Raw genomic sequence first — 57,671 nt, forward strand, 5'->3', positions numbered from 1 at the left:
TGGTGCGACCCTGTTCGTCGCCGAAGGCAAAGCCACCCCGGAACTGCAGGCGAGCCTGCTGGTCGACGGCGTGCGCCTGGCGCCGTATGCGCAAGCCGCCGATGCGCTGGCGGCGCTGCCTGCCGCCAGCACTCTGCTGCTCGACCCGCGCCGGATCACGGCCGGCATGCGCGCGGCGGTTCCTGAGGGCGTGCGGATCGTGGAAGCGATCAATCCGACCACTTTCGCCAAGTCGCGCAAGAGCGAGGCCGAAGCGGTGCACGTGCGCGCCACCATGGAGCAGGACGGCGCCGCCCTGTGCGAATTCTTCGCCTGGCTGGAAGCCGAACTGGCCAACCCGCAGCGCGCGCCACTGACGGAACTGACCATCGACGAGCAGATCACGGCCGCGCGTGCGCGCCGTCCGCATTTTGTGAGCCCGAGTTTCAATACCATCGCCGGCTTCAATGCCAACGGCGCCATCATGCACTACCGCGCCTCGCGCGAATCGCATGCGCTGATCGAGGGCGACGGCCTGCTCCTGATCGATTCCGGCGGCCAGTACCTGGGCGGCACCACCGACATCACGCGCGTGGTCCCGGTCGGCCAGATCACGGACGCGCACCGGCGTGATTTTACTTTGGTGCTGAAAGGGATGATGGCGCTGTCGAGCGCCCACTTCCCACGTGGCACCCGCTCGCCGATGCTCGACGCGATCGCGCGCGCGCCGATCTGGGCGGCCGGCGTCGACTATGGCCACGGTACCGGCCACGGCGTCGGTTATTTCATGAACGTGCACGAAGGCCCGCAAGTGATTTCGCCGAGCGCCGCGCCCGATCCGCACACGGCGATGGAGCCGGGCATGATCACCTCGATCGAACCGGGCATCTACAAACCGGGGCGCTGGGGTATTCGCATTGAAAACCTGGTGCTGAACGTAGCAGCAGGGGCGGGCGAATTCGGCGAGTTCCTGCGCTTCGAGACGCTGACCCTGTGCCCGATCGATACGCGCTGCCTCGACCTGGCTCTGCTGCAGCCGCACGAAGTCGAATGGCTCAACGACTACCACGCGCAGGTACGTGAGCGCCTGCTGCCGCATGTGGACGGCAGCGCGCGCGCCTGGCTCGAACTGCGCACGAAAGCGATTTAATGATGGCTTCTTCCCGCTCCACCCGCGCCAGTTCCGCCGTCGAACGCCTGAAACGCCGTACCGGGCAGACCGGTTATTCGATGGCGCGCACCGCCAGCGGCGGCTTTTATCTGTCCGAGATGCCGGGTTCGCCGCCGCTGTGCGAACCGCTCGAACTCGACGAATTCGTCGCCTTCGTCAACGGTCTCGGACCGCAGGAAATCCGCCGGATGACCAAGAACGACATCGCCTTCGAGAAGCAGCTGGTCAAGAAAAAAGCCGAGTAAGAGAAACTTGAAAAAGTAAAAGCCCCGAGGCGGTCCGCAGCTGTCGCAGTCCTATAAAGTCCGCCATGACGAACGTCGATTTTCTGTCTCCCTATTGGTCGCCGACCGAAATCGCGACCAATGCCGTGATCCTGCTGCACCTGGCCGGCTCGCTTTTTCTCGGCCTGCTGGTCGGCTACGAGCGTTCCTATCACGGGCGCGCGGCCGGCATGCGCACCTATGGCCTGGTGTGCATGGCCTCATGCGCGCTGACCATCGTCAGCGGCTATCCGGAGATGTGGTTCGGCGGCCAGGTCGGCGCCATCGGCGTGGTCGATCCGACCCGGGTGATGCAGGGCGTGGTGACCGGCATCGGCTTTCTCGGCGCCGGCGTCATCATGCGCGAGGGTTTCAATATCAGCGGCTTGACCACCGCCGCCTCGATCTGGAGCTCGTCGGTGATCGGCATCCTGGTCGGCGTCGGCTTTTATCTGGCCGCGATGGGCCTCGCCTTCTTTTCGGCCATGATCATGATTTATCTGAACCGCGTCGAGGCCGTGCTGCCCTCGCGCCGCGCGGTGGCCGTCACGCTGCGCTTTCGCGAGGATTACCTGCCGCGCGAAGACGCCTTGCGCGAAGCGGCCCTCGAGCGCGGCTACCAGATTGCCGGCAGCTCGCTGACGGTCTCCAGCAGCAACCGGCGCCAGGAATGGCGTTTCGTCGCCATCGCCCTGTCGCGCCACAACCGCGCCACGCTCACCGAACTGGCGGCCGAACTGGCGGCGTCCGAGGGTGTCGAGGGGTTTCAGCTCTCGCATGCACGTAACTAAAATAATTAAATAACCAACGACTGGGGTAGTACGCATGAAGGCTCAAGATGTTCTCGATTTCTGGTTCCTGCCGCCTGGCGCTCCCGGCTACGGCCAGGCGCGTCCTGAATGGTTTCGCAAGGATGCCGCCTTCGATACGCAGATCCGCGACCGCTTCGGCAGCCTGATCGCGCAGGCGGTCGCCGGCGGCTTGCGCGAATGGGACATGGAAGGGCCGGCCGGCGCGCTGGCGCGCATCCTGGTGCTCGACCAGTTCACCCGCAACGCCCACCGCGACACGCCGGAATCCTTTGCCGGTGACACGCTGGCGCTGCTGGCCGCGCAATCGCTGGTCGACAGCGGCGCCGACCGCCAGCTGGCGCCGTTCCAGCGCGCCTTCGTCTACATGCCTTACGAGCACGCGGAAGACGCGCGCATGCAGCAGTGCGCGGTCGACCTGTTCGCGCGCCTGGCGGCCGAACACGAAGGGTTCGGCGAGATGCTCGACTACGCGCACCGCCACCGCGGCGTGATCGCGCGCTTCGGGCGCTTCCCGCACCGTAATCCCATCCTGGGCCGCGCCTCCACCGCCGACGAACTGCAGTACCTGGGGCAGCCCGGCGCCGGGTTCTGATGGCCGCGACACTCAACGTCGTCGGCGCCGGCCACGTCGGGCGCGTACTGGGCCGCCTGTTCCATACGCACGGCGCATTCACGGTGCAGGACGTGCTGACGCGTTCCCCGGCCAGTGCCGCCGATGCCGCCGCCTTTATCGGCGCCGGGCGCGCACGGGGGCAACTGTCCGAACTGCGCCGCGCCGACGTCTGGATGCTGGCCGTCGGCGACGACCAGATCGCCCACACGTGTGTCGCACTGGCGGCAGCCGGCCTGCTGGGCGGCGCCACCGTGTTTCACTGCAGCGGCGCCAGGACGTCGAGCGAACTGCAGGCGGCGCGCGATGTCGGCGCGCATGTGGCGAGCATCCACCCGGTGCGCAGTTTCGCCGATCCGCACGCCGTCGCCGCCGCTTTCGACGGCACCTGGTGCGGCGTCGAAGGCGATGCGCAAGCGCTGGCGCTGTTGACGCCGGCGTTCGAGGCGATCGGTGCGCGTTTTGTCGCCATCGACGCCGCCGCCAAGACGGTCTACCACGCCGCCTCCGTGTTCGCCTCCAACTACCTGGTGACGGTGCTCGACGCCGCCCTGCGCGCCTATGCCGCGGCCGGCGTGCCGATGGAAGTCGCGCGCGAGCTGGCGCAGCCGCTGGCGGGCGAAACGTTAAATAATGTGTTCCGGCTCGGTACGCCCGCCGCCCTCAGCGGTCCGGTGGCGCGGGGCGACATGGCGACGGTGGCGCGCCAGCAGGCGGCGCTGCAGGGCTGGGATACCCCGACCGCGGAGCTGTACGCGGCCCTGGTCGACGCCACCACCTTGCTGGCCGAACGCAAGCGGCGCGGCGTGCCCTGAAGCGGCCATTTTTCTTACCGAGGAGTACCGATGTTCTTCACCGCCTGGGCCATGCTGGCCGTTCTCGGCGTCTATTTCTGGACCGGCGTCATGGCTGGCTATGCGCGCGTCAAATACAAGGTGCCGGCGCCCTCGATGGAGGGGCCTGTCGCCTTCCAGAGCGCGCAACGGGTGCAAGTCAATACGCTCGAACAGTTGCCGATCGTGATCGTGCCCTTGTGGCTGTGCGCCACTTACCTGGGCGATGTCTGGGCCGCCGCCGGCGGCTTGCTGTGGTGTGGCGCCCGGATTGCGTACGCGCTCGGCTATTACCGCGATCCGGCGCGGCGCGAACTCGGTTTTGTGCTTGGCATGGTGGCAAGTGCGTTGTTGATCGGCGGCACAGTCGTCGGATTACTAATGCACTAAAGCAAATCCTAGGCATTGAGGAATCGACAGAGTTCCTGATAGGCAATAAGATTGGCGGTTGAATCCGTCATGCCGGTGACTGGTGCGCGTCGCGCCCAGCCGGTCCGATGCGCAGGAGGCACCATGCTCTTTCTGAAAAGTACCGCGCTGATGAAAGCGCCGGGCATTTATGAGGTCGACGTTGCTGCCAAGCCACCCGGCAAAACTTTCGGGGTCTACCTGGCCACCGATCCCGACAATCCGCCGCAGGCGCTGCTCGCCGCATTGGCCGAGCTTGGCTTCAAGGGCAGTTACCAGAAAAAGTACACGCACCGCGATGGCGGCCGCGTGCTCGACCTGCATTTCGAAAAAGACGGCACCGACCTGTTCAAAGGCTGGAAGGCCGACGAGTGCAGTGCCAACCTGGCCGCCCTCGACAGGCTATTCGGCAGTCTCGGCATCAGCGTCGCCCGGCGCGTAATGAGCATGGCCGAAGCTTACGCCTGAGATGTCATGCGCCGCGCCCTGCCTGCCGCTATGCCGGCCAGGCGCCGAGGATCTCACGTTTGTTCATGCGACAATGCCCAATCATGGGATCCCCCCATGATCAACGCGCGATTGTCTTATGGATCTGTTCGACACCCCTGGCACTCTCGTGCCGATCCCCATCATCGATGGCGAACTGGCGCTGCTGTCCCAATTGGCGCTGCCGCTGCCGAACGCCGCCATTCTGGCGCGCCTGCTGGCGGAAACGCCGTGGCGCGCGGAAAGCGTGTTCGTCTACGGCAAACGCCACCTGCAGCCGCGCCTGACGGCCTGGTACGGCGACGCCAGCTATACCTATTCGGGCCTGCGCCTGGACCCCTTGCCGTGGACGGCCCTGTTGCTGGAATTGCGCACCGCCGTCGAGGCGGTGTGCGGACATCGGTTCAATAGCGTGCTGCTGAACCGCTACCGCAACGAGCGCGACAGCATGGGCATGCACAGCGACGATGAAGCGGAACTGGGCGACGACCCCGTCATCGCTTCGCTCAGCTACGGCACGGTGCGCACGTTTGTTTTGAGGCATAAAAACAACAAACAGACGGTCCGCTTACCCTTGGAAGATGGCAGTTTGTTATTGATGAGCGGCCAGTTACAAAAACATTGGCTACACGGCATTAACAAGTCGACCCGCTCCCTCGGAGAAAGGGTAAATCTAACCTTTCGGTATATCGTTTAGTTTGACTTTTACGTGCGCCACATTGGTGCGAAAATAACTGAACCATAAGTCAGTTATGTTACATTTGATTACAGTTCTTACCTGATTGGCATGGGTGTGCGCTTTTCATGATGCTATCTTGGACACATCGCGATTCACGATGAATTGCGAGCCAGACTAAAACGTGAAAAGGATTGTCGTATGAAAAAGCTCATCTTTGCACTGATCGCAGGCTCCGCTGTCATGACCGCTGCTCAAGCCCAGACCATTACCGGTCCGTATGTCGGTATCGGTGCATCCGGCGCCGACCGCGAGTACAACGTGCCGGGCGCTACCATGAATAGCAACGGCGGCTACAAGTTCGGCGGCAAGATCTTCGCCGGCGCGCAAGTGCATGAAAACTTCGGCGCCGAAATCGGCTATACCGACTTCCGCAAGGCCGATGGCAACTACACGCTCAACGGCGCCAACGTCAACACCGAAAACGAAGGCTACGGCGCCTACATCGCCGCCAAGGCCAGCAAGAACTTCAACGACAAGGCATCGGTCTACGCCAAGCTGGGTGTTGCGCACACCAGCAACGAGCAGACCTCGGCTACCGCCGGCCTGAACCGTAAGGTCAGCGACAACGCCGGCTACGGTGCCCTCGGCATGCAGTACAAGGTGACCGAGCAAGTCGCACTGCTGGCCGAGTACGAGCGTTACGGCACCAAGAAAGACTTCGGCCCGAAGCCGGACGTCTTCACCATCGGCGCCAAGTACCAGTTTTAATTTGATGCCTCGCTGAGGTAACGACAAAAAGGGCCTGCGGGCCCTTTTTGTATTGGCGGATGCGTGGAGCCGGTTGCGGCCCGGCCGGCCTTATAGCGCCGGCGCGGCGCCTGTGACGCCAGCGCGCCCCATCGCCCAGGGGGGCAACACGGGCGGCGTTTCGACCTGCGGCGCACTGAGGCCTGCGGAAACAAACCGGTGTACCGACGACCACGGCCAGTCGTGCGCGCTCGCGCACAGGCCGTGGCGCACCGGATTGGTGTGCATGTAGTCGATCAGGGAAGCATATTCGGCGTCGTCGGACACGCGGAATTCCTGGTACTGGCGCGCCCAGATCGCGCCGTCGTCGCCCGCCGCACCCAGCGACTTGCGCAAGGCTTTAGAGAAGGCAATCTTGACGGCGCGCCAGCGGCTGGAACAGTCATGGTCGCCCGGCGGCAGCGTCCACATCGCATGGGCGTGGTCGGGCAAGACCACCCAGCCGTCGACATGAAAGGGTTTGCGCACGCGCGCCTGGCGGATCGCGTCGCCGAAGGCGGATATATGGTCCGTCAACAAGGAACTGCCACGGTCCAGCAGGCGAACCGTGAAGAAAAAGGTCCCACCGGGGACCCGGTTATCGCGGTAGTCGGTCATGGGCAAGGTGTGCCGATCGATGGGTGATCGCCATGCGATTGGCGCAAATGGGAGGCGGGAACGGTAAGCCTCATCGGCGCTCGATTCTACACACTGCCGCTCACTGCCGCGTTACGTTTCCGCGCATAAATTTTGAGCAAAAAAAAGCCCGGCAGAGCCAGGCTTTTGTGCTTCAGACGGCGATCAGGCCGTCAGCGGCTTGTAGCGAATCCGCTTCGGCTTGGCGCCTTCTTCGCCCAGGCGCTTCTTCTTGTCCGCTTCGTATTCCTGGTAGTTACCATCGAAGAAGGTGACTTGCGAGTTGCCCTCAAACGCCAGGATGTGGGTGGCGATGCGGTCCAGGAACCAGCGATCGTGCGAGATCACCATCACGCTGCCGGCGAATTCGAGCAGGGCGTCTTCCAGCGCGCGCAGGGTTTCCACGTCGAGGTCGTTCGACGGTTCATCCAGCAGCAGCACGTTGCCGCCTTGCAGCAGGGTTTTTGCCAGGTGCAGACGGCCGCGTTCGCCGCCCGAGAGGTTGCCGACGATTTTCTGCTGGTCCGAGCCTTTAAAGTTAAAACGGCCGAGGTAGGCGCGCGACGGCATTTCGAAGCGGCCGACGCTGAGCATGTCGGCGCCGCCGGTGACGTCTTCGAACACCGACTTGTTGTTCGCCAGTTCGTCGCGGTGCTGGTCGACCAGCGACACTTTCGCGGTCTGGCCGATTACGACTTCGCCGCTGTCCGGTTGCTCTTTACCTGCAATCATCTTGAACAGGGTCGACTTACCGGCGCCGTTCGGGCCAATGATGCCGACGATCGCGCCCGGCGGCACGGTGAACGACAGGTTGTCGATCAGCAGGCGGTCGCCAAACGCTTTCGAGACATTCTTGAATTCGATGACTTCGTTGCCGAGGCGCTCGGCCACGGGAATGAAAATCTCCTGGGTTTCGTTGCGCTTCTGGTATTCGAATTCGCTCAGTTCGTTAAAGCGCGCCAGGCGCGCTTTCGACTTGGCTTGGCGTGCTTTCGGATTCTGGCGCGCCCACTCGAGTTCCTTGGCGAGCGCTTTCTGGCGCGCCGATTCGGTCGCTTCTTCCTGTTTCAGACGCGCCTGTTTCTGGTCCAGCCACGACGAGTAATTGCCCTTCCATGGGATGCCCGAACCGCGGTCCAGTTCCAGGATCCATTCGGCGGCATTGTCGAGGAAGTAGCGGTCGTGGGTGATGCCGACCACGGTGCCGGGGAAGCGCAGCAGGAATTGCTCCAGCCATTCGACCGACTCGGCATCCAGGTGGTTAGTCGGTTCGTCGAGCAGCAGCATGTCCGGCTTGGAGAGCAGCAATTTGCAGAGCGCCACGCGGCGCTTCTCGCCACCGGAGAGGACGGCGATCCTGGCATCCCAGGGCGGCAGGCGCAGCGCATCGGCGGCCATTTCCAGCTGCAGATTCAGGTTGCCGCCGTCGGAGGACGAGATGATGGCTTCCAGGCGTTCCTGCTCTTTTGCCAGCGCATCGAAATCCGCGTCTTCTTCGGCATAGGCCGCGTAAACGGCTTCCAGCTTGGCTTGCGCCTCGAAGGCTTCGCCCAGGCCCGATTCGACTTCCTGGCGCACGGTTTTTTCCGGATCGAGTTGCGGTTCCTGCGGCAGGTAGCCGATGTTCAGGCCCGGCATCGGACGCGCTTCGCCCTGGATGTCGGTATCGATGCCTGCCATGATTTTCAGCAGGGTCGACTTGCCGGAGCCGTTCAGGCCCAGCACGCCGATCTTCGCGCCCGGGAAGAAGGACAGCGAAATATCCTTCAGGATCTGCCGCTTCGGTGGGACGATTTTGCCCACGCGATTCATGGTGTAAACGTAATTAGCCATTATTGTGTCTGTAGAAAATCAAGGTGCAAAGGATACGATAGAAGCGCGCCCGCGGGCACCCCCATCACGAAACTTTCACTGCGGGCTCACTACGGCCGCGCCGAAGCAGTCCTTCACCGGCAAACAGCGCCAGCGCCGTCCAGATCAGGGCGAAGCCGACCAGGCGGTCAGCGGTAAATGCTTCTTTGAACAGCAGCACGCCCAGCAAAAATTGAATCGTCGGCGCCAGGTATTGCAGCAAGCCGAGGATCGAGAGCGGAATCTGGCGCGCGCCGCTGGCAAACAGCAGCAGCGGGATCGCCGTGATCGGACCGGACGCCACCAGCAGCCAGCGCGTGCTGTTCGAGGCGGTGTTGATGAAGGCGTTGTCGCCATGGGAGGTCAGCCAGCCGATATAGGCAGCCGCCAGCGGGAACAGCACCATCGTTTCGAACGACAAACCCTCCAGGGCGCCGAGCGCGGCGGTCTTGCGCAACAGGCCGTAGGCGCCGAAGGTGGCTGCCAGGAACAGGGCGATCCAGGGCACGCTGCCGGCCTGCCAGGTCAGCCAGGCAACGCCGAGGGCGGCCAGGCCGATCACGCCCCACTGGAATGGACGCAGGCGCTCCTTCAGGATGAGAAAGCCGAACATGATGTTGACCAGGGGTGTAATAAAGTAGCCGAGGCTGGCATCGATCACGTGGCCATTGTTGACGGCCCAGATATACAGCAGCCAGTTGGCGGCGAGCAGCACGGCGGACCCGGCAAAACTCCAGAATACGCGCGGCTGGCGCACCTGGCCGAGCCACTGCCATTGGCGCCGCAGCGCCAGCACGATCAACAGGAAGGCGAGCGACCACAGCATGCGGTTGGCCAGGATCTGCAGCGCCGGCACCTCGCCGATCGCGTGGAAATAGAGAGGGAACAAACCCCAGCACAGGAAGGCCAGGGCGGCGGAAACGATGCCGGTACGCATGGGGAAGAAGGATGGAATTGCAGGACTGGCATTATCCCCGATACGGGCTGACCCTGCTGGCGCTGCCCCTTTTTATGGCGGTGTATGATGCCTGACGAAATGTTCTTGCAATTTTCTTGTCGTTATTTTATGGTGCGCCGCACCAAAACAGAAAAATGGTGCAATTTTGACGGCTGAAAACAAGAAGAGCAGCATCGCCGCGCTGACCCTGTCCGCGGTTGGCATCGTCTACGGCGACATCGGTACCAGTCCTTTATATACCCTGCGTGCGATCTTCGACCCCGAGCACGGCTTGCCGCTGACCAGCGGGAATATCCTCGGCATCGTTTCCCTGATTTTCTGGAGCCTGACGATCATCGTCTCGCTGAAATACGTCACCCTGGTGCTGCGTGCCGACAACCGTGGCGAGGGCGGCATCATGGCCTTGATGGCGCTCGCCCTGAATTCCGTCACCCGCCAGTCGAAATGGCATTTTCCGCTGCTCGTGATCGGCGTGCTCGGCGCCACCATGTTTTATGGCGACAGCGTGATCACGCCCGCCATCTCCGTGCTCGGCGCGATCGAGGGCCTGGAAGTGGCGGCGCCCGGCTTGTCGCATTACGTGGTGCCACTGACCATCGTCGTGCTGGTCGCCTTGTACAGTGTGCAGCGCCACGGCACGGCCGGCATCGGCCGCTTCTTCGGGCCGGTGATGCTGGTCTGGTTCATCAGCCTGGCGGCGATGGGGATCGTCAACATCATCGAGACGCCGGCGATCCTGAATGCGTTGAATCCTTGGTACGCGCTGGACTTCATGCTGCACAACGAATTCCTCGCCTTCGTCGCCCTCGGCGCGGTGGTGCTGGCCGTGACCGGCGCCGAAGCTTTATATGCCGACATGGGCCACTTCGGCAAGAAGCCGATCCGCTTCGCCTGGTTCATGATCGCCTTTCCGGCGCTGACCCTGAACTACCTGGGCCAGGGCGGCTTGCTGATCGCCGACCCGACCGCGATCGACAACCCGTTCTTCCACCAGCTCGGCACCTGGAGCGTGATCCCGCTGGTGATCCTGTCCACCATGGCGGCCGTGATCGCCTCGCAGGCGACGATTTCCGGTACCTATTCGATGACCAAGCAGGCCGTCGCGCTGGGCTTGTTGCCGCGCATGCGCATCCTGCACACCTCGGAAAGCGAGATCGGCCAGATTTATATCCCGGCCGTGAACTGGCTGCAATTGGGCGTGGTGCTGATCGCCGTGATCGGCTTCGGTTCCTCCGAAGAGCTGGCCGGCGCCTACGGCATCGCCGTGACCGCCACCATGATGGCGACCACGATCCTGACCTTTTTCGTTACGCGCTACCGCTGGCAGCTGCCGCTGGTGCTGTGCATCGGCGCGACCGGCTTTTTCCTGGTGATCGACATCATGCTGTTCTCGTCGACGACCCTGAAACTGTTCCATGGCGGCTGGTTCCCGTTGCTGCTCGGTTCGGTGCTGTTGACCGGTATGCTGACCTGGAAGCGCGGGCGCGAACTGGTGTTCGAAAACCTGGAGCGGCATGCGATCCCGCTCGACGCCTTCTTGCAGTCGCTGTTCGTGGGGCCGCCGACGCGCGTGCCCGGCACCGCGATTTTCCTGCGCGGAGAAAGCGATGGCGTGCCGCATGCGCTGCTGCACAACCTGCTGCACAACAAGGTGCTGCACGAGCGCGTCGTCTTCCTCACCGTGCGCATCAAGGAAGAACCCTGGGTGGCGCCGGCCGACCAGGTAGAGATGGTCGAACTCGGCCACAACTGCTACCAGTTGAATATCCATTACGGCTTCAAGGACGAACCGGACATCCCGGGCATCATGCGCCAGTGCGCCACCCTGGGGCTGCCGTTCGAGATGATGGAAACCTCGTTCTTCATCGCGCGCCAGACCGTGATTTCGGCGCCGGGCGGCGGCATGATGCCGTGGCGCGAACATCTGTTCGTGGCGATGTCGAGAAATGCGCGCGGCGCGGCCGACTACTACCAGATCCCGCCCAACCGCGTCATCGAACTCGGTACCCAAGTCGAAATCTGATACATATCGCGGACAAAAAGCGGACAGTCTGGTGTGGGGGCTTGCGCTAAGGTACTGTGTTTCCCTTTAAACACATTCTCCGCGAGTTCTCATGCAACAAGCTAAACTTTCCCTGCTGGCAGCCTGCTGCGCCGCCGTCCTCAGCCTGAGCGCTTGCGGCGGTGGCGGCGGCGGCGGCGACAGCAGCGCGCCGGCGATTGCCGTCAGCAATCCGGCCACGCTGGTGGTCACCGACAGCGTCGTCGGCACCGGTGCAACCGCCACCAACGGCAAGCGGATCACCGTCAAGTACACCGGTTGGTACTACAGCGCCAGCACCGCCGACCACAAGGGGCCGCAGTTCGAGAGCAATAGCACCGGCTTCGGCTTTGTGCTCGGCACCGGCGCCGTCATCGCCGGCTGGGACCAGGGCCTGGCCGGCATGAAGGTGGGCGGCAAGCGCACCCTGGCGATTCCATCGAGCCTCGCCTACGGCAGTTCCGGCCGCGGTCCGATCCCGCCGAATGCCGGCTTGCTGTTCGAGGTCGAGCTCACCAAAGTCGAATAGAACACTGTCCTAGGGAACGCCGCCAACTACCCAGAGTGGGTACGATGTGAAACGGGCGACCTCATCGGTCGCCCGTTTGCGTAAACACATCGGAGCAATACAACATGGCGGAACACCTTACTAAAACGGAAATCGAAGAACTGACACCGCGCCAGCGCGTCATGGCCATCGTCGGCGCTTCCTCGGGCAACCTGGTCGAATGGTTCGACTTTTATATTTATTCTTTCTGCGCCCTGTACTTTTCCTCGGCCTTTTTCCCGTCCGGGAATCCAACGACCCAACTGCTGAACACCGCCGGCATCTTCGCCGCCGGTTTCCTGATGCGTCCCATCGGCGGCTGGATGTTCGGCCGCATCGCCGACAAGTACGGCCGCAAGAATTCGATGATGATCTCGGTGCTGATGATGTGCGGCGGCTCGCTGATGATCGCCGTGCTGCCGACCTATGCGCAGATCGGCACGGCGGCGCCGGCGCTGCTGCTGCTGGCGCGCCTGTTCCAGGGGCTGTCGGTCGGCGGCGAGTACGGCACCAGCGCCACCTACATGAGCGAAGTGGCGCTGCCCGGACGGCGCGGCTTCTTCGCCTCGTTCCAGTACGTGACCCTGATCGGCGGCCAGCTGCTGGCGCTGCTGGTGCTGGTGATCCTGCAGCAGCTCCTGACCGAGGCCGAACTGCGCGCCTGGGGCTGGCGCATCCCGTTCGTGTGCGGCGCCGCCGCGGCGATCGTGTCCCTGTACCTGCGCCGTTCGCTGACCGAGACCACCACCGCCTCCGACCGCAGCCGCAAGGAAGCGGGCAGCCTGGCGGGCCTGATGAAGCACAAGCGCGCCTTCATTACGGTGCTGGGCTTTACCGCCGGCGGCTCGCTGATCTTTTATACGTTTACGACCTACATGCAGAAATACCTGGTCAACACGGCCGGCATGAGCACCAAGACCGCCAGCGCGGTGATGACGGGGGCGCTGCTGGTCTACATGGGCATGCAGCCGCTGTTCGGCGCGCTGTCGGACCGCATCGGCCGCCGTACCGCGATGATCTGGTTCGGCGGCCTGGCGACCCTGTGCACGGTGCCGATCATGTCGGCCCTGCACGGCGTCACCGATCCCTGGGTGGCGGGCATCCTGATCATCTGCGCGCTGGCGATCATCAGCCTGTACACCTCGATCAGCGGCTTGATCAAGGCGGAGATGTTCCCGGTCGAAGTACGCGCGATGGGCGTGGGCGTGTCGTATGCGGTGGCGAATGCGCTGTTCGGCGGTTCGGCCGAATACGTGGCGCTGTGGTTCAAGCAGGCCGGCGTGGAGCAGAATTTTTACTGGTACGTCAGCGGCATGTGCGCGCTCGCCTTCATCGTTGCCCTGCGCATGCCCGACCCGAGCAAGTCGGGTCTCTTGAAAGGGTAATTAGCGCAGCATGTCGATGTGCAGGATGCCGTCTTCGTCGTAGGGCGCGGAGACGGTCTCGAACCCGAAACTTTGGTAAAACTTTTCCAGGCGCTGCTGGGCGCCGATGCGGACGCGGTGTCCCGGGTGCAGCCGTTCGGCATACTGAAGGCCGTGCGCGACCAGTTCGCGCCCGGCGCCCGAGCCGCGCACGTCGTTCGTCGTCAGGATGCGCCCCAGCGACATCTCGTCGTATTTCGCGCCCGGCGCCAGGCAGCGCAGGTAGGCAACCAGCACGCGCCGCCCGCCGATGTCGCGCCAGCCGAGCAGGTGGTGCGCATCGAGGTCATAGCCGTCGATGTCCGGGTACAGGCAGGTCTGCTCGAGGATGAATACCTGCTGGCGCTGCGCCAGCACTTCATACAGTTGCGCGCCCGAGAGCTCGGCGAAGCTGCACCATTGCCATTCGATCATTGTGAATCCGTTCGTATTTAAAGATAGGCGGCCGTCTCGAAACCTTCGAGCACGTTGACCGTGTGGATGCCGAGTTCGGCGTGCGCCTGCCCGCCCTCGAACACGAAGGCGGTCGGCAGGCCGAGCCAGGCGATGCGTTCGCCGATGCGCAGGTAGTCGGCACCATTCAGCGTGAATTCCGCCTTGGCGCCTGCATCGGTATCGTCGCCGCGCGCGCCGACGCCGAGCGCCACCACCAGCGCCTCCGGGGCGAACATGCCCAGTTTCAGGCAAGCCGTCTCCAGCGCCGCCAGCCAGTGCGCGGCGCCCGTGCCGCGCGCCAGCGCCAGGTTCATGTTGTAGCCGCTGCCTTCGCCGCTGCCGGTTTCGTCGGCGTGGCCGAGATAATACGGGAAATCCGTGCGCGGGTCGGCGTGCAGCGAGATGGTCAACACGTCGCTGCGGCCATAGAAAATGGTTTGTGTGCCGCTGCCGTGGTGGTAGTCGATGTCGAGGATGGCCACGCGTTGCGAACCATCGTCGAGCAGGTGCTGGGCCGCCAGCGCCGCGTTGTTCAGGAAGCAGCCGCCGCCGAAATAATCGGCGCCCGCGTGGTGGCCGGGCGGGCGGGTCAGCGCGAAACTGCCGCGCTGGCCCAGGCGCAGCGCGTGTGCGGCATTGATGGCGCAGTCGGCGCCGGTGCGGGCGGCATTCCAGGTGCCGGCGGTGAGCGCCGTGGCGTCGGTCGAATACAGGCCGAGACACCCCAGGACGCTTTCCGGCTCGACGTCGCTGCGCAGGCCGCGCACCGGCCAGTTGAACGCCTGCGCATCTTTGTCCGTGTTGGCCGGGTCGAGGGCCAGCCACTCGCTCCAGGCGCTGCGCAAAAAATGCAAATAACGCGGCGTATGGATGCGTTCGAGCGAGACCGGCGGCGCGCGGTGCGGGGTGACGATCTCGCCCAGTCCGCGCCGCTGCAGTTCATTCAATACAAGGGCCACCCGCTCGGGCTTGTCGAACGACGACGATGACTGCGCGCGGTGCTGGCCATGGTGTTCGTTATAAAAGGTGAGCAAGGCATCCCCAGCGGGTCAGAACACCGAAATTACTGGTGGTTGCCGCACAGCGTACTGCTGTTGTACGCCGCCACGAAATCGTCGAAGCTGCCCGTGTCCTGCTGCTCGACGATCACCTGCTCGGCCAGCGAGGCGGCGGCCATTTCGGCGAACACCGCTTCCTCGGCCGGCATCAGCGGGCTGTCGCGGAAGGTGGCCGCATGCAGTTTGCTTTGCTGCAGTCCGAAGGCGGCGGCCGAACCGAGTGCGCGCACCTCTTCCAGCACGCGCGCCGACGGCGTCTTCGACGGATCGGCGATCTTCGCCTTTTGCTGCGCCAGCGAAGCTTCGTGCACGCCGCTCTCGTTGTGCTCGGCGTCGAGCAGGCGCGCCAGCGGGCGGATGCGTTCGATCAGGTCATCGGCCCATGCCGCCAGCGGCACCTCTTCGCCGTTGCGCGTGAGCGTCAGGCCGGGGCGGCGTCCTTCCTTGACCGTGCGCGCAAAATTGCGGGCGTGGACCTGCCCTTCGGCGGCGCTGATCAGCGGGCTCTCGTCGAGCGCGCAGAACAGCAAAAAGGCGTCGAGGAAGCGGCCGGTCTCGATCGAGATCCCGATCGGCTCGAACGGATCGACATCGAGGCAGCGCACTTCGATGTATTGCACGCCGCGGTTGCACAGGGCTTGTACCGGACGCTCGCCGGTACGGATCACGCGCTTCGGGCGGATCGTCGAATAGTATTCGTTCTCGATCTGCAGCACGTTGGTCGACAGCTGGATCCATTCGCCGTCGCGCTTGGTGCCGAGCGCGGCGTACGGCTCGTAAGGGCGGTTCACGGCATCCATCAGGCTCGTGACATAGCTTTCCAGGCTGTTTTCGTGCGGACGCAGGCCGGACTGGGCATCGTTCTGGTAACCCAGGTCGCTCATGCGCAGGCTGGTCGCGTAGGGCAGGTACAAGGTGTCGTCGGACAGCGTTTCCAGCGCGTGTTCGCGCCCGCGCAAAAAACTCGTGGTGAGTGCCGGCGAAGCGCCGAACAGGTACATCAGCAGCCAGCTGTAGCGGCGGAAGTTGCGGATGGTGGCGAAATAGCTTTCGGACTGGAAGTCGCGCAAGGCATGGCGCCGCTCCTCGGGCACGCCTTCGCTGGCGAGGATCAGGCGCCACAACTGCTCCGGCAACGAATAGTTGTAGTGGATGCCGGCGATGCATTGCATGGCCTTGCCATAGCGCAGGGCCAGGCCGCGGCGGTACACGTGTTTCAGCATGCCGATGTTGGCAGTGCCGTACCAGGCGATCTCGATGTCTTCTTCGGCAGGCAGTTCGCCCGGCATCGACGAGCTCCACAGCATCTCGTCGCCCAGTTTCGAATAGGCGAAGCGGTGGGTGGCGTCGAGCCGGTGCAGCGCCAGGCCGATGTCGTGCTCGGCCGGGGTGATAAATTCGAGCAGCGCTTCGGCGTAGTCGGTCGTGATTTGCGGGTGCGTCAGCGCCGCGCCCAGCTGGACCGGATGCGGGGTGCGCGCGAGCTGTCCTTGCGGGTCGATACGCAGGGTTTCGCGCTCGATGCCGCGCAAGCCCTGGCCGAGCAGGCCACGGTGGGCATCGTCGTCGAGCAGGGCCAGGCGGCGGGTCAGTTGGTTCGACACGGGTGTTTCCTTTCTTATACTGCCTTAGTGATTGGTGCAGAGAGTAACCGAAAATCGGACAGCGCGTCGGTGCCGGGCCCGTTTATGGAGGCCGCCAGCGGCGTCAATCGCGCGCCGGCACCAGCGGCGCAGTGGGTGGCGAAGCGGGGGGCCTGGCGGGCACGCTGGCCGGCGGGTCGGCGCGCTCGGCGGCAGGTGGCTTGGCGGGCGGGGCAGGTGGCTTGTCGGCAGGCGTTGCGGCAGGTGTTGTTGGAGTCGGCGCGATGGCGGGCGTGTCTGCCGGAGTGGCCGCCTTGGCGGGCGCTGGCGCCGGCTCTGCGCCATTCACCTCGCCTACTAGCCATTTGTTCATCACGCGCTCGAGCAGCGGCAGCGGCAGCACGCCATTGCCCAGCAGCGCATCGTGAAAGCGGCGTACGTCGAAGCGCGTGCCGAGCGCGGCCTGCGCCTTGTCGCGCAGGGCGGCAATCCGTAATTGCCCCGCCTTGTAGCTGAGCGCTTGCGCCGGCTGGGCGATGTAGCGGTCGACCTCGACTTCGTTGTCGGGCAGCGCGTTGGCCGTGTTCGCGTTCAGGTAGTCGAGCGCCTGCTGGCGTGTCCAGCCAAAGGCATGGATGCCGGTGTCGACCACCAGGCGCGCGGCGCGGAACATGGCGTCGTTCAGGTAGCCGAAGCGCGAGAAGGGATCGCGAAAGAAACCGAGTTCCGGTCCCAGCCCCTCGGCATAGGTGGCCCAGCCTTCGCCAAAGGCGTCGTCCCAGCCGTGGCGGCGAAACGCCGGCAGTTCGCGCAAGGCGCGCGCGCGCGCCACTTGCAGGTGGTGGCCCGGCACCGCTTCGTGCAGCGCCAGCGTCTCGATTTCCCACAGCGGCTGGCCGGCCGGGCGCTCGGTATTCACGACCAGCGCCGCGCTGCGATCGAGCGTGCCGGCTTCGTAATAGGCCGCGACCTGGCTGGCCGCTCCCGCCTGGCCGAGGCGCTTGACGCCGATGTCCTCGCTTGGCAGCGTGCCGAACAGGGCCGGCAGGCGCGTACTGGCGCGTTCGATCACGCGCCGGTAGCGCGCCAGCAGCGTTTCAGGATCGCGCGCGAACAGGCGCCGGTCGCTGCGCGCAAACGCGAGGAACTGGGCGACGTTGCCGCGAAAGCCGGTCTGGCCGATGACTTCCTTGATCGCGGCGCGCAGGCGCGCCACCTCCTTTACACCCAGCGCGTGCAGCTCGGCCGGGGTCAGCTCGCCGCCGGTGGCATTCCTGGCCAGGAAGGCGTAATAGCCGGGGCCGCCCGGCAGGCTGGCGGCGCCGAGCGTATCGCGCGCGGCGGGCAGGTAATCGTTGCGCATGAACGCTTCCAGGCGCAGCAGGGCGGGTGCTGCGCTGTCGTTGAGGGCCTTGGTGCCGGCGGCCAGCAATTCGGCGCGGATGGCCGGGTCGATGGTGGCGGGGATGCGCTGCAAGGGCGCGGCCAGCGGTCCCTCATTGAGGCGTTCGCGCAGCGCGCGCAACTGGTCGGGCACGGCGCGCACGCTCGCTTTCGGGGCGGTCCAGCCGGTACGGACACCTTCGCGCAGCTGCTCGATCAGGCCGTCCACGTGTGCCGGCAGGGCGTTCAGGCGCGCGAGGTAGTTGCGGTAGTCTTCCTCGCTGGCGAAAGGCGTCTGCGCGACCAGGCGCGGCAGGCGCACCTGTATGCCATCCCAGGCCGTCAGCAGTTGCGGGTCGGCCAGGGTAAACGCGAGGGTGGCGAGCTGACGCTCTTTCTCGAACACGAACAGGTCGAGCGAGAGCCGCTCTTGCGCGGACAGGCCGGCGCGCTCGATGGCGCGTGCTTCTTCGAGCATGACGCGCGCATGCTCGCGCCGGGCGCGCGCGGCGCCGAGGGACAGGTCGGACAGCCGGTCGTTATAACGGCGCTCGCCGAGCGCGGTCGCGTATTCGGGAAACTGCTCGAGGCGCCACTGCCAGTCGCGCTCGAACAGCGCCGCCGCGCCGGGCGCGCTGTGCGCGGCGCCGTGGAACAGGGCGGATAGCAGGAACAGGAGGGTAACGAGGCGTCGCATCGGCAAGGGGCGGTGGGGGTAGCCGCATTGTAGCAATGCTGACAAGAAGGCCGCGCACCGTGGGGAGGTCGAGCGGCTGAATCACGATGACCTGCAATGCCGAGGTACCGCAAGGTGGACTCCCGAGTCCACGCGGAAATTAGCCCAGCGTTTTACCACGAGCGGAGCCAGACGAAGCTGCATGCCCGCGCGGTCACCGCTAGCGTGTCGTTAGCGCCTCAGGTGCAACCCTGGTAACACTGTGCGAAGTTCCGCGTGGACTCGGGAGTCCACCCTACAACTACCCGCGCCGGCCGCCGCTGACGCGTTCGATGCCGCTTAAGTCGCGCCAGCTTTGTACGTCGGTGTAGCCGGCCTCCAGCAGCAGTGCGCGTACCGCGTCGGCCTGGTCGTAGCCATGCTCGAGCAGCAGCCAGCCACCTGTCTCCAGGTGCGCGGGTGCGCCATCGATGATCGTGCGCAGGGCCGACAGGCCGTCGGCGAAATCGGTCAGCGCGCCGCTCGGCTCGAAGCGCAGGTCGCCCTGCGCCAGGTGCGTGTCGCCGGCGGCGATGTAGGGCGGGTTCGAGGCAATCAGGTCGAAGGTTTCACTTTCCAGGGCGGCGAACCAGTCGCTGCGCAGGAAGCGGACCCGGGCGCCGTTGCGCTCGGCATTGGCGCGCGCCACGGCGAGCGCCTCGTCGCTGACATCGAGCGCAGTGACGCGGGCGTCCGGTCGCGTGTGCGCCACCGCGACCGCGATCGCGCCGCTGCCGGTGCCCATGTCGAGCAAACGGGCGGCGGGTATCAGGCGTTCCAGCACCAGTTCGACGATCAATTCGGTATCCGGACGTGGAATCAGCACGGCGGGACTCACCTGGAACGGCAAGCCGAAGAATTCGCGCTGCCCGACGATGTACGCGATCGGCTCGCCCCCCAGGCGGCGCGCCACCAGCGCGTCCAGCTGCGCCGCTTCCGCGTCATTCAACGCGCGCTCACTATTCGTGATCAGGCCGACGCGCGTCAAGCCAAGCGCATGGCACAGCAGGATGCGGTTTTCCAGCGGATCGAGCGGCAAGCCGGCCTGCAGCGCCTTGACCGTGGTGCCCACGGCGATCTTCATCGCGTGCGCCGGCTTGCGAACAGGACCCACACCAGGCCCAGGGTCAGCAGCACGAACCAAACCGCCGACCATTGCGGGATCGACAAGCCGAACAGCCTGTCGGTGGCGCTCTCGCACAGGCCTTCGGCCTTGAACAGCCACGGCATCATGGTGGCGGTCGGGATCGTGTTCAGCGTCGTTTCCATCGGATCGATACCGCAGGAAAAGCCGGGATTGGCCAGCACGTACAAATGCTTGCCGACCGTGCCGAGACCGCCGAGCGCCGCCAGCAGGGCCACGCCGGCGCCGGCGCGCACCTTGCCGCTCAGGGCGCCGATCAGGGCGGCGATGCCGATGCCGATGAAGGCATAGCGCTGGATCACGCACAGCGGGCAGGGCAGCATGTCGTGGACGAGCTGCAGATAGACGGCGACGCCGACCAGCGCGAAGCTGACGAGGGAGATGAGCAGTAGAACGGAGCGGGAACGTGGCATCGCGAATGGCTTTCGTGGTCAGAAGGTGGCGATTCTCGCATACGGCGCAACCGCTGCCGTATTTTCACATTGGCAAGACCTTATAGTCTTAATGTCACCTTAATCGCCCAGCGCCGCCAGCAGTTCCGCCTGGTGCTCGGCCGCCAGCGCATTGGTCAGTTCGGTCAGGTCGCCGTCCATAATAAAATCGAGTTTATACAGGGTCAGGTTGATGCGGTGATCGGTCAGCCGTCCCTGCGGGAAGTTATAAGTGCGGATGCGTTCACTGCGGTCGCCTGAGCCGATCAGACTCTTGCGGGTCGCCGCTTCCTTCGACTGCTGCTCGCGCAACTGCACATCTTTTATGCGCGCGGCCAGTACCTTCATTGCCTGCGCCTTGTTTTTATGCTGGCTGCGGTCGTCCTGGCATTCGACCACGATATTCGTCGGCAGGTGGGTGATGCGCACCGCCGAATCCGTTTTATTGATGTGCTGGCCGCCGGCGCCCGAGGCCCGATAAGTGTCGATGCGCAGGTCGGCCGGGTTGATGTAGACATCCTCGACCTCGTCCGCTTCCGGCATCACCGCCACGGTGCAGGCCGAGGTGTGGATGCGGCCTTGCGTTTCGGTGGCGGGTACGCGCTGCACGCGGTGGCCGCCGGATTCGAATTTCAGTTTCGAATACACGCCGTTGCCGATCACGCGCACGATCACTTCGCGGTAGCCGCCCAGGTCCGAACTCGATTCCGACACCATCTCGACCTGCCAGCGGTTGCGTTCGGCGAAGCGGGTGTACATGCGCAGCAGATCGCCGGCGAACAATGCCGATTCGTCGCCGCCGGTGCCGGCGCGGATTTCAAGGAAGATGTTGCGCTCGTCGTTTTCATCCTTCGGCAACAACATTTTCTGCAGGTCGAGGTCGAGGGCGCCCAGGCGCATCTTGGCCGCTTCGATTTCTTCCTGAGCGAATTCCTTCATTTCCGGGTCGGCCAGCATCTCCTGAGCGGCGGCGATGTCGCCGTTGGCGGTCTGGTATTCGCGATACAGGGCGACCAGCGGGCCGATCTCGGCGTGCTCCTTGGTCATCTTCCGATAATTGTCCATGTTGGCGGTGGCGCCTTCGTGGGTCAGCAATTCGTCGAGTTCGACCAGGCGGTTCGCCAGTTGGTCGAGCTTGGCCAGCATCGATGGTTTCATGGTTTTATTGTGTGCAGAAGGGTAACTGGACGGCGCGGGGCGCCGGGACGCGCCCGCGGGCGCAACTGCGGGGGACTAAAAAGCGCTAACGGCGGCCGCGGAACAGTTGCGGCAGCAGGTTCGCCAGACGCGCGCGTTCGTCGCCTTCGGCGCGGTGCAGCGCCTGTTGCGGACCGTGCAGGAATTTCGCGGTCAGGCCCCTGGACAGCGCTTCGAGCACGGCGTCGACATCCTCGCCGCGCGCCAGCAGCTTGCGTGCGCGCTCGAGTTCGGCCAGGCGCAGCGCCTCGCTCGACTCATGCAGTTGCTGGATCACCGGCACCACGGCGCGGTCGCCGATCCAGTGCATGAAGGAGGCGACCCGGGTCTCGATGATGGCTTCGGCCTGGGCCACGGCCGCTTGCCGGCTTTCCATGCCGGTCTGCACCACTTGCGCCAGGTCGTCGACGGTGTACAGGAACACGTCGTCCAATCTCGCCACTTCCGGCTCGATATCGCGCGGTACCGCCAGGTCGGCCATGAACACCGGCCGGTGGCGCCGCGCTTTGATCGCACGCTCGACCAGGCCGAGGCCGAGCAGCGGCAGCGTCGACGCGGTGCAGGAGACGACGATGTCGAACTGGGGCAGGCACTCGGGCAGGTCGGCCAGGCGGATCGCGCGCGCGTTCAGGCGGGTGGCGAGCGATTCGCCGCGTTCCATGGTGCGGTTGGCGATGGTGATCGATTTCGGGTTGTGCGCGGCGAAGTGGGCGGCGCACAGTTCGATCATCTCGCCGGCGCCGATGAACAGCACGTGCTGGTCGGCGATGCTGTCGAAGATGCGCTGCGACAGGCGCACGCAGGCGGCCGCCATCGACACGCTGTGGGCGCCAATTTCCGTGGTGGTGCGGACCTCTTTGGCCACCGCGAAGCTGCGCTGGAACAGCTGGTGCAGGTAGGTGCCCAGGCCGCCGGCCTCTTCGGCGGTACGCACCGCATCCTTCATCTGGCCGAGGATCTGCGGTTCGCCCAGCACCATCGAATCGAGCCCCGAAGCGACACGGAAGGCGTGGCGCACGGCATCGTCCTGCGGCAGCATGTACAGGTGCGGGCGCAGTTCGGCGAAATTCAGGGCATGGTAGTGGGCCAGGAACTGGGCCGAGGCGTCGAGCGGATTGGGCACGCCGCTGGCGGCGTAAAGCTCGGTGCGGTTGCAGGTCGAGAGGATCGCCGCCTCGTCGCCGCCGCTAACGTCAGCACCCTTGAAGCGCGTAAACCATGCGCGCGCCGACTGCACCGCACGTCCCAGCTGCTCGGGTCCGAGCGCCAACTGCTCGCGCAGCGAGACCGGGGCAGTGGTGTGGTTCAGGCCAACGGCGAGCAATTGCATGCTGGGATGAAAAGAGGAAGACGGTGAGACGCATTATAACGCCCATGCGCGCAGGGCGTGGCGTGGGCACCCTGTGTCCATGGGAAGCTTGCGCAATCATTATCAAGCGACGTTCGTGGGCTAGCGGGCGGCCCCGAGGCATCATCAGGCGGCGCCGAGCTTTTCCAGGCGGTAGCCGTAGCTGTACACCGGCACGAGTCTAAAACCGTTTTCGGGGCGCAGGCTGAGCTTGTTGCGCACGCGCGAGACGTGGGTGTCCATGGTGCGCGAGGGCACGGCCGTTTCGCGCACCCAGACGGCTTCGTGGATATAGGCGCGCGACAGCGGGCGCCCGATATTGCGGAAGAACAGCAGAGCCAGATAAAACTCTTTCTGGGTGACGTCGATGACGCTGCCATCCTTGAGCAGGCGTCCCGGACGCGTTTCGAATACGTAGGAGCCGAATTGCAGCTGTTCAGTACCGGTCTGCGAAGGGTAGGCGCGGCGCAGCAGGGCCGAGACGCGCGCTACCAGTTCGCCGCGGCGCAGCGGTTTGACCAGGTAATCGTCGGCGCCGGCGGCCATGCCGGCCACGATATCGTCCTCGGCATTACCGCTGACCAGGAACATGGCCGGCGCCTCGGGCGCCATCTTTTCCTTGGCGCGGCGCAGGATGTCGGCCGCCTCCATGTCGCCGGTGGGCCAGTCCATGATCAGGAGATCGGTGCTGTCCTTGCGCATCTGCGCCAGCATATCCTTGCCGCTGTCGAAGAACTGGCAGCTATGGCCAGCGGCACTGAGCACCTGGCACACCAGGTCTGCCTGACTACGGTCATTATCAAGGACGGCTATTCTCATGGCGGCTCATTATCTGTCAAATTCGTAGGATGAGTCCTACAACGTTAAACCGACTATAGCAGACTTTGACAAAATAATGCTGATTGCAAATTTTGATTTTTTATCGAAAGAAGACAATCGTAGAATGGTCATGCCGTTTTCTCAGCCATTCTCACTCTATGCGCGCTCAATTCCGACAGTTTTGCAGGGGTGTTCCCAGCTTGAACAATTGCCGCATAAAAGCAACATTAATAGACAAAAAACAACAGTGTTGCAGGAGTTTACTAACTTACGGGTACATTTCACAGAATACGTGATGTCGAGCTGGCGTGCTGTCCTACATCTAAGCGAACAGGGTAGGCGATGCTGGGAAGGTCAATAAAAGCACTGCGCAAAATAAAAAGGCGCCCGGATCGGGGCGCCTTGGTGTGGAGCAGGGGCTGGACAGCCTCAGGCGTCGGGCAGCACCACGTTGACGTCGAGCACTTCCAGGTTGCCCTGGCGGTCGAGCGAAATCTTGATGTCGTCGGCGTTGACCTTGGTGTATTTCGAAATTACTTCGATCAGTTCGCGGTGCAGGGCCGGCAGGAAGTCGGGACCGGCGCGGTTGGTGCGCTCGCGGGCGATGATGATCTGCAGCCGTTCCTTGGCCGCGGTCGCGCTCTTCTTCTTTTCGGGGAACAGGAATGAGAGCAAGGCCATGTCATTTTGCCCCAAAGATGCGCTGCAGCAGGCCCGGCTTTTCGTAGTTGGTGAAGCGCAGCGGGCGTTCTTCGCCCAGGAAGCGGGCGACCACGTCCTCATACGCCTCGGCCACGTCGGTGCCCTTGAAATGGATCGCCGGATTGCCCTGGTTCGATGCGTGCAGCACCGATTCCGATTCCGGAATGATGCCGATCAGCGGGATGCGCAGGATTTCCTGCACGTCCTGGTAGGACAGCATCTCGTCGTTTTCGACGCGCTTGGGCGAATAGCGGGTGATCAGCAGATGTTCCTTGACCGGCTCGCCGCCGGTCTGGGCGCGGCGCGACTTGGCCTGGATGATGCCGAGGATGCGGTCCGAATCGCGCACCGACGACACTTCCGGATTGGTCACGATCAGCGCCTCGTCGGCGAAGGTCAGCGCCATCAGCGCGCCGTGCTCGATGCCGGCCGGCGAATCGCAGATGATGAACTCGAAATCCATCTTGACCAGTTCGTTCAACACGCGCTCGACGCCGTCTTCCGACAGCGCATCCTTGTCGCGCGTTTGCGAAGCCGGCAGGATGAACAGGTTGTCGCAGTGCTTGTCCTTGATCAGGGCCTGGTTCAGCGTCGCTTCGCCATTGATCACGTTGACCAGGTCGTACACCACGCGGCGTTCGCAGCCCATGATCAGGTCGAGGTTACGCAGGCCGACGTCGAAGTCCAGCACCGCGGTCTTGTGGCCGCGCAGGGCCAGGCCGGTGGAGAAGCTCGCACTGGAGGTGGTTTTGCCCACGCCGCCCTTGCCGGACGTCACAACAATAATTCTTGCCACAAAAGTGTCCTTTACAGTATCTGGTCAGTAGCGTGCTGATGCGCGCGACGAAGCCGGAGTCAGCGATGCGAAGTCATGGATGATATATCGATCCGGTCGCCGACCAGGCGAATTTGTGCCGGCTGGCGTGCCAGCTCGGCCGGAAAGCCGTCGTCGAAGGTACGGTACACGCCTGCGATCGACACCAGTTCCGGTTGCAGCGCCAAACCGAAGATGCGCGAATCGGCATTGCCCGAAGCGCCCGCCAGCGCGCGCCCGTGCATCGGCGCGTACACGTGGATGCTGCCGTCGGCAATGATCTCGGCGCCGTTGTTCACCACCGCCGTGATGATCAGGTCGCAGCCGCGCGCATACACGCGCTGGCCGGCGCGCACCGGGGTATCGACGAACATCGCCGGCAGGGCGACCGTCTGCGGCGGCTGGGGTGGCGCCGGTGCCGGTGCCGGTGCGGGCTGCGGCGCCGGGGCGGGCACGTTCGCCGCCGCGGTGGCCGCGGCCACGTCCTCGCGCGCACGCTCGGCGCCGGCTTGCCCTTCGTCGAGCGCCAGGCCGCGCGCCTTGATGGCCTCGAACATGGCCGGCGTCGCGCCGCGCACGGCGACCGCGTTCAGGCGGTATTTTTTCAGCAGGTCGACCAGCGCGCGCCAGTCGATATACGGGTTGTCGGCGGCGAGCGCGCCGACGTCGATCACCGCGAATTCATCCTCGAAGAAGTCCGGGACGCCGCCGGTCATCTGCTTGAGGGCCGCATCGATCGCAATCGGATCGACCGAGTGCAGGATCGCCGAGATGGCGACGACCGTGGAAATCTTGATTTCGATGGGCAGGCTGGACGGGCTTTTCGACATAAACGGATCAGGTTGGATTAGCCCGTGCATTCTACTGTGAAATGTGCTGAAAAGGGCAGCATTTCCCTATCATTCCATAGGGCAATGGAGACTGCAGAAGCGTTCAATATTTTGCCGGAAATCACCCTGTGGAAACCCCTTATCAACCCGGCGGCATTACTGGTTGTTTTCCGTGGATAAGCTGATAAGATTGACTTCGCTCAAATGAAAACGCAGGCGTGAAACCTACCATTCGAGGTTTCCGCCAGGCCGAATCGGCAGCCCTGCACTGCATCTGGGTGTACATGCCATCGCTATCGCTGCCCCCTTCAATCCTGGCCAAGCCAGATACCGGAGACAATAATGGAAGACGTCGTCATCGTAGCCGCGGGCCGTACCGCGGTCGGCAAATTCGGCGGCTCGCTCGCCAAGATCCCAGCGGCCGAGCTCGGCGCGCAGGTCATCCGCCAGCTGCTGGCGAAAACCGGCATCGACCCGGCCACCGTCAGCGAAGTCATCATGGGCCAGGTGCTCACTGCCGGCGCCGGCCAGAACCCGGCGCGCCAGGCCGTCATCAAGGCCGGCCTGCCCGACATGGTGCCCGCCTACACCATCAACAAAGTCTGCGGCAGCGGCCTGAAAGCCACCCACCTGGCGACCCAGGCGATCCGCTGCGGCGACGCGAATATCGTCATCGCCGGCGGCCAGGAAAACATGAGCGCCTCGCCGCATGTGCTCAACGGCTCGCGCGACGGTTTCCGCATGGGCGACGCCAAGCTGGTCGACACCATGATCGTCGACGGCCTGTGGGATGTCTACAACCAGTACCACATGGGCGTCACCGCCGAAAACGTCGCCCGCAAGTACGACATCTCGCGCGCCGAGCAGGACGAGTTCGCACTCAATTCGCAACTGAAGGCCGAGGCGGCCCAGGCTGCCGGGAAATTCAAGGACGAGATCATCCCGATCGAGATCCCGTCGAAAAAGGGCAGCGTCGTGTTCGATACCGACGAGTATCCGAAAGCGGGCAGCACCATCGAGGCGCTGGCCAGCCTGCGTCCGGCCTTTAACAAGGAAGGCACTGTCACCGCGGGCAACGCTTCCGGCCTGAACGACGGCGCCGCCGCCGTGATCATGATGAGCGCTTCCAAGGCGCGCGAGCTCGGCCTGACGCCACTGGCGCGCATCAAGGCGTATTCGTCGTCGGGCCTCGATCCGACCATCATGGGCATGGGACCGGTCTCGGCCTCGCGCCTGTGCCTGCAAAAGGCCGGCTGGACCCACGACCAGGTCGACCTGATGGAAATCAACGAAGCCTTCGCCGCGCAAGCCGTGGCGGTCAACAAGGAAATGGGCTGGGATACGTCGAAGATCAACGTCAACGGCGGCGCCATTGCGCTGGGCCACCCGATCGGCGCGTCCGGCGCACGCGTGCTGGTGACCTTGCTGCACGAAATGATCCGGCGCGATGCCAAGCGCGGTCTGGCCAGCCTGTGCATCGGCGGCGGGATGGGCGTGGCGCTGGCGGTCGAGCGCGACTGAAAACAAGCGTAGTTCCCCGGGTTCAGAACGGATAAATAAAACAGGAGAAGACAAATGGCACGAGTAGCATTGGTAACGGGCGGTATGGGCGGCCTCGGCGAGGCCGTGTGCATGAAGCTGGCGGCACTCGGCTATACGGTGGTCACCACCCACTCGCCGGGCAACACCAAGGCCGAGGGCTGGCTGGCCGCGATGCGCGACCAGGGTTTCAATTTCAAGGCGTATCCGTGCGACGTGGCCGACTACGATTCGGCCGCAGCCTGCGTCAAACAGGTCGAGCAGGAAGTCGGCCCGATCGATGTGCTGGTGAATAACGCCGGCATCACACGCGACATGACGTTTAAAAAGATGGACAAGGTGAACTGGGATGCGGTCATCAAGACCAACCTCGATTCCGTGTTCAACATGACCAAGCCGGTCTGCGACGGCATGGTCGAACGCGGCTGGGGCCGGATCATCAACATCTCGTCGGTCAACGGCCAGAAGGGCGCCTTCGGCCAGACCAACTATTCGGCGGCCAAAGCCGGCATGCACGGTTTTACCAAGGCGCTGGCACTGGAAGTGGCACGCAAGGGTGTGACCGTCAACACCATCTCGCCGGGCTATATCGGCACCAAGATGGTGATGGAAATCCCAAGCGAAGTCCTGGAAAGCAAGATCATCCCGCAAATCCCGATGGGCCGCCTGGGTAAACCTGACGAAGTCGCCGGCCTGGTCGCGTACCTGTCGTCGGACGAAGCGGCATTCGTCACCGGCGCGAACATCGCCATCAATGGCGGTCAGCACATGTCGTAAGCGGCTTGCGCACTGAAACAGAAGCACCGTGTCGGCGAACAAGCCGAGCGGTGCTTTTTTTCATATCAAATGAATGGCAGGATCTGCGTTACCTGACCAAAACAGTGCAGTGTTTGACCGGTCATGGAAGCTTCTCGACAGCGCCGATGAGTAGCGCAATTTGCTCGATCAACTCGTCCACAAATCCTGAAGTGACATCAAGATCGCCCTCGTACTCGGCAAGATTGCGTTTTCTGTGGGCCTGGTCGAGCAGGCGCCACTGTTCGGCCGTAAATCCAACCGTATGTTCCAGGCACTGGAAAACGATAAAACGGTTTTCGCTGCGATAACCATGTGCGCGAAGCGCCGCCAATGCGGCTGCATGCGCAGCGTTATAGGCAAGGTCAAAACGACTGACAAGCGAAAGGCTGGGGATACGCGCATCCTGCAAGCGCTCGATTGCAGAACGCAACAGGCCAGCGCGCTCATTAACATCAGGCGCTTCAGGCTTGAGTTGGCCGATCATCGACAAATTTTTCAGTTTGGACGAGGTCATGTTCCGCCCCCTTGATGAACAATTTGGGCTTGGCGAGTACACGCAGTATAAAGGAGCGGCGCTCGCGCACGCGTTGGAAGAATTCCTCCGGCATGTACAGCGTCGGGTTGACACTGCGGCCAAGTTCCACCCGGGCCGGCTCCAACGCACGCAATAGTGCCGCATTCGACAATGCAGGGCTGATCACGAGCAGGTCGACGTCACTGTCAGCATGTTCGGTCCCTTCGGCTACCGAGCCGTACACGAATGCGACGTCGATGTCGTCCCATACGGGAGCGAGGACGGACCGCAGGAGGTCGGCGGCGCCCAGGGTTTTGCGGACAATCGCGCGCAATTCCGCAAAAATCGGACAAAGTGGATTTGCCTGATAGTGCTTTTGGTTACCGATACGTCGCGTGGTAACCAGCCCGGCCGTTTCCATGCGAAGGAGTTCCCGCTGTACCGCTCCGGTACCTACGCCGGCACGGGCAATTAGCTCGTTGGCGTAAAAAGACCGCTCGGTCTGGCCGAAAAGCATTCCCAGCAAGCGCTGTTGTGTAGAGGTAAAGAGAAAGTTGCCAATCATACTCATTTTGGGAATGATAATACCTAAAATGGGGGTGGTCAACGAGGTTTCCCCAAGAGCGCGGCTAGTTTGCGCCGGTTTTTGTATCCTGTGTGCAGAGACCACCTGGATGCATGCCATGACTACCGATTCCCCGCCCGATTCTCAGCTCGACGTACAGGCCGACGTCCTCGCCTTACCGAAAGCCCTGCGCTACGACCATTTTATTCGGCGCGTGGCCGATACCGGCCGGGTCTGGGGCCTGGTCAACGATGGCTGGGCGATCGGCAAGACCGACGATGGCGCGCTCGTGTTTCCACTCTGGCCGACCGATGTGCTGGCCCAGCAGTGCGCCGTGCTCGAATGGACCGGCTACATCCCGCAGGAATTTGGCTTGCAGGAATTGCTGGAAGAATTGCTGCCCCAGCTCGAAGCCGACGGCATCCTGCCCGGCATTACCTATACGCCCGACGAATACGGGCTCACTCCCTCGCACGCCCAGTTGCGCAAGGACCTGGAATTGCGCCTGCGCCAGCGCGCCGGCTTGCCGGGCCATGGCGCCGAATAAAACCATGCACACGCTCCCCTACGATGGCCTGGCGCTGGGCGCCCTCGACGAACAGCTGCTGCAGCCTGGCATGAAAGGCTTGCCGATCACGGAACCGCTGCGCCAGGGCGCGCTCGGCGTGCAGGGCTGGAATGTATTGCACGCCGATACCAGCTTTCCGGTGGCGCTTCTGAAAACGTCCGCGCTGCGCCATAACCTCGACTGGATGCGGCGTTTTTGCGAGCGCTATGGGGTCACGCTGGCGCCGCACGGCAAGACGACGATGAGTCCGCAACTGTTCGGCGCCCAGCTGGCCAACGGCGCCTGGGGCATCACGCTGGCGAACGTCACGCAGCTCCGGGTCGCGCACCGCTTCGGCGTGCGCCGTGTGCTGCTGGCGAACCAGTTAGTGGCGCCGAGCGACATCCGCAGCCTGCTGGCGCTGCTGCGCGGCGACCCGGACTTCGAATGCATCGTGCTGGCCGATTCGCTGGCCGGCGTGGCGCGCCTGGCCGAGGCAGTGGCGTTGCACCCGCTGGCGCGGCCGCTGCCGGTGCTGGTCGAACTGGGTTTAATGGGCAAACGGGCCGGCTGCCGTACGCCGGAAGCGGCACTGACGGTGGCGCGTGCGGTCGCCGGCGCGCCCGGCTTGCAACTGGCCGGCTTCGAGGGCTATGAGGGGCTGTTGGTCAGCGACGACCGCGGCGCCGACCTGGCGCACGTCGATGCCTTTCTCGCGCAACTGGTGGCACTGGTGCGCAGCGCCGACGACGAAGGCTTGTTCGTCGCCACCGAGATCCTGCTGTCGGCCGGCGGCTCGGCATACTTCGACCTGGTAGCGCGTGGTTTCAAGGCCGTGCCTGGCCTGTCGCGGCCCGTGCGTACCGTGCTGCGCAGCGGCTGCTATCTGACCAGCGACCATGGCACCTATGAACGCATGATCGGCGAACTGAACGCGCGTGAATCCGAGCATGACGGCTTGCGGCCGGCCCTGGAAGTATGGTCGATGGTACAGTCGCGCCCGGAACCGACGCTGGCCATCCTCACCATGGGCAAGCGCGACGCCTCCTATGACGCCGACCTGCCGGCGCCGCTGCTGTACCACCGTCCCGGACCGGGCACACCGCACGCGCTACCCGCCGGCTGCCGCATCGACAAACTGAACGACCAGCACGCCTACCTGCGCCTGCCTGACGGCCACCCGCTGTGCACCGAACTGGCCGTGGGCGACCTGGTCGGCTGCGGCATTTCGCACCCGTGCACCACCTTCGACAAGTGGCCGCTGCTGCTAGGCGTCGACGACGATTATCACGTGCGCGGCGCCTACAACACCTTCTTCTAAAGCGGCGGCCGGGTAGGCTACAATCCTTGCCTGAACTTCAAGAAAGATGCCATGCCCGCCACCCCGCCGTCGCTGTTTCCCCCGATCCAACCGACCCGCCACGGCATGCTGGCGGTCGATGCGCTGCACACGATTTATTGGGAAGAGGTCGGCAACCCGAACGGCATCCCGGTGCTGTTCCTGCATGGCGGTCCGGGCGCCGGCCTGTCGCCCCAGCACCGGCGCTTTTTCGATCCGCACGCCTACCGCGTGATTCTGTTCGACCAGCGCGGCGCCGGTAAATCGACGCCGCTGGGCGAATGGAAAAATAACACGACCGATTTGCTGATCGAGGACATCGAACGCTTGCGCGTGATGTTCGGCATCCAGCGCTGGCTGGTGTTCGGCGGCTCCTGGGGCTCGACCCTGGCGCTGGCCTATGGCCAGGCCCATCCCGAACGCTGCCTCGGTTTTATTTTGCGCGGGATTTTCCTCTGCACGAAGGCCGAGGTCGAGTGGTTCCTGCATGGCGTGCAATGGTTTTATCCGGAGCTGTATGCCGAATTCATCGCCCCGATCCCGCCCGAGGAACGGGCCGATCTGCTGGGCGCGTATGCGCGCCGCCTGCTGTGCGACGACCCCCAGCTGTACTGGCCGGCGGCGCGCGCCTGGAGCCGCTTCGAGGGTAGAAGGGTGTTCCTGCTGCCGCAGGAAGAAGAGCAGCCCTCCGACACGCTCGACCTCGGTGTCGGCCGCCTGGAAGCGCACTACATGGCGAACGGCGCTTTCATCGAAGAAGACCAGCTCATCCGCGACATCGGTCGCATCGCCCACCTGCCGGCCGTGATCGTGCAGGGGCGCTACGACGTGATTTGTCCGCCGCTGGCGGCGCACCGCCTGCACGCGGCCTGGCCCGGTGCGGCCATGCGCATGATCCCCGATGCCGGCCACGGCGCGCTCGAGCTCGGCATCGCGCGCGCGCTGGTCGGCGCGACCGAACAGTTCAAGCGCTACGGACGCTTCGATTGAGCCAGGGCGCTTCCGATATGCCGCGACGCGGCTGCTACACTACGCCTGACGGACAGACAACGTCACCGACAACGCCTCAAAAAACGCCAATGCACGTGTTTCCATGAATATCCAGATTAGCGACATCGGCCACATGATCCAGCTGGCGATCGCCCCCGTGTTCCTGCTGACGGGCGTGGCCACCAAGCTGACCGTGCTCACCAACCGGCTGGCGCGCATCATCGACCGCACCCGGGTGCTGGAAGACCGCCTGCAGATCGGCCCGAACGACGACTACACCGAAGAACTCGAGACGCTGTACGTGCGCTCGCACCTGATCAACTACGCGATCACCTCGAGCACCGCCTGCGGCTTCCTGGTCTGCCTGGTGATTGCGATGCTGTTCCTGGGAGATAGCGCCAACATCAAGCTCGACCAGTACATCGCCGCTTCCTTCGTGCTGGCGATGGGTGGCCTGATCTCCAGCTTCGTCTTTTTCCTGCGCGAGATTTTTATCTCCTCGCGCTTCATGCGCATGCGCCACGACGCCCACCTGGTGCCGGGCGCGCGCCGCACTTAATTTACCATTCCACATCGAATCGAGTACCACATGCACGACTACCAGCGCCCACCCACCCTGCACCGCTACGGCATGCGCGACGAGCTCGAACAGGCGCTCAAGGAAGGCCTGTTCCGGCTGCAGCCGGCCGGTGGATTTCTCACCGTGTCGTTCTCCCAGGCCTGGAGTAAACGCCTGTTCGAGGTGCTGGGACCGGCCGACTGCTGCCTCGTCATCCACAACAGCGAGGAATTCGGCGAACGCCTGCACCGCGCGGTCCAGCGCGCGCTGCCGAACTGGGCCGGCATCGACGGCGCCGTCGAATACGGTAGCCGCTCGCCGCTGGGCGCGGCGTTTACCAAGACCGGCGCCGAGGCGCAGGAACGCGAGTGGAAATTTGCCTGGCGTTCGCTGTCGCCGAATGCCAGCCTGAATCCGGTGACCGTCAAGATTGGCAGCATCGAACAGTTCGCCGAGTTGCGCGCGCCGGAGAGCCATCTGGTGTGACCTTGTATGACGGGCGCCAGTACGTTTAGAACCAGCGCTCGACTGATTTCCGGCGTGATTCCATGATAATGCCGGAATGACAAACACCGCCTACCCCCATCTGCTCGCGCCGCTCGACCTCGGCTTCACGACGCTGAAGAACCGCGTGATCATGGGCTCGATGCACACTGGCCTCGAAGACCGGTTTTATAACTACGGCAAGCTGGCTGCCTTTTATCGCGAGCGCGCCGCCGGCGGGGTGGGATTGATCGTCACCGGCGGCATTTCTCCGAACCGGCAAGGCTGGCTGTTGCCGCTGGGCGGCACTCTGAACATGATCGGCGACGTGCCGAATCACCGCCGCGTCACGCGCGCCGTGCATGAAGAGGGCGGCAAGATCCTGCTGCAGATCCTGCACGCGGGCCGCTACGGTTATCAACCCTTCGTCGTCTCGGCCTCGCCGCTGAAGTCGCCGATTTCTCCTTTCAAGCCGAAAGAACTGAGCGAAGGCGGCATCGAGTCGACCATCCGCGCTTACGTACGCTGCGCCAGGCTGGCGCAACTGGCCGGCTATGACGGCGTCGAAGTGATGGGCAGCGAGGGTTACTTGCTGAACCAGTTTTTATGCGCGCGCGTCAACAAGCGCACGGATCGCTGGGGCGGCCCGATCGAAAACCGCATGCGCCTGGCCGTCGAGGTCGTACGCCGCATCCGGCAGGCGGTCGGTCCCGACTTCATCCTGATGTACCGCCATTCGGTGCTCGACCTGGTCGAAGGCGGCAACACCTGGGACGAAGTGGCGAGCGTGGCGCGCGCATTGGAGGCGGCCGGTGTCACCATCCTGAATACCGGCTACGGCTGGCACGAGGCGCGCGTGCCGACCATCGTCACCTCGGTGCCGCGCGCGGCCTTTACGAGTGTGGCCGGGCGCCTGCGCCGCGAAGTGACCATTCCGGTGGTCGCCTCGAACCGCATCAACATGCCGCACGAAGCCGAACAGGTGCTGGCGCGCGGCGACGCCGACATGGTCTCCATGGCGCGCCCCTTCCTGGCAGACGCCGCCTTTGTGGTGAAAGCCGCTTCCGGGCGCGCCGACGAGATCAACACCTGTATCGGCTGCAACCAGGCTTGCCTCGACCACACCTTCTCGAATAAACGCGCCAGCTGCCTGGTCAACCCGCGCGCCTGCCACGAGACGGAGCTGGTCTACACGAAGACGAATAAACCGCGCCGGATCGCGGTGGTCGGCGCCGGGCCGGCCGGGCTGTCGGCGGCGACGGTGGCCGCCGAGCGCGGCCACGCGGTGACGCTGTTCGAAGCGGCGAATCAGGTCGGCGGCCAGTTCAACGTCGCCATGCAGGTCCCGGGCAAGGAAGAGTTCAGGGAGACGGTGCGTTATTTCGCGCGCAAGCTGGCATCCACCGGGGTCGACGTGCAATTGAACCGCCGCGTGACGCGCGCCGAACTGCTGGCCGCCGGCTTCGACGACGTCATCGTCGCCACCGGCGTGCGCATGCGCCTGCCGGCAATTCCCGGCATCGACCATCCGAAGGTGCTGTCGTATTTGCAGGTCTTGCGCGACAAGGCGCCGGTCGGCAAACGCGTGGCGATCATCGGCGCCGGCGGCATCGGCTTCGATACCGGCGAATTTTTATTGCATGACCCGGCCCACCCGCTGCCGCAGCCGATCGCGACCTGGACCGGGGAGTGGGGTGTCGACCTGAACGCGGCGGTGGAAGGGGGACTGGTGAAACCGGTGGCGCCGCATCCCTACCGCCAGCTGTACCTGCTGCAGCGCAAAAGCACGCGTCCGGGCGCCGGACTCGGTAAAACCTCGGGCTGGGTGCACCGGGCGGCGCTGGCGCGCGGCGGCGTGCAGATGCTGGCCGGGGTCCAGTACGAGCGCATCGACGACGCGGGACTGCACATCACGGTCGGCGGCGAGGCGCGCGTGCTGGACGTCGACAACGTGGTCATCTGCGCGGGGCAGGAGAGCCTGGATGAGTTGACGGGTGGAGAGGCGGCGCCGCGGACGGCGTTTCACAAGATCGGCGGGGCGGTGCTGGCGGCGGAGCTGGATGCGAAGCGGGCGATTCGGGAGGGGGCGGAGCTGGCGGCGCGCCTCTGATCATATGCCGTACCGCGTGGAGTCGGGACTCCACCCTACGAACCGAGGTATATGTAGGGTGGACTCCTGAGTCCACGCGTTACAACGTTTAAATAATCGACACTTACTTCTTGCGCACGACCACGCACCCGATCGAATACCCCGCCCCGAACGAGCAAATGACGCCGTTCGCACCGGCCGGCAAATCGTCCTGGTACTTGTGGAACGCAATGATCGACCCGGCCGACGAAGTGTTCGCGTAGGTATCGAGAATCACCGGCGCCTCGTCCGGTTCGGCGTCGCGACCGAGCAGGGTGCGCGCGATCAGCAGGTTCATGTTCAGGTTGGCCTGGTGCAGCCAGTAGCGCGACACTTGCGGGATCTGCAGGCCGGCGTTTTCCACCGTGGTGCGGATCATCTCGGCCGCCATCGGGCACACTTCCTTGAACACCTTGCGGCCTTGCTGGCGGAACAGTTTGTCGGCCTTGCCGGCGCCGGCTTCGTCGAAACGGTTCATGAAGCCGAAGTTGTTGCGGATGTTGTTCGAAAACTTGGTCTTCAGTTTCGAGTCGAGGATCTCGAACTGGTGCGCGCTCACCGCCGTGTCGGCCGCTTCGATGATGATCGCGGTGCAGGCGTCGCCGAAAATGAAATGGCTGTCGCGGTCGCGGAAGTTCAGGTGGCCGCTGGTGATCTCCGGATTCAGCACCAGCACGGCGCGCGCCTGGCCGGTCTGCACCGCCGCCATTGCGGTCTGGATGCCGAAGGTGGCCGACGAGCAGGCCACGTTCATGTCGAATCCAAAACCTTCGATGCCGAGCGCTTCCTGCACTTCGACCGCCATCGCTGGGTAGGCGCGCTGCATATTGGAGGCGGCGACCAGCACCATGTCGATGTCGGCGGCGACACGGCCGGCACGCGTCAGCGCCTCGGTCGCAGCGGCGACGCACATTTCCGCCTGCAGCGACAGTTCGTCGTCGCCGCGTTCGGCGATGCGCGAAGTCATGCGGGCCGGATCGAGGATGCCTTCCTTTTCCATCACGTAGCGCGACTTGATGCCGGACGCCTTTTCGATAAAGCCGCTGCTCGACGGTTCCAGCGCGGTGACGTCGCCGGCGGCGATGGCGGCGGCGTTTTCACGGTTGTGCAGCTCGACGTAGGCATTGAACGCCGTCACCAGCTCGTCGTTCGAGATGGAATACGGGGGCGTAAACAGGCCGGTGCCGCTGATGACGACAGGTTTCATGGTGGGGACTTTCAAAGGAGATAACGGGCGATTCCCGTGTGAATGACGGCGATTCTACACAATCGGCCGGAGCCTGGGAATTGTCGGGTAGACCATCACTGTCCGCGCTTCTGCGGGGTTGCCGGCGCATGGTGGCGCGCCAGCGTTGCCGACGATGTCCGCTGCGACAACTGCATCGGCTCGCCTTTCAGGTGTTTTACTGCCTGCGCCAATTGAAAATCGGTGGCGCTGCCGTAAGCCAGCGGCTTGCGGTCGCGCGCGGCGTCCAGTAAAGCCATCTGCTCTTCGATATCGTCCGGGCGCGTTTTTTCTTCAAGCCCATCGCCCGACAGGTGGTGCTGCAAGTCCGCTTCGCGCAGGCGCAGCGCATTCAAGCCATCGTTGTCGCGGTTTTCGTCGACCGCGAAATCGGGCACGATGCCGCGCGCCTGGATCGAACGCCCGTTCGGCGTGAAATAGCGCGCCGTGGTGAGTTTCACGGCGGCGTCGCGCCCGATCGGGCGGATCGTCTGCACCGAACCCTTGCCGAAGGTCGGGGTGCCGACGATCGCCGCGCGCTTGTGGTCCTGCAGGGCGCCAGCGACGATTTCCGAAGCCGAGGCGGAACCGGTATTGACCAGCACCACCAGCGGCAGGGTTTTGTAGGCGGCGGGCACGCCGGCGAGCGGATCGCGCCCGCTCCTGAGCATGTAGTGCTCGGGGCGGCCATAAAAACGCTGGCACGATTCGGCCAGCTGGCCATTGGTGGAAACGATTTCCGCGCCATCGGGCAGGAAGGCGGCGGCAACGCCGATCGCGCCTTGCAGCAGCCCGCCCGGATCGTTGCGCAGGTCGAGCACAAGACCCTTCAGGTGCGGCTCCTTCTTCGCCAGTTCGGCCAGTTTGATGGCCATGTCGTCGACCGTCGGTTCCTGGAACTGGGCGATGCGCAGCCAGCCGTAACCCGGCTCGACAATGCTGGCCTTGACGCTTTTCTGCACGATTTCCTGGCGTTCGACGGTCAGCACCAATGGCTGCGCCGTGTTCAGGCGCGCAATCGTCAGCGTGACGCGGGTGCCGGGCGTGCCGCGCATGCGCTTGACCGCTTCTTCCAGCCCGAGGCCGCGCACGTCGGCGCCGTCGATGCGGGTAATCAGGTCGCCCGCCTGGATGCCGGCGCGTTCGGCCGGCGAATCTTCCATCGGCGACACGATTTCCACGTAACCGTCGTCGCTCTCTCCGATCTCGATGCCGAGGCCGACGAATTTACCTTCGGTGCCTTCGCGCAGTTCGCGAAAGGCGGCCGGGTCGAGGTAGGCCGAATGCGGATCGAGCGCGTCGACCATGCCGGAGATGGCGTCGGTCAGCAGTTTGCTGCCCGCGACCGGCTCGACGTAATCGGAGCGGATCACTTCCACGGCCCTGGCCAGTTGCTGCAACTGGTCGAGCGGCATGCTCGGCTCGACCGGTTTATAGGCAAGCGCGGAAAACTGCATGGTCACCGCCACGCCGGCGGTGACGCCGGCGACGATCAAAGCGCAATTCTTGAGAGTGGAACCCATAGCTGTGGTGGTGAGGCGGTGGTGAGGCAAAGGTGAACGCCAATGAGAACGCCAATGATGAACGCATGAGATAGCGCGCCCCCAGTATAAACCCGAATCGCGCCCGGCCCGGGGTGCGCCCGCGCAAACGGGCGCCAGTTGTAAAACGGGTTGCAATTCCGGTAAGTAATTGTAAGAAGCGGGGCGCCGGTCCCTGGCCGCTCTTATAGTCCATTCAGTTTTCTCTCACCACTTCCACAGTGGTTTTGCCCATGGCCCCCTCCGTGGGCATTTTTTTTGCCGCGTGCTGGCGCGGTTTGCCATAGCGCCCGTCAATACGGGCGCCGTGCCCGCGGACCCAGTTGTCGCGGTGTCAGCATTTTTGCCACATTGCCTCTCGACGGATGGGGCTGGATCGGGCATTCTTGCAAGATGACCCATGCGGCGCCGCTACCTCCACGTCGTGTAACGACAGTGGTTGCCGCGCCGGGGCCAGCGTAAATCAACCTGTTGGCGCACAGGGCGCAGCTAGCTTGCCCGGTGCGCGCCTGAGACCAGTAAAACTTTATCGGCATACGAGGACTTCCTTGAAACGTACCCTTCTGAGCACCCTGACCCTGTCCGTGCTGGCCACCTTCGCCCATGCGGGCGATACCCCCAAGTCCAACGCCGCGCCCGCCGCAGTCGCCGCCGCAGCGGCGCCGTCCGCGCCGATCTCCGGCATCGACACCCAGTTCATCGACACCTCGGTGCGCCCGCAGGACGACTTCTTCACTTACCTGAACGGCAAGTGGCTGAAGTCGACCGAGATCCCGGCCGACAAGGCCAGCTGGGGCACGTTCATGCAGCTGCGCGACGACAGCCAGGCGCACCTGCGCGAAATCGTCGAAGCGGCGCAGCAGGACAAGAACAAGAAGGCCGGCACCGATGTCCAGAAGATCGGCGACCTGTACACCAGTTTCATGGATGAAGCCAGGCTCGAGACCCTCGGCGTGAAACCGCTGGCCGGCGAACTGCAGCGTATCCGCACCCTGAAGGACAAGAAGGGCGTGCCGCAGCTGGTGGCGCACCTGTCGAAGATCGGCGTTGCCACGCCCTACGGCATCCGCGTCGGCCAGGATGCGCGCGCTTCCACCAAGTACGCGACCTACATCGGCCAGGGTGGCCTCGGCATGCCGGACCGCGACTACTACCTGAAACTCGACGACAAGCGCATGCTCGACGCGCGTACCAAGTACGAAGCGCACGTGGCGCAGATCCTGGCCCTGGCCGGAGAAAAGAACGCCGCCGCACAGGCCAAGGCCATCGTCGACTTCGAGACCGAACTGGCCAAGGTGCAGTGGACCAAGGTCGAGAACCGCGACCCCGTCAAACGCTACAACAAGATGAGCGTGCGCGAACTGGCGGCGCTGACCCCGGGGTACGACTGGAACGCGGCGCTGGCCGCCGCCGGCGTCGGCAACAAGCTCGATTACGTCATCGTCGCCCAGCCAAGCTACCTGACCGGGTTCAACGACGTCGTCGCCAGGACCGACCTGGCGACGCTGAAGTCGTATTTCGAATGGCATCTGCTGCGCGAATACGCGCCTTACCTGTCGAAGGCCTTTGTTGACGCCAACTTCGCCTTCTACGGCACCGCGCTGACCGGCGTCACCGAAAACCGTCCGCGCTGGAAGATCGGCGTGTCGGTGGTCGAAGGCGCGCTGGGCGAGGCCGCGGGCCGCCAGTACGTGGCAAAATACTTCCCGGCCGAACGCAAGGCGCGCATGCAGGAACTGGTCAACAACGTCACCGCCGCCTACGCCCAGAGCATCGATACCCTCGACTGGATGACCCCGGCGACCAAGAAGGAAGCGCAAGCCAAGCTGGCGAAGTTCGTACCGAAAGTCGGCTACCCGAACACCTGGCGCGATTACTCGAAGCTGACGATCCGCAGCGACGACCTGGTCGGCAACGTCAAGCGCGCGGCCGAATTCGGCTACAACCGCAACATCACGAAACTGGGTAAACCGATCGACCGCGAAGAGTGGGGCATGACGCCGCAGACGGTGAACGCGTATTACAGCAGCTCGATGAACGAGATCGTGTTCCCTGCGGCGATCCTGCAGCCGCCGTTCTTCGACATGCGCGCCGACGACGCCGTCAACTATGGCGCGATCGGCGCCGTCATCGGCCACGAAATCGGCCACGGCTTTGATGACAAGGGCAGCCAGTCCGACGGCGAGGGTAATTTGCGCGACTGGTGGACCAAGGAAGACCGCGCCGCCTTCCAGGCACGCGCGGACATGCTGGTGAAACAGTACAACGGTTACAGCCCGATCCCGGGCTACAACGTCAACGGCGAACTGACCTTGGGCGAAAACATCGGCGACAACTCGGGTCTGGCGATTGCCTACAAGGCTTATAAAATCTCCCTGAAAGGCCAGCCGGCCCCGGTGATCGACGGCCTGACCGGCGACCAGCGCTTCTTCATGGGTTTTGGCCAGGTATGGCGTTCGAAAATGCGCGAAGCGCAGCAGATCGTGCAAGTGAAAACCGATCCGCACTCGCCGGGCCAGTTCCGCGCCAACGGCACCGTCATGAACCACCCGGCCTTTTATGAGGCGTTCGGCGTGAAGGAAGGCGACAAAATGTACCTGGCGCCGAAAGATCGCGTCACGATCTGGTAAAGTCGTCGATCGGCCGGATGTGCGCATCTTTTATGCAGCTGTCTGCATGACATGCATATGTCCGGCCGAGGCGTCATAAAAAAGCGGCCTGGCGCCACGAGCGCCGGGCCGCGCCGTTTTGGTCACCATCCGTCAAACAACAAAGAGAGACCCATGAAACAATATCTGCTGAGCGCACTGACGCTGGCGCTGGTTGCCAGCGTCGCCAATGCCGAGACCTCCGGCGCTGCCGCCGGCGCCGCCGCCACCGCCAAGAGCGCCAAGGCGCCGGTCCTGTCTTCCGGCATCGCTACCGAATACATCGAACCGAGCGTGCGTCCGCAAGACGATTTTTTTGAATACCTGAACGGCAAGTGGCTGAAGACGACGGAAATCCCGGCCGACAAGGCAAGCTGGGGTTCGTTCATGCAGCTGCGTGACAACACCCTGCCGCGCCTGCGCGGCATCATCGAAAAATCCGCCGCCAGCAACCCGGCCGCGGCCACCGACGCCCAGCGCATCGGCGATTTCTACGCCAGCTTCATGGACGAAGCGCGCCTGGAACAGCTGGGCGCGACGCCCCTGAAGGGAGAGCTCGATAAAATCGCCGCCCTGAATGACAAGTCGGAACTGCCGGCGCTGCTGGCGCGCCTGGGTAAAATCGGCGTCGGCGTACCGTTCGACTTCGCCATCCACCAGGACAACAAGGATTCGACCAAGTACGTGGCCGACATCATGCAGGGCGGCCTGGGCATGCCCGACCGCGACTACTACCTGAAGGCGGACGACAAGAAGCTGGCCGAAACGCGCGCCAAGTACCAGCAGCACGCCGAAAAGATGCTGGCGCTGGCCGGCGACAAGAACGCCGCCGCGAATGCGCAAGCCATCGTCGACTTCGAGACCGAAATCGCCAGGGTGCAGTGGACCAAGGTCGAACTGCGCGATCCGGTCAAGGCCTACAACAAGGTCAACGTGGCCGACATGGGCAAGGTCGCCCCGGGCTACGACTGGAACAGCTGGTTCGATGCCGCCGGCCTGTCGGGCAAGGCGAGCTATGTGATCGTCAGCCAGCCGACCTACCTGAAGGCCTTTGTCGAGGTCGCCAACAAGACCTCGCTCGATACCTGGAAAGCGTATTTGTCGCTGCACTTGATCGAATCCTACGGCAGCTTCCTGTCGAAGAATTTCGTCGACGAGCGTTTCGATTTCTACGGCAAGACCCTGTCGGGCGTGACGCAGATGGAACCGCGCTGGAAGCGCGGCGTGGGCGCGGTCGAGCGTGCGCAGGGCGAAGCGGTCGGTAAACTGTACGTGGCCGAGTACTTCCCGGCCGAGCACAAGGCGCGCATGGAAAAGCTGGTGCAGAACCTGCTGGCCGCCTATAAACAGAGCATCGACAAGCTCGACTGGATGAGCCCGGCGACCAAGAAGGAAGCGCAAGCCAAGCTGGCGAAGTTCACCCCGAAGATCGCTTACCCGAACAAGTGGAAGGATTATTCGGCCCTCGTCGTCAAGCGCGACGACCTGGTGGGTAACGTGATGCGTTCGCGCGTGGTCGAAGCCGACCGCGAACTCAATAAACTGGGTAAGCCGATCGACCGCGAAGAGTGGGGCATGACGCCGCAGACGATCAACGCCTACTACAATCCGGAGATGAACGAGATCGTGTTCCCGGCCGCGATCCTGCAGCCGCCGTTCTTCGACGCGAATGCGGACGACGCCGTCAACTACGGCGGCATCGGCGCCGTGATCGGCCACGAGATCAGCCACGGTTTTGATGACCAGGGCGCCCAGTACGACGGCGACGGCAACCTGCGCGACTGGTGGAGCCCGTCGGACCATAAAAACTTCAAGGCCAAGGCCGCGATGCTGGTCAAGCAGTACAACGGCTACAGCCCGCTGCCGGGCTATAACGTCAACGGCGAACTGACCCTGGGCGAAAATATCGCCGACAACTCGGGCCTCGCCATCGCGGCGAAAGCCTACAAGATCTCGCTGAAGGGCAAAAAGGCGCCGGTGATCGACGGCCTCACCGGCGAGCAGCGCCTGTACATGGGCTGGGCGCAAGTCTGGCGCGAAAAGATGCGCGAGCCGGCCCGCATCGCCCAGGTGAAAACCGACCCGCACTCGCCGGGCCAGTTCCGCGCCAACGGCACCCTGATGAACCAGCCAGGCTTCTATGAAACCTTCAAGGTCAAGCAGGGCGACAAGATGTACCTGGCGCCGCAGGAGCGTGTGATCATCTGGTAAGTAGAGGGCAGTAAAGCAAAAGCCCCGCTGGTTCATCCAGCGGGGCTTTTTATTACATCGACAGATACTGGGGTCAGCGCGTCCTGGACACCGGCGCCGGCCGTACCGAACACGCGATGGCACGCATCAGGCTTTTCGGATCTTCGGCGATATGGGCCAGGATGCTTCTGTGCTGAGGAATCGGAAGATTACGTAGCGAGCGCAGGTACATGCCCAGGCCCAGGCGCGATGACTGATAGCGCAGCAGTGCAACCCGTGCACGTATATATTCTTCGACCAGCACACGCTGGGCCGGGGTCAGCGATATACCGGCCGAACCGTCGAGCAGTCCAAGAAAACCGGCCAGTTTGTAATAGGACGTGTTGACGGCACTGCCGGGGTGGGTCAGGTTCTCGGAATGGCGGTGAACCAAAGACAGGTTTTCAGGAATATAGATAAAGTCGCCACGCTCGCTCAGTCGCAGCCAGAACAACCAGTCGGAACCCGCCCGGAACTTGGTCGGCATGCCGCCGACGGCGATTCCGTCAGCGCGCCGGAAACAACTCGAACACGTCGCAATCAAACTGGCTTTGAGCATCGTCGCTTTGGTATCGCGCAGGCGGTAGCGCGGTGTTTCCTGATGCAGCGCTTCGCAGACAGCGTCAATATCGACCTTGCTGGTAAACATGGCATCCGGAATGCGCTCGGTGGGTGTTACTTTGATGCTGTCGGCGAAGGAGACGACGGCGTCAGGATTGGCTTCGAGCGCCGCCACCATTTTGCCCAGTGCGTCGTCGACATGTTCGTCATCGGAGTCGAGGATCGCAATATATTTTGTTTTGGCTATCTCGAAGCCGCGATTGCGGGCTGCCGCTACCCCGCCATTCTTCGTCAGGGCTTCCACCACTACCGGGAAACCAGTCTCCTTTGCCCACGCCCGCACGACGGCCACTGAATCGTCGGCCGAGGCATCGTCGACGACGATGACCTGACGCGGCCAGACGCGCTGCGCGCGGATGCTTTCAAGGGAACGCAGAATAAGGCGTGAACGGTTATAGCAGGCCATGACCACAGTCACATCTGCCGTCAGCACGGCGTCGTTTTCCATCGGAATTCCTTAGTTACGGTCAATCACCCTCGACATCGCCCTGTTGACGGGGCGCTACGATCTTCATGCGCAGCGATTTTATAACGCTTTGCTTGTTTCAAGTGCAAGTTGTTGCAATGCGCAGAAATATAGTGGCGCAGATAAAAAGAAAGCCGGAAGAGCGGTTGCCCTTCCGGCTTTACTTGCTTGCCGTCGGATTAGCGCGGCACGATCGCGAACTGTGGACTCATCGAGAAGTCAGGCTTGATCTGACGCACTGCGAATTTGGCCCAGGCCGCGGCACCACGCGCACCGTTCGAAGAGGCCGCATAGGCCAGCGCTGGTTGCATGTTCGCCGGGTAGCCCATCGCTGACGTAGCATAGCCATCCATCTCACCGACTTTCAGCTTGAGCAGGGCTGCCATTTCGGAGCTGCCGCAAGGCAGGCTGACCCAGTTAGGCGAGGTTTTCGCAAATGCTTCGCCCATCGTCTTGTAAATCGGGCCGGTCTCAGTTTCCCGGATCTTCATCGAATACATGGCGGCGCCAATCCAGCAGGCACCATCGCCAATCATGCGCTCGATCGGGTAGGTTCCTTTCCATTGCAGCAACGGGAGGCCTTTGGTGAAACCAAGCTCTACCGTGTGACCGAGTGCCGACGTGAAGAAGTCGTCCTGCCATGGTGCGACACCGGTCTTGCTGATGTATACCACTGCCGATTTGCCGGTCAGGACACCGAGCGCATTGGCACTGGCGCCGCCATTCAGATATTCCGCGCTGTACCAGTCGAGGTTGCTCGACAGGATGCGGTTGAAATGTTCCTTCAGGCGGTCGGCATCCGGCGTGATGTAAGCCGCTTCCGCCAAGGTACGCAAGCTCCACGCCTGGCCACGTACTTGATCCCTGTTCAGCAGGCCCTGGATATTCTTGCGATAACCGGGATTGCTGGAAAACACGTTAAACATCGACCAGAACTGCAGTTCTTCCAGGTAGTAGTAATCCCCCGTCACTAGGTAAGGCAGATAAGCGAAATTCGGCTGGTGCGACGTGTCATGCGTAAAAGGCGTGCTGCATACCGTGGACGGGCAGCTTGGGAAAGCCTCGTACTGCTTGGTCGCCGGGTTATACGTATCGCCGCGGTTGCCCAGCGTGGTCATGTAAGGGAAGTCGATCAGGCTGACCGGACGGCCAGTCTGCTTGTCGCGGTAGTGCATCGACCAGCTACCTGCGAGGTCGGCGGTACCAAGCGTGACGTACTTGGCACGCTGGTCCATGGTCAACAGATACTTGGTGGCCCAGCCCGGCAGCAGGCCGATGTCGTCGCGCCCGCCAGTGCCTGGCATCGACCTCGATGCAATGCCGATATTCATCGGTTCGGTCAAGGCGCCGCTGAAATGCGTTTTCATCGACGACAAGGCGCTTTCGGCGACTTGAACGGTCTGGTCGTAATTAGGCAGCGCGCGGCTGGCGATCAGATAGCTGGTGTTGTGCTTGACGTGGGCCTGCGACGCATCGCCGCCCCACCAGAACATCTTGCGCCAGCGGGCATGATGCATGTGCGTCAGTGCCGCCTTTTTATATGCGACCACATCCTGGACCTTGATTTCTGCATCATAGGTGACGTTCTGCGGATTGGGCTCGTAAGCCCAGTTGTTTTCGATGGTGACGTCGACACGGGCTTTCTTGATCGCTTCGTACCAGCGGATCGCGAAGCGCGCGGTCAGGTGCGGGTGCGCCACGCCGTCGGCGGTGGTCAGCGGTGCCGAAACTTGCCATTCGTTGGCGACTGCGCCCGACAGCCAGGTCTGGTAAGCGCCACCGGTCTTGAGGATGTCGTCGGCCGACGCGTTGTAGCGCACACCATTGATAGTGGCATGCACGGACGAGCTGAAGCCGTTTTTCAGCAGCGTTTTCGGGTCCATGCCACCGGCGTGCGGTGCGTTCGATTTCATCAGCGCCAGGGTGAGCGTTTCGTTGGCGCCCATGTTCTGGACGATGCCCGATACCACGGCGTGGCGTACCGAACCGTCGGCGTGGGTGGCCTTGACGTCCAGCTGCAGCGGGATCATGTTACCATTGTCGAAGCGGCCGACGAGCGAATCGCTCGGGCGCAGGTCGCCGGCAGCAAATACCTGGCCGAAAGTGACCGGCAGGGCTGCCTGGACCGTGGCGCTGGTGTTCTGGATGCGCACGTCAGTCACCATGCCGAAGATGGTGGAGGTCACTGGCGGGGTAGCAACAGGCGCAGTGGTGACGGTCGTTGGGGTCGAGACCGTCGCAGTCGGGTTCTTGATGTTCGCCGGCAATGCGACAGCGATCGGCGATGCCGCATCGGGCATCGCGACAATCGGTGCGGCAATGGGCGCATCGACTGGAGTTTCAACGGGCGTAGCGGCGATTGGCTCGCTGGTGGCAGGAGTGGCAGCTGCCGGGCTGGCAGCCGGCACGGCTGGCACGGCCGTCGATGTCGATGCCACGCCGGCAGTCGAGGTGGATCCACCGCCGCCGCCGCCGCCGCCGCAGGCCACGAGTGTGGTACCGAATGCCGCGATTGCGGCGATTCGCATTGCAAAATTTTGGAGTGGGGAAGTCATGGCAGTCTTCAGTGAAAGTTACGTTGGGGAATAAATTATTGCCCCACGGGAATAACTGAAGGTTACGCCACGGCAAGATTTTGCGACAGTAAAATCAGCACTGTCGTTCAATATTTCGTCCAAATACAACACAAGGTTGTCGATTTTTTTACGAATATTATTCGTTTAGAAAGCGATTATTGTGTATTTATATTGACCTTTTATCTGTTGTTCAAAATAAAAAAACCGCCCGGGGGCGGTTTTTTTTGTGCTGTCCTGCGTTTTCTCAACGCGAAGATGCCACCATGAAGTCGACTGCGGCCTTGACGTCGGCATCCGGCGCGCTCGATCCGCCTTTCGGCGGCATGACGCCGGCCTTGCCCTGGAAACCCTTGATGGCGTGTTCGTACAGCACCGCATTGCCTTGCTGGATGCGCGGTGCCCAGTTGGCCTTGTCTGCAATTTTCGGTGCGCCGGCAATCCCGGCGCCATGGCAGGCGATGCATGCGCTGTTATAAAGCGCTTTGCCGTTGTCGGCGCTGGCGACGGCTGGCGCGGTTGCTGGTGCTGCGGCCGCTGGTGCGGCAGCAGCCGGGGTAGCTGCTGTAGGGGTTGCGCTTGGCGCGGCGCTGGCCGGCGTGCCGCCCACAGGCGCTGCGGTTGCCGCATTCGCGGCCGCCGGTGCTGCTGCTGTTTCGGTCGCTGCGGCCGGCGCGGCGGTTGGGGCAGGGACCGCCGGTTCCTTGAACTTGGCCCCGCTCTGGTTCGCCATGTACACGACCGCGCGTTCGACTTCAACATTGTCCAGGTCGGGATTGCCGCCTTTGGCCGGCATCAGGCGGATGCCCTCGATGGCGTGCTTGATGAGCGTGTCGTAACCCTGTGCCAGGCGCGCGCTCCAGTCGCCGGCGACGCCGGTTTTAGGAGCGCCGGCAGCGCCGCTGGCGTGGCAGGCGGCGCACACGGCGGTGTAGACGGCATCGCCCGCCTGCAGCACTTTCGGTGCATTCGCGTCGCGCAAGGTGAATCCTTCTTCCGCCACCGGGCGCAGGCGCTGCGCCACCGCTTCCGGCCCCAGGCTGTTGGTGCCGGCGCCTTCGAGCCTGTCGTTGGTCACGAAGGAGACCAGCAGGATGATGCCGATGACGATTACCAGGAAGAAGCCTGCGACCACCCCGATCAGTTGCTTGGGTGTCCGGATAAACGATTGTTCATTGTGTGCGTCGCTCATGATTTCCTTAATACGATTAAAAAAACCTGCTATCCGGCGTTTGTTCTTCCTGCATGACTTTTTGCAAAGGCCGCCTCGGCGATTATAGTCTCAAAAGATGCCGTATAGCACATGCCTCGTTTGCAACTTTCACTTTCCATGGACGGGGGGCGCGAAAGAATGTATCCTTCGCATCGCTCAGGCATTTCCTCGCGAGATGACGCGAGCAGTTTCCCAGTGCGGCTGTAGCTCAGTGGATAGAGTATTGGCCTCCGAAGCCAAGGGTCGCTGGTTCGATCCCAGCCAGCCGCACCATTCGTTTGTCGACGCCGACACCTCTCTAGCGGCGCCCACCCCTCACACCCTCTACGACGACTGTTCACTGGCCTGCGTCCGCTCGGCCGTATTGACAACGAAAACAACAGCTTCCGCGATATTTCGTGCCTTTAATGCAAGCTCAATAGTTGATCGGTTATACTTTCTCTCCGGTTACTGTCGCACGTGCGCTATCAGTACTTCAAGGAGCGTCAACATGTCAGTGGAAGATCAGGTTCGACAACGCATCCGCTCTGCGCTCGACCTCGCACCACTGCGCCTGCCGTGTAAGAGCAAGACCACCCTCGTTCCCTTTTTATTCTTTGATTTGTCCTTGCTGGCCTCTGCCGTCAGTGTTCTTCACGGCGCTGGCCCCGGCCTGGCCAGCGACCTTCCGCCTGCGACGACCCACTGGCAGTAGTTGACTGTTGAACATATAAATCCAGTGCGCACGATTCATTTTCAAATCGCAACTTATTGATCGGAAAGTGCTAAGATTTCAACTATTCACAAGACGCCCGGTTGTGTCCGTCACTCCGACGTGCAGGAGTTGGCATTCGAGACCGTACGCCCACCGCAACAGGTGAGCAAGATGAATCGGCAGGCAGGTGTACATCATTCCCCTAAGCTATTTAATAATACATAGCAAAACTTTATTCGAAATCGGAAGCTGATAATGAAAGCAGATCAGGTCGTTGCAGTAGTTGGACTGGGTTACGTTGGTTTACCACTGGCGGTGGAATTCGGCAAGAAAGTACGGACGATCGGTTTCGACCTGTCGGCGTCAAAAATCGACAATTACAAAAAATTTATCGACCCGACCGGCGAAGTCTCGACCGAGCAGCTGCAAGCGGCAAGCAAGCTGGAAGTGACGACCGACGCTGCGCTGCTGGCGCAGGCGGATTACGTGATCGTGGCCGTGCCGACCCCGGTTGACATCGCCCACAACCCCGATTTCACCCCGCTGATCGGTGCCAGCACCACGGTCGGCAAGAACCTCAAAAAGGGCGCCATCGTCGTCTTCGAGTCGACCGTCTACCCGGGCGCTACCGAAGAAATCTGCATCCCGCTGCTGGAAAAGCATTCTGGCACCAAATGGCTGCAAGACTTCCACGTCGGCTTCTCGCCGGAGCGCATCAATCCGGGCGACAAGGAACACACGCTGACCACCATCCTGAAAGTGGTGTCGGGCGACGACGCCGAGACCCTGGAGAGCGTGGCGCAATTGTACGAATCGGTGATCACCGCCGGCGTGCACCGCGCCTCGAGCATCAAGGTGGCGGAAGCGGCCAAGGTGATCGAAAACACCCAGCGCGACCTGAACATCGCCTTGATGAACGAACTGGCGCTGATCTTCGACAAGATCGGCATCGATACCCTGGAAGTGCTGAAAGCGGCCGGCACCAAGTGGAACTTCTTGCCCTTCCGTCCGGGCCTGGTCGGCGGCCACTGCATCGGCGTCGATCCCTATTACCTGACGCACAAGGCCGAAATGGTTGGCTACCACCCGCAGGTGATCCTGGCCGGCCGCCGCATCAACGACGGCATGGCCAAGTTCGTTGCCGAAAAAACCGTGAAATCGATGATTTCGTCGGGCTTCCAGGTCAAGGGTGCGAAAGTCAACGTCATCGGCCTGACGTTTAAAGAAAACTGCCCGGACCTGCGCAATTCGAAAGTGGCCGACATCGTCCACGAACTGCAGAGCTACGGCGTGGACGTACATGTGTACGACCCGATGGCCGATGCCGCCGAAGCCGAGCACGAGTACGGCATCAAGCTGGAAAGCTGGGACAGCCTGCCCAAGGCCGACGCCCTGATCGCCGCCGTGCCGCACAAGGAGGTGCTGGCCCTCTCGCTGACCGACTTCCAATCCAAGCTCAACGACGGCGGCTGCTTCATCGACGTCAAATCGCAATTCGATGAGAAAGCCATCCGCGAGGCTGGCTACTGCGTCTGGCGCCTGTAACAAAGCAGACGGGACGAGCCGCCGCCTTTTCATGCGGCGGCTTTATTCGTCCTGACGCTGCTGTATCGCGCGTACCGCATCGCATTATCGAGAAAGTGCATTGAAACTGTGAATAAGATTCAAGACGTTAGGCAGCAACTGGGCCGGCAAAGCCATCACTGGCTGGTCACCGGCGCTGCCGGCTTCATCGGCTCGAACCTGGTCGAGGCGCTGCTGGCGCTCGGCCAGCGCGTGACCGGGCTCGACAATTTCGCTACCGGGCATCGGCATAACCTGGCGCAGGTGAAAGAATCTGTCACCGACGAGGCCTGGATGAAATTTAATTTCATCGAGGGCGATATCCGCGTGCCTGCCGATTGCGCGCAAGCCTGCGCCGGCGTTGATTTTGTGTTGCACCAGGCTGCCCTCGGTTCGGTATCGCGCTCGATCGACGATCCGGGCACGACCAACGACGTCAACGTCACCGGCTTCCTGAACATGCTGGTCGCCGCGCGCGACGCAAGAGTACAACGCTTCGTCTATGCCGCGTCGAGCTCGACCTATGGCGACCATCCGGATCTGCCGAAAGTCGAAGACGTGATCGGCAATCCGTTGTCGCCGTATGCCGTCACCAAGTACGTCAACGAACTGTATGCGAACGTGTTCGGCCGTACCTACGGCATGGAAACGATCGGCCTGCGCTATTTCAACGTGTTCGGCCCGCGCCAGGATCCGCATGGCGCCTATGCCGCCGTGATCCCGCAATGGGTGGCCGCGTTAATCAAAAACCAGCCGCTGCGCATCAATGGCGATGGCGAAACCAGCCGCGACTTCTGCTACATCGACAACGTCGTGCAAGCCAATTTGCTGGCGGCCCTGGCCGCGCCCGAGGCGGCGAACCAGGTGTACAACGTCGCGCTCAACGAGCGTACCAGCCTCAACCAGCTGTACGCGATGATGCGTGACCTGCTGCGCGCGCGCTTCCCGCACGTGGATGCGCACCAGCCGGAGTATGCCGACTTCCGCCGCGGCGACGTGCGTCATTCGAAAGCCGACATCGGCAAGGCCGCCACGCTGCTGGGCTATGCGCCCACGCACCGGATCGGCGAAGGCTTGCGCGAAGCCATGGATTGGTATGTCCACGACCTGCTGGAGGCACCGCGGGCGCCTGCGCCTGCGGCCTCAAGTAAGTAAAGAATCAGGAGACTGGCGTGTTCAGAATTTCTAATCATTACGTATCAAAAATCGTATCCATGCTGCTGGTGGTGGAGGTGCTGGTGCTGCTCGGCGCCGCCTACGCCGGTGCCGCCTTGCGCTTCATGGACATCGATGCCGGGGTGAACGCACCTTCGCTCGACCATTTCTTCACCTCGGCGCTCGCCTTCACGCTGGCGATCGTGTTCAGCATGAGCGCCATGGGCATGTACCAGCTCGATTTCGAGGAAGGCTTGCGCCATCCGTTCCTGATGAAGCTGATGCCTTCGTTCGTGATGGGCTTCCTGATCCTGACGCTGGTGTTCTATATCGCACCGGAGCTGTCGTTCGGGCGCGGTATCCTGCTGCTGGTGTTCGCGCTGTCGGCGGTCGGCATTTTCGTCGCGCGCATGATCTTCTTCAAGACCTCGGAGGCACGCTTCCTGCAGTCGCGCATCATGTTCCTCGGCGGCGGCGCGCTGGCCAAGGAGTGCAGCGAACTGGCCGAACGCGCCAACCGCTACCACCGCTACGACATCGCCGGTTTCATCCCGGCCCCGGGCGAAGAACTGTGCGTCGGTCCATCGGACCTGCTCAAAATGCGCGACGGCGATTCGCTGGTAAAACTGGCGCGCCAATATAACGTCTCGGAAATCGTGGTCTCGGTGCAGAACCGCCGCGGCGGCTTCCCGATCAAGGAACTGCTCGACTGCAAGCTGCAAGGGTTGAAGGTCACCGATGCCGCCACCTTCTTCGAACGCGAAACCTGCCAGATCCGCGTCGATTCGATCCAGCCGAGCTGGCTCGTCTTCGGCGGCGGCTTCGACCAGAGTTTCGTGCGCATGTTCATGAAGCGCACTTTCGACCTGGTGTGCAGCACGATGATCCTGGTGTTGACCTTCCCGCTGATGCTGCTGGCGGCGCTGGCGGTCTGGCTGGAAGACCGCGGTCCCGTGTTTTATTCGCAAGAACGGGTCGGCGAAGACGGCAAAAGCTTTTACGTGCACAAATTCCGCAGCATGCGCGCCGACGCCGAAAAGAGCGGCAAGCCGCAATGGGCGGCGCAGAACGATCCGCGCGTGACGCGCGTGGGCAACTTCATGCGCAAGACCCGGATCGACGAGCTGCCGCAAATCCTGAACGTGTTCAAGGGCGAGATGTCGTTCGTCGGCCCGCGCCCGGAGCGCCCGTTTTTCGTCGAGCAGCTGATCGAAGTGGTCCCGTACTACAATGTCCGCCACAGCATCAAGCCAGGCATCACCGGCTGGGCGCAGGTGCGTTACGGCTATGGTTCGTCGGCCGAGGATGCGCTGCAAAAGCTGCAGTACGACTTGTATTACGTGAAGAACAACAGCCTGTTCCTCGACTTCCTTGTCCTCATCAACACCCTCAAGGTCGTGCTGTTCCGCAGCGGGCGCTGATATCGGCAACACCGCAATAACATTTTCCGCCGGGCCTGCGTGCCCGGCAGGCGCACATGGATAGTGTTTCCCTGACCAGTATCGCCACCTACAGCTATGGCCTCGCGGCCATCGGCTTCCTGTTGCTGGGCGTGCCGCTGCTGACCGGCTGGCGCGGGCGCGCGCATGGCCCGCTGCTGGTGGCGGCCTGCCTGATCTCCGCCTTCTGGGCCGGTTCGCTGGCCTGGGCCGCCACCGACCTCATGATGTGGACCAGCCTCTCCAACGGCTTCGAGGTGGCGAGGAATGCCGTCTGGTCGCTGTTCCTGGTCGTGCTGCTGGGCGACTGGCGCGATCCCGACAGCAAACTGCCGCTCGGGCTGCGTCCGGTGCTGTTCGCGGCGGCCGTCTGTTACGTACTGGCGCTGGCCGCGGCCAGCTTCGGCTACTGGGACCTGGCCCTGCTGGAGAGCGTGCTGCCGGTGATGGCGCGCGTGATGCAGGCCGTGGGCGGCATGCTGCTGGTGGAGCAGGCCTACCGCAACAAGACCACGCAGGAACGCTGGGCAGTCAAATTCGCCTGCCTCGGCATCGGCGCCATGTTCGCCTACGATTTTTATTTGTACAGCCACGCGATGCTGTTCCGCGAAGTCGATCCCGACATCTGGGCCGCGCGCGGCATCATCAATGCGCTGACGGTGCCCTTGCTGGCGCTGTCGATGCGGCGCGCCAAATCCTGGCGCTCGCCGCTGGCGGTGTCGCGCCGCGCGATGTTCCATTCGGCGGCCCTGTTCGGCTCGGCCATCTACCTGCTGGCAATGGGCTCGGCCGGCTACTACCTGCGCTATTTCGGCGGCAGCTGGGGCACCGTGATGCAGGTCACGTTCCTGTTCGGGGCGCTACTGCTGCTGGCCGGGATCCTGTTCTCGGGCACCTTCCGCGCCTGGCTTAAAGTATTCATCAGCAAGCATTTCTACAGCTACGGCTACGACTACCGCGAAGAGTGGATGCGCTTTACGCGCACCCTGTCGGAAGCGGGGCCGCACCTTGGCGAGCGCACCGTGCAGGCGGTGGCGGCGCTGGTCGAAAGCCCGGGCGGGGCGCTCTGGCAACGCCGCGAGAGTGGTAATTTCGAGCCGGTGGCCGGCTGGGACGTCGCGCTGCCGGACGTGATCGAGCCGGCCGACTCGGCCCTGTGCCGCTTCCTCGAATCGACCCAGTGGGTGATCGACCTCGGCGAATACGCCGACGAACCGGAGAAATACGAGGGCCTGAGCATGCCCGCATGGCTGCTGGCCTGGCCGCGCGGCTGGCTGGTGGTGCCGCTGATGATGGGCAGTAAACTGTCGGGCTTCGTGGTGCTGCAAACGGCGCGCAGCCGCGTCAAACTGAACTGGGAAGTGCTGGACCTGCTGGAAATTGCCGGCAGCCAGGCCGCCAGCTACCTGGCGCAGCAGGATGCGGCCAATGAGTTGATGGTGGCGCGCCAGTTCGAATCGTTCAACCGCATGTCGACCTTTGTCGTGCACGACCTCAAAAATCTGGTCTCGCAGCTGTCGCTGATGAATGCGAACGCCGCCAAGCACAAGGACAATCCCGAATTCCAGGCCGACATGCTGGAAACGGTCTCGCTGTCGGTGCAAAAGATGCGGCTGATGCTGCAAAAGCTGTCGCGCATCGATGTCGAGGAAAAGCCGATGCCGCTCGCGGTCGACCAGGTCGTGCGCCAGGCAGTGGCGAACAAGGCAGCTTTCGAACCACGCCCGCGCTTCGAGGTGCGCGACACCGGACTGCGCGTGCTGGCCGACCGCGAACGCCTCGAGCGCGTCGTCGGCCACCTGATCCAGAACGCGATCGAAGCGACGCCGAAGGAGGGCAGCGTCACCATCGCCCTGGAGCGGGAAGACGATGCGGTGCGCATCGAAATCACCGATACCGGCGAAGGGATGAGCGAAGAGTTCATTCGCGAGCGCCTGTTCAAACCCTTCGAGTCGACCAAGTCGGCCGGCATGGGCATCGGCGTGTTCGAAAGCCGCGAATACATCAACGAGCTGGGCGGCCGCCTGGAAGTAGCCAGCAGGCCGGCGTTCGGCACCACCTTTAAAGTCATCCTGCCGCTGTACAGGCGCGATGCGCTGCTCGAACGGGCAGCCTGATATTGGAATTAGATACACAAGGATTATCGTGACCCAGAATAAACAGAAACTCCTGATCATCGAAGACGATCCCGGCCTGCAAAAGCAGCTCAAATGGAGCCTCGATGCCTACGACGTCGCCGTCGCCGGCGACCGCGAAGCGGCCCTCGCGCAGATCCGCCGCCACGAGCCGGCGGTGGTGACCATGGACCTCGGCTTGCCGCCGGACCCGGACGGCTCGACCGAGGGTCTCGCCACCCTGCAGCAGATCCTGGCGCTGGCGCCGGACACGCGCGTGATCGTCCTCACCGGTAACCAGGACCATGCGAACGCCGTCAAAGCGATCGGCCTGGGCGCCTACGATTTTCATCAAAAGCCGTGCGATCCCGAGGTCTTGAACCTGGTGATCCAGCGCGCCTTTTTCCTGCACCAGCTGCAGCAGGAAAACCGCCGCATGCAGCAGCAGCAAGCCGATTCGCCGATGGCCGGCGTGATTTCGCGCGCGCCGTCGATGCTGAAAATCTGCCGCAACGTCGAAAAAGTCGCCCCGACCTCGGCCTCGGTGATGCTGCTGGGCGAATCGGGCACCGGTAAGGAAGTGCTGGCGCGCGCCGTGCACGCATTGAGCCCGCGCGCGAAAGAGCGCTTCATGGCGATCAACTGCGCGGCGATTCCGGAAAACCTGCTGGAAAGTGAGCTGTTCGGCTACGAAAAGGGCGCATTTACCGGCGCGGCCAAGCAGACCAAGGGCAAAGTCGAGCTGGCCCACGGCGGCACCTTCTTCCTCGACGAAGTCGGCGATCTGCCGATGCCGCTGCAAGCGAAACTGCTGCGCTTCCTGCAGGAGCGCGTGATCGAGCGCATCGGTGGCCATGAAGAGATCGCGGTCGACGTGCGCATCGTCTGCGCCACGCACCAGAAACTGAAGGAACTGTGCGCCCAGGGCCGCTTCCGCGAAGACTTGTATTACCGCCTGTCGGAAATCGTGGTGACGATTCCGCCGCTGCGCGAACGCGAAGGCGACGCCGCGCTGCTGGCGCACCATTTCAAAAATAAATTCTGCGCCGCCGAAGGGCGCGCGGCGCTGCACTTCGCGCCGGACGCGATCGCCGCCATCGAAGCCTATCCATGGCCGGGCAACGTACGCGAGATGGAAAATTACATCAAGCGCGCCGTCATCATGGCCGACGGGAACACGATTGTTGCCGACGACCTCGGGCTGCCGGGTGAGGGCGCCGAGGAAGAACCGATCAACCTGCGCCAGGTACGCGACGAGGCCGAATACAAAGCCATCATCAAGGCGCTGGCGCGCGTGGACGGCAACATCGTCAAGGCATCCGAAATCCTCGGCATCAGCCGCCCGACCATGTACGACCTGATGAGCCGTCACAACATCAAGACCGCGGCGTGAGGCTGCTTGCGCTGCTGGCCGTGCCGCTGGTGCTGGCGGCGGCCGGCGCGGCGGCAAGCCTGCATTACCTGCAGTCCGAAGGCGTCACGCCGCGCGCGCTGGCGCCATACGTCCTGAAACGCACGAGCGGCCACAACAGCCTGATCGAAGGTACCGGCCGTGCCGTCGCCGCCACCTTGCTGCGCCTGGACCGGGGAGAATTGGCGCCGTACGTGCCGCCGGCGCTGCGCCTTGGCGCCCAGCCCGAGGGCGTGCCCGCTCCCCAGGGCAACGAGCGCCTGGTCGCCACCAGCGAAGAAGCCTGGCGCGCGATCGGGAATGCCGCCGCGGGCGACGTCATTACCCTGCTGCCGGGCGATTATCAACTGCGCCGCACGGTGTACGCACGCGGCCCCGCCAGCGCGCGCGCCCCGATCGTGGTGCGCGCCGCGCGGCCGGGCACGGTGCGCATCGCCGTCACGGCGCGGGAAGCTTTCGCGGTGATGGCGCCGTACTGGCGCTTCGAAAATTTGACGATGCGCGGCGCCTGCACCAGCCACAGCAGCTGCGAACACGCCTTCCACGTCAGCGGCGACGCCCGCCATTTCGTCGCCCGCAACAACACCCTGCACGATTTCAATGCCCACTTTAAAATCAACGGCGCGCGCGGCACCTTCCCCGACCATGGCCTGATCGAAGCGAACACCCTCGGCAACAGCGCGCCGCGCCGCACCCGCTTCCCGGTCACGCCGATCGACCTGGTCGCCGCCAACGGCTGGACCATTCGCGGCAACCTGATTCACGACTTCATCAAGGCCGAGGGCGACCGCATCAGCTACGGCGCTTTTGCCAAGGGCGCCGCCGAGGGCACCGTATTCGAACGCAACGTGGTGCTGTGCGAAGCGGCGCTGACCGGGCAACCGGGGCAGCGCGTCGGCCTGTCCTTCGGCGGTGGCGGTACCGGCACGCGCTATTGCCGCGACGGCCGCTGCATCACCGAACACGACCGCGGCATCATGCGTAATAACCTGGTTTCCGGCTGCTCGGACGCCGGCGTATATCTCAACAGCGCGGCGAATACGCAGATCCTCGACAACACGGTGCTCGACACGGCCGGCGTGCAGGTGCGTTTCCCGACCAGCGGCGCCACGCTCGAGGGCAACCTGGTCGATGGCCCACTGCGCGCCGACGAAGGCGGCGTGCTGCGCGCCGGCGACAACCTGCATACGCCGGTCTGGCAGCTGTACCTGGGGCGTCATCCGCAACGCGCCCTGTTCGCCGATCCGGCCCGGCTCGACCTGCGCTGGCGCGACGGTCCGGTGCAGCGCGACGCGGGCACGGCCGGCGCCGGCTTGTGCGGCGCCCAGCGCGCCCTGCAAGCGGCGTATGGCGCCTTCGGCGATTTTGCGGCTT

50 protein-coding genes and 1 tRNA gene (2 of these 51 only partly in view) are annotated in these 57,671 nt (G+C 63.3%); 29 read left to right on the forward strand and 22 right to left on the reverse strand.

All coding sequences use genetic code 11. The features are described from left to right. The 9 genes from AC56LG_RS14245 to AC56LG_RS14285 form a co-directional block, all read left to right on the forward strand. Positions 1-1,129, forward strand: partial view of an aminopeptidase P family protein gene (locus AC56LG_RS14245; RefSeq protein ID WP_497166728.1) — the 3' portion only. Its footprint begins 689 nt before the window's first position; 1,129 of the gene's 1,818 nt are visible here — the last part of the coding sequence; the start codon falls outside the window, past its left edge; its stop codon occupies positions 1,127-1,129. Positions 1,130-1,131: 2 nt separating this feature from the next. Beyond that, positions 1,132-1,395: a hypothetical protein gene (locus AC56LG_RS14250; RefSeq protein WP_497166901.1), complete on the forward strand. Its 264-nt coding sequence runs from the start codon at positions 1,132-1,134 to the stop codon at positions 1,393-1,395. 65 nt (positions 1,396-1,460) lie between these two features. Next, complete coding sequence (locus AC56LG_RS14255) at positions 1,461-2,204, forward strand: MgtC/SapB family protein (RefSeq protein WP_497166729.1); 744 nt, start codon at positions 1,461-1,463, stop codon at positions 2,202-2,204. 34 nt (positions 2,205-2,238) lie between these two features. Next, on the forward strand, positions 2,239-2,817 hold the full coding sequence (locus AC56LG_RS14260) for a DUF924 family protein (RefSeq protein ID WP_497166730.1): 579 nt from the start codon (positions 2,239-2,241) through the stop codon (positions 2,815-2,817). Further along, a complete protein-coding gene (locus tag AC56LG_RS14265; protein ID WP_497166731.1) occupies positions 2,817-3,650 on the forward strand; it encodes a Rossmann-like and DUF2520 domain-containing protein in 834 nt (277 codons plus the stop codon). The genes AC56LG_RS14260 and AC56LG_RS14265 overlap by 1 nt, the downstream gene beginning before the upstream one ends. Before the next feature lie 30 nt (positions 3,651-3,680). After that, complete coding sequence (locus tag AC56LG_RS14270) at positions 3,681-4,058, forward strand: MAPEG family protein (RefSeq protein WP_497166732.1); 378 nt, start codon at positions 3,681-3,683, stop codon at positions 4,056-4,058. Positions 4,059-4,181: 123 nt separating this feature from the next. Continuing rightward, on the forward strand, positions 4,182-4,544 hold the full coding sequence (locus tag AC56LG_RS14275; RefSeq protein WP_497166733.1) for a hypothetical protein: 363 nt from the start codon (positions 4,182-4,184) through the stop codon (positions 4,542-4,544). Between the two features lie 118 nt (positions 4,545-4,662). After that, positions 4,663-5,259 (forward strand): alpha-ketoglutarate-dependent dioxygenase AlkB family protein, encoded by a 597-nt coding sequence (locus AC56LG_RS14280; protein ID WP_497166734.1) that lies wholly within the window; start codon positions 4,663-4,665, stop codon positions 5,257-5,259. A gap of 180 nt (positions 5,260-5,439) precedes the next feature. Then, complete coding sequence (locus tag AC56LG_RS14285) at positions 5,440-6,009, forward strand: outer membrane beta-barrel protein (protein WP_497166735.1); 570 nt, start codon at positions 5,440-5,442, stop codon at positions 6,007-6,009. Between the two features lie 90 nt (positions 6,010-6,099). Here the strand turns inward: AC56LG_RS14285 and AC56LG_RS14290 are convergent, their stop codons facing one another. The 3 genes from AC56LG_RS14290 to rarD all read right to left on the reverse strand — a co-directional run bounded on the left by AC56LG_RS14290 (position 6,100) and on the right by rarD (position 9,451). Beyond that, on the reverse strand, positions 6,100-6,645 hold the full coding sequence (locus tag AC56LG_RS14290) for an REP-associated tyrosine transposase (protein WP_497166736.1): 546 nt from the start codon (positions 6,643-6,645) through the stop codon (positions 6,100-6,102). A 183-nt stretch (positions 6,646-6,828) separates the two neighbouring features. Continuing rightward, on the reverse strand, positions 6,829-8,496 hold the full coding sequence (gene ettA / locus AC56LG_RS14295; protein ID WP_497166737.1) for an energy-dependent translational throttle protein EttA: 1,668 nt from the start codon (positions 8,494-8,496) through the stop codon (positions 6,829-6,831). A 64-nt stretch (positions 8,497-8,560) separates the two neighbouring features. Then, complete coding sequence (rarD, locus tag AC56LG_RS14300) at positions 8,561-9,451, reverse strand: EamA family transporter RarD (protein ID WP_497166738.1); 891 nt, start codon at positions 9,449-9,451, stop codon at positions 8,561-8,563. Positions 9,452-9,617: 166 nt separating this feature from the next. Here rarD and AC56LG_RS14305 point away from each other — a divergent pair, with 166 nt between their 5' ends. The 3 genes from AC56LG_RS14305 to AC56LG_RS14315 all read left to right on the forward strand — a co-directional run bounded on the left by AC56LG_RS14305 (position 9,618) and on the right by AC56LG_RS14315 (position 13,445). Beyond that, positions 9,618-11,495, forward strand: a complete 1,878-nt coding sequence (locus AC56LG_RS14305) for a potassium transporter Kup (RefSeq protein WP_497166739.1) — start codon at positions 9,618-9,620, stop codon at positions 11,493-11,495. 91 nt (positions 11,496-11,586) lie between these two features. Continuing rightward, entirely contained in the window at positions 11,587-12,042 is a 456-nt protein-coding gene (locus AC56LG_RS14310; RefSeq protein WP_497166740.1) for an FKBP-type peptidyl-prolyl cis-trans isomerase, read from the forward strand. A gap of 104 nt (positions 12,043-12,146) precedes the next feature. Further along, positions 12,147-13,445, forward strand: a complete 1,299-nt coding sequence (locus AC56LG_RS14315; RefSeq protein ID WP_497166741.1) for an MFS family transporter — start codon at positions 12,147-12,149, stop codon at positions 13,443-13,445. Here AC56LG_RS14315 and AC56LG_RS14320 read toward each other — a convergent pair whose 3' ends face one another. The 12 genes from AC56LG_RS14320 to minC form a co-directional block, all read right to left on the reverse strand. After that, the gene (locus AC56LG_RS14320) at positions 13,446-13,898 is read right to left on the reverse strand and encodes a GNAT family N-acetyltransferase (RefSeq protein ID WP_497166742.1); all 453 of its coding nucleotides are present in this window, start codon (positions 13,896-13,898) and stop codon (positions 13,446-13,448) included. A 17-nt stretch (positions 13,899-13,915) separates the two neighbouring features. Continuing rightward, positions 13,916-14,953, reverse strand: a complete 1,038-nt coding sequence (locus AC56LG_RS14325) for a histone deacetylase family protein (protein WP_497166743.1) — start codon at positions 14,951-14,953, stop codon at positions 13,916-13,918. A gap of 29 nt (positions 14,954-14,982) precedes the next feature. After that, positions 14,983-16,581 (reverse strand): glutamate--cysteine ligase, encoded by a 1,599-nt coding sequence (gshA, locus tag AC56LG_RS14330; protein ID WP_497166744.1) that lies wholly within the window; start codon positions 16,579-16,581, stop codon positions 14,983-14,985. A gap of 103 nt (positions 16,582-16,684) precedes the next feature. Then, positions 16,685-18,640 (reverse strand): DUF885 domain-containing protein, encoded by a 1,956-nt coding sequence (locus tag AC56LG_RS14335; protein ID WP_497166745.1) that lies wholly within the window; start codon positions 18,638-18,640, stop codon positions 16,685-16,687. A 280-nt stretch (positions 18,641-18,920) separates the two neighbouring features. Further along, the gene (prmC, locus tag AC56LG_RS14340) at positions 18,921-19,742 is read right to left on the reverse strand and encodes a peptide chain release factor N(5)-glutamine methyltransferase (protein ID WP_497166746.1); all 822 of its coding nucleotides are present in this window, start codon (positions 19,740-19,742) and stop codon (positions 18,921-18,923) included. Next, positions 19,739-20,215, reverse strand: coding sequence for a disulfide bond formation protein B (locus tag AC56LG_RS14345; protein WP_497166747.1), 477 nt, complete (start codon positions 20,213-20,215; stop codon positions 19,739-19,741). The genes prmC and AC56LG_RS14345 overlap by 4 nt, the downstream gene beginning before the upstream one ends. Before the next feature lie 99 nt (positions 20,216-20,314). Next, a complete protein-coding gene (gene prfA / locus AC56LG_RS14350) occupies positions 20,315-21,391 on the reverse strand; it encodes a peptide chain release factor 1 (RefSeq protein ID WP_497166748.1) in 1,077 nt (358 codons plus the stop codon). Positions 21,392-21,476: 85 nt separating this feature from the next. Further along, positions 21,477-22,760 carry a glutamyl-tRNA reductase gene (hemA, locus tag AC56LG_RS14355; protein ID WP_497166749.1) on the reverse strand — a complete coding sequence of 428 codons (1,284 nt, stop codon included), beginning with the start codon at positions 22,758-22,760 and terminating at the stop codon, positions 21,477-21,479. Positions 22,761-22,904: 144 nt separating this feature from the next. Continuing rightward, positions 22,905-23,597 (reverse strand): response regulator transcription factor, encoded by a 693-nt coding sequence (locus AC56LG_RS14360; RefSeq protein WP_497166750.1) that lies wholly within the window; start codon positions 23,595-23,597, stop codon positions 22,905-22,907. A gap of 429 nt (positions 23,598-24,026) precedes the next feature. Beyond that, positions 24,027-24,278 (reverse strand): cell division topological specificity factor MinE, encoded by a 252-nt coding sequence (minE, locus tag AC56LG_RS14365; RefSeq protein ID WP_192052476.1) that lies wholly within the window; start codon positions 24,276-24,278, stop codon positions 24,027-24,029. Between the two features lies 1 nt (position 24,279). Further along, a complete protein-coding gene (gene minD / locus AC56LG_RS14370; protein WP_192052477.1) occupies positions 24,280-25,095 on the reverse strand; it encodes a septum site-determining protein MinD in 816 nt (271 codons plus the stop codon). 59 nt (positions 25,096-25,154) lie between these two features. Next, positions 25,155-25,943, reverse strand: coding sequence for a septum site-determining protein MinC (minC, locus tag AC56LG_RS14375; protein ID WP_497166751.1), 789 nt, complete (start codon positions 25,941-25,943; stop codon positions 25,155-25,157). A 342-nt stretch (positions 25,944-26,285) separates the two neighbouring features. Here minC and AC56LG_RS14380 point away from each other — a divergent pair, with 342 nt between their 5' ends. Together AC56LG_RS14380 and phbB are read left to right on the forward strand one after the other, a co-directional pair. Continuing rightward, positions 26,286-27,464, forward strand: a complete 1,179-nt coding sequence (locus tag AC56LG_RS14380; RefSeq protein WP_497166752.1) for an acetyl-CoA C-acetyltransferase — start codon at positions 26,286-26,288, stop codon at positions 27,462-27,464. Between the two features lie 54 nt (positions 27,465-27,518). Further along, positions 27,519-28,259 (forward strand): acetoacetyl-CoA reductase, encoded by a 741-nt coding sequence (gene phbB, locus AC56LG_RS14385; RefSeq protein ID WP_497166753.1) that lies wholly within the window; start codon positions 27,519-27,521, stop codon positions 28,257-28,259. Positions 28,260-28,380: 121 nt separating this feature from the next. Here phbB and AC56LG_RS14390 read toward each other — a convergent pair whose 3' ends face one another. Both AC56LG_RS14390 and AC56LG_RS14395 read right to left on the reverse strand, forming a co-directional pair. Next, positions 28,381-28,794: a hypothetical protein gene (locus AC56LG_RS14390; protein ID WP_497166754.1), complete on the reverse strand. Its 414-nt coding sequence runs from the start codon at positions 28,792-28,794 to the stop codon at positions 28,381-28,383. After that, a complete protein-coding gene (locus AC56LG_RS14395) occupies positions 28,742-29,401 on the reverse strand; it encodes a nucleotidyltransferase domain-containing protein (RefSeq protein WP_497166755.1) in 660 nt (219 codons plus the stop codon). Before AC56LG_RS14395 ends, AC56LG_RS14390 begins: the two co-directional genes overlap by 53 nt. A 76-nt stretch (positions 29,402-29,477) precedes the next feature. On the opposite strand from AC56LG_RS14395, the gene AC56LG_RS14400 reads away from it, so the two are divergent. The 6 genes from AC56LG_RS14400 (at position 29,478) to AC56LG_RS14425 (ending at position 35,387) form a co-directional block, all read left to right on the forward strand. Continuing rightward, positions 29,478-29,906 carry a DUF2750 domain-containing protein gene (locus tag AC56LG_RS14400; RefSeq protein ID WP_497166756.1) on the forward strand — a complete coding sequence of 143 codons (429 nt, stop codon included), beginning with the start codon at positions 29,478-29,480 and terminating at the stop codon, positions 29,904-29,906. Between the two features lie 4 nt (positions 29,907-29,910). Continuing rightward, a complete protein-coding gene (locus tag AC56LG_RS14405) occupies positions 29,911-31,227 on the forward strand; it encodes an amino acid deaminase (RefSeq protein WP_497166757.1) in 1,317 nt (438 codons plus the stop codon). A 51-nt stretch (positions 31,228-31,278) separates the two neighbouring features. After that, entirely contained in the window at positions 31,279-32,235 is a 957-nt protein-coding gene (gene pip, locus AC56LG_RS14410) for a prolyl aminopeptidase (RefSeq protein ID WP_497166758.1), read from the forward strand. Positions 32,236-32,338: 103 nt separating this feature from the next. After that, positions 32,339-32,794, forward strand: coding sequence for a DUF2721 domain-containing protein (locus AC56LG_RS14415; RefSeq protein ID WP_192052485.1), 456 nt, complete (start codon positions 32,339-32,341; stop codon positions 32,792-32,794). Between the two features lie 30 nt (positions 32,795-32,824). Continuing rightward, positions 32,825-33,280, forward strand: a complete 456-nt coding sequence (locus AC56LG_RS14420; protein ID WP_497166759.1) for a hypothetical protein — start codon at positions 32,825-32,827, stop codon at positions 33,278-33,280. A gap of 76 nt (positions 33,281-33,356) precedes the next feature. Next, a complete protein-coding gene (locus AC56LG_RS14425; RefSeq protein ID WP_497166760.1) occupies positions 33,357-35,387 on the forward strand; it encodes an NADPH-dependent 2,4-dienoyl-CoA reductase in 2,031 nt (676 codons plus the stop codon). A gap of 103 nt (positions 35,388-35,490) precedes the next feature. On the opposite strand, the gene AC56LG_RS14430 is transcribed toward AC56LG_RS14425, so the two are convergent. Continuing rightward, positions 35,491-36,612: a beta-ketoacyl-ACP synthase III gene (locus tag AC56LG_RS14430; RefSeq protein WP_497166761.1), complete on the reverse strand. Its 1,122-nt coding sequence runs from the start codon at positions 36,610-36,612 to the stop codon at positions 35,491-35,493. A gap of 95 nt (positions 36,613-36,707) precedes the next feature. Beyond that, positions 36,708-38,153, reverse strand: a complete 1,446-nt coding sequence (locus AC56LG_RS14435; RefSeq protein ID WP_497166762.1) for a S41 family peptidase — start codon at positions 38,151-38,153, stop codon at positions 36,708-36,710. 566 nt (positions 38,154-38,719) lie between these two features. Between AC56LG_RS14435 and AC56LG_RS14440 the strand changes: the two genes are divergently transcribed. Continuing rightward, on the forward strand, positions 38,720-40,801 hold the full coding sequence (locus AC56LG_RS14440) for a M13 family metallopeptidase (RefSeq protein WP_497166763.1): 2,082 nt from the start codon (positions 38,720-38,722) through the stop codon (positions 40,799-40,801). 153 nt (positions 40,802-40,954) lie between these two features. Next, positions 40,955-43,030 (forward strand): M13 family metallopeptidase, encoded by a 2,076-nt coding sequence (locus AC56LG_RS14445; RefSeq protein WP_497166764.1) that lies wholly within the window; start codon positions 40,955-40,957, stop codon positions 43,028-43,030. Between the two features lie 73 nt (positions 43,031-43,103). Here the strand turns inward: AC56LG_RS14445 and AC56LG_RS14450 are convergent, their stop codons facing one another. The 3 genes from AC56LG_RS14450 to AC56LG_RS14460 form a co-directional block, all read right to left on the reverse strand. After that, positions 43,104-44,117: a glycosyltransferase gene (locus AC56LG_RS14450; RefSeq protein ID WP_497166765.1), complete on the reverse strand. Its 1,014-nt coding sequence runs from the start codon at positions 44,115-44,117 to the stop codon at positions 43,104-43,106. Positions 44,118-44,314: 197 nt separating this feature from the next. Next, positions 44,315-46,624 carry an RIFT barrel domain-containing protein gene (locus tag AC56LG_RS14455; RefSeq protein ID WP_497166766.1) on the reverse strand — a complete coding sequence of 770 codons (2,310 nt, stop codon included), beginning with the start codon at positions 46,622-46,624 and terminating at the stop codon, positions 44,315-44,317. Between the two features lie 331 nt (positions 46,625-46,955). Beyond that, positions 46,956-47,900 (reverse strand): c-type cytochrome, encoded by a 945-nt coding sequence (locus AC56LG_RS14460; protein ID WP_497166767.1) that lies wholly within the window; start codon positions 47,898-47,900, stop codon positions 46,956-46,958. A gap of 218 nt (positions 47,901-48,118) precedes the next feature. On the opposite strand from AC56LG_RS14460, the gene AC56LG_RS14465 reads away from it, so the two are divergent. The 7 genes from AC56LG_RS14465 to AC56LG_RS14495 all read left to right on the forward strand — a co-directional run. Then, positions 48,119-48,194, forward strand: a tRNA-Arg gene (locus tag AC56LG_RS14465). A gap of 676 nt (positions 48,195-48,870) precedes the next feature. Further along, positions 48,871-50,160 carry a nucleotide sugar dehydrogenase gene (locus tag AC56LG_RS14470; protein WP_497166768.1) on the forward strand — a complete coding sequence of 430 codons (1,290 nt, stop codon included), beginning with the start codon at positions 48,871-48,873 and terminating at the stop codon, positions 50,158-50,160. A 108-nt stretch (positions 50,161-50,268) separates the two neighbouring features. Further along, the gene (locus tag AC56LG_RS14475; protein WP_497166769.1) at positions 50,269-51,333 is read left to right on the forward strand and encodes an SDR family oxidoreductase; all 1,065 of its coding nucleotides are present in this window, start codon (positions 50,269-50,271) and stop codon (positions 51,331-51,333) included. A gap of 17 nt (positions 51,334-51,350) precedes the next feature. After that, complete coding sequence (locus AC56LG_RS14480; protein WP_497166770.1) at positions 51,351-52,754, forward strand: TIGR03013 family XrtA/PEP-CTERM system glycosyltransferase; 1,404 nt, start codon at positions 51,351-51,353, stop codon at positions 52,752-52,754. Between the two features lie 56 nt (positions 52,755-52,810). Further along, positions 52,811-54,889: an XrtA/PEP-CTERM system histidine kinase PrsK gene (gene prsK, locus AC56LG_RS14485; protein WP_497166771.1), complete on the forward strand. Its 2,079-nt coding sequence runs from the start codon at positions 52,811-52,813 to the stop codon at positions 54,887-54,889. Between the two features lie 28 nt (positions 54,890-54,917). Beyond that, positions 54,918-56,279: a PEP-CTERM-box response regulator transcription factor gene (prsR, locus tag AC56LG_RS14490; protein ID WP_497166772.1), complete on the forward strand. Its 1,362-nt coding sequence runs from the start codon at positions 54,918-54,920 to the stop codon at positions 56,277-56,279. Continuing rightward, positions 56,276-57,671: the 5' portion of a NosD domain-containing protein gene (locus AC56LG_RS14495; protein ID WP_497166773.1), read on the forward strand. Its footprint extends 23 nt past the window's final position; 1,396 of the gene's 1,419 nt are visible here — the first part of the coding sequence; its start codon is at positions 56,276-56,278; its stop codon lies off the right edge, out of view. Before prsR ends, AC56LG_RS14495 begins: the two co-directional genes overlap by 4 nt.

The sequence above is a fragment of the Telluria sp. ZB2R32 genome (genome assembly GCF_059685715.1).

Coding starts and splice junctions, on each gene's coding strand:
- AC56LG_RS14270 (WP_497166732.1), top strand. CDS start 3,681: ATGTTCTTCACCGCCTGGGCCATGCTGGCCGTTCTCGGCGTCTATTTC.
- AC56LG_RS14360 (WP_497166750.1), bottom strand. CDS start 23,597: ATGAGAATAGCCGTCCTTGATAATGACCGTAGTCAGGCAGACCTGGTG.
- AC56LG_RS14450 (WP_497166765.1), bottom strand. CDS start 44,117: ATGGAAAACGACGCCGTGCTGACGGCAGATGTGACTGTGGTCATGGCC.
- phbB (WP_497166753.1), top strand. CDS start 27,519: ATGGCACGAGTAGCATTGGTAACGGGCGGTATGGGCGGCCTCGGCGAG.
- AC56LG_RS14265 (WP_497166731.1), top strand. CDS start 2,817: ATGGCCGCGACACTCAACGTCGTCGGCGCCGGCCACGTCGGGCGCGTA.
- AC56LG_RS14460 (WP_497166767.1), bottom strand. CDS start 47,900: ATGAGCGACGCACACAATGAACAATCGTTTATCCGGACACCCAAGCAA.
- minE (WP_192052476.1), bottom strand. CDS start 24,278: ATGGCCTTGCTCTCATTCCTGTTCCCCGAAAAGAAGAAGAGCGCGACC.
- AC56LG_RS14280 (WP_497166734.1), top strand. CDS start 4,663: ATGGATCTGTTCGACACCCCTGGCACTCTCGTGCCGATCCCCATCATC.
- AC56LG_RS14425 (WP_497166760.1), top strand. CDS start 33,357: ATGACAAACACCGCCTACCCCCATCTGCTCGCGCCGCTCGACCTCGGC.
- AC56LG_RS14415 (WP_192052485.1), top strand. CDS start 32,339: ATGAATATCCAGATTAGCGACATCGGCCACATGATCCAGCTGGCGATC.
- AC56LG_RS14470 (WP_497166768.1), top strand. CDS start 48,871: ATGAAAGCAGATCAGGTCGTTGCAGTAGTTGGACTGGGTTACGTTGGT.
- AC56LG_RS14315 (WP_497166741.1), top strand. CDS start 12,147: ATGGCGGAACACCTTACTAAAACGGAAATCGAAGAACTGACACCGCGC.
- AC56LG_RS14260 (WP_497166730.1), top strand. CDS start 2,239: ATGAAGGCTCAAGATGTTCTCGATTTCTGGTTCCTGCCGCCTGGCGCT.
- ettA (WP_497166737.1), bottom strand. CDS start 8,496: ATGGCTAATTACGTTTACACCATGAATCGCGTGGGCAAAATCGTCCCA.
- prmC (WP_497166746.1), bottom strand. CDS start 19,742: ATGAAGATCGCCGTGGGCACCACGGTCAAGGCGCTGCAGGCCGGCTTG.
- AC56LG_RS14320 (WP_497166742.1), bottom strand. CDS start 13,898: ATGATCGAATGGCAATGGTGCAGCTTCGCCGAGCTCTCGGGCGCGCAA.
- AC56LG_RS14430 (WP_497166761.1), bottom strand. CDS start 36,612: ATGAAACCTGTCGTCATCAGCGGCACCGGCCTGTTTACGCCCCCGTAT.
- AC56LG_RS14380 (WP_497166752.1), top strand. CDS start 26,286: ATGGAAGACGTCGTCATCGTAGCCGCGGGCCGTACCGCGGTCGGCAAA.
- AC56LG_RS14420 (WP_497166759.1), top strand. CDS start 32,825: ATGCACGACTACCAGCGCCCACCCACCCTGCACCGCTACGGCATGCGC.
- AC56LG_RS14445 (WP_497166764.1), top strand. CDS start 40,955: ATGAAACAATATCTGCTGAGCGCACTGACGCTGGCGCTGGTTGCCAGC.
- AC56LG_RS14250 (WP_497166901.1), top strand. CDS start 1,132: ATGGCTTCTTCCCGCTCCACCCGCGCCAGTTCCGCCGTCGAACGCCTG.
- pip (WP_497166758.1), top strand. CDS start 31,279: ATGCCCGCCACCCCGCCGTCGCTGTTTCCCCCGATCCAACCGACCCGC.
- prfA (WP_497166748.1), bottom strand. CDS start 21,391: ATGAAACCATCGATGCTGGCCAAGCTCGACCAACTGGCGAACCGCCTG.
- AC56LG_RS14290 (WP_497166736.1), bottom strand. CDS start 6,645: ATGACCGACTACCGCGATAACCGGGTCCCCGGTGGGACCTTTTTCTTC.
- AC56LG_RS14390 (WP_497166754.1), bottom strand. CDS start 28,794: ATGACCTCGTCCAAACTGAAAAATTTGTCGATGATCGGCCAACTCAAG.
- AC56LG_RS14275 (WP_497166733.1), top strand. CDS start 4,182: ATGCTCTTTCTGAAAAGTACCGCGCTGATGAAAGCGCCGGGCATTTAT.
- AC56LG_RS14335 (WP_497166745.1), bottom strand. CDS start 18,640: ATGCGACGCCTCGTTACCCTCCTGTTCCTGCTATCCGCCCTGTTCCAC.
- AC56LG_RS14405 (WP_497166757.1), top strand. CDS start 29,911: ATGCACACGCTCCCCTACGATGGCCTGGCGCTGGGCGCCCTCGACGAA.
- AC56LG_RS14400 (WP_497166756.1), top strand. CDS start 29,478: ATGACTACCGATTCCCCGCCCGATTCTCAGCTCGACGTACAGGCCGAC.
- minC (WP_497166751.1), bottom strand. CDS start 25,943: ATGTCGAAAAGCCCGTCCAGCCTGCCCATCGAAATCAAGATTTCCACG.
- AC56LG_RS14310 (WP_497166740.1), top strand. CDS start 11,587: ATGCAACAAGCTAAACTTTCCCTGCTGGCAGCCTGCTGCGCCGCCGTC.
- prsK (WP_497166771.1), top strand. CDS start 52,811: ATGGATAGTGTTTCCCTGACCAGTATCGCCACCTACAGCTATGGCCTC.
- AC56LG_RS14255 (WP_497166729.1), top strand. CDS start 1,461: ATGACGAACGTCGATTTTCTGTCTCCCTATTGGTCGCCGACCGAAATC.
- hemA (WP_497166749.1), bottom strand. CDS start 22,760: ATGCAATTGCTCGCCGTTGGCCTGAACCACACCACTGCCCCGGTCTCG.
- AC56LG_RS14435 (WP_497166762.1), bottom strand. CDS start 38,153: ATGGGTTCCACTCTCAAGAATTGCGCTTTGATCGTCGCCGGCGTCACC.
- rarD (WP_497166738.1), bottom strand. CDS start 9,451: ATGCGTACCGGCATCGTTTCCGCCGCCCTGGCCTTCCTGTGCTGGGGT.
- AC56LG_RS14345 (WP_497166747.1), bottom strand. CDS start 20,215: ATGCCACGTTCCCGCTCCGTTCTACTGCTCATCTCCCTCGTCAGCTTC.
- AC56LG_RS14285 (WP_497166735.1), top strand. CDS start 5,440: ATGAAAAAGCTCATCTTTGCACTGATCGCAGGCTCCGCTGTCATGACC.